General features: G+C 66.8%; 55 protein-coding genes and 2 pseudogenes (1 of these 57 running past the window's edge). 26 read left to right on the top strand and 31 right to left on the bottom strand.

Going from position 1 to position 56,585, the window contains the following annotated elements; genetic code table 11:
* The 4 genes from ASF27_RS18150 to ASF27_RS18135 form a co-directional block, all read left to right on the top strand.
* Window positions 1-129: the 3' end of a hypothetical protein gene (locus ASF27_RS18150; RefSeq protein ID WP_018044310.1), read on the top strand. It extends 267 nt beyond the left edge of the window; the window shows 129 of its 396 coding nt (coding positions 268-396); the start codon falls outside the window, past its left edge; the stop codon is at window positions 127-129.
* A gap of 82 nt (window positions 130-211) precedes the next feature.
* The gene (locus ASF27_RS18145) at window positions 212-607 is read left to right on the top strand and encodes a FixH family protein (protein ID WP_018044309.1); all 396 of its coding nucleotides are present in this window, start codon (window positions 212-214) and stop codon (window positions 605-607) included.
* Window positions 604-2,106 carry an efflux RND transporter periplasmic adaptor subunit gene (locus ASF27_RS18140; protein ID WP_018044308.1) on the top strand — a complete coding sequence of 501 codons (1,503 nt, stop codon included), beginning with the start codon at window positions 604-606 and terminating at the stop codon, window positions 2,104-2,106. Before ASF27_RS18145 ends, ASF27_RS18140 begins: the two co-directional genes overlap by 4 nt.
* Window positions 2,103-5,270, top strand: a complete 3,168-nt coding sequence (locus ASF27_RS18135) for a CusA/CzcA family heavy metal efflux RND transporter (RefSeq protein ID WP_018044307.1) — start codon at window positions 2,103-2,105, stop codon at window positions 5,268-5,270. Before ASF27_RS18140 ends, ASF27_RS18135 begins: the two co-directional genes overlap by 4 nt.
* 171 nt (window positions 5,271-5,441) lie before the next feature.
* Here the strand turns inward: ASF27_RS18135 and ASF27_RS18130 are convergent, their stop codons facing one another.
* Window positions 5,442-5,852: a response regulator gene (locus ASF27_RS18130; protein WP_051074325.1), complete on the bottom strand. Its 411-nt coding sequence runs from the start codon at window positions 5,850-5,852 to the stop codon at window positions 5,442-5,444.
* A gap of 339 nt (window positions 5,853-6,191) precedes the next feature.
* Between ASF27_RS18130 and ASF27_RS18125 the strand changes: the two genes are divergently transcribed.
* Window positions 6,192-6,830, top strand: a complete 639-nt coding sequence (locus ASF27_RS18125; protein WP_018044305.1) for a 2,3-bisphosphoglycerate-dependent phosphoglycerate mutase — start codon at window positions 6,192-6,194, stop codon at window positions 6,828-6,830.
* 183 nt (window positions 6,831-7,013) lie between these two features.
* Window positions 7,014-8,075, top strand: a complete 1,062-nt coding sequence (locus tag ASF27_RS18120) for a putative sulfate exporter family transporter (protein WP_018044304.1) — start codon at window positions 7,014-7,016, stop codon at window positions 8,073-8,075.
* Window positions 8,076-8,101: 26 nt separating this feature from the next.
* Here ASF27_RS18120 and ASF27_RS18115 read toward each other — a convergent pair whose 3' ends face one another.
* Window positions 8,102-9,253 carry a TDT family transporter gene (locus ASF27_RS18115; RefSeq protein ID WP_018044303.1) on the bottom strand — a complete coding sequence of 384 codons (1,152 nt, stop codon included), beginning with the start codon at window positions 9,251-9,253 and terminating at the stop codon, window positions 8,102-8,104.
* Window positions 9,254-9,467: 214 nt separating this feature from the next.
* Here ASF27_RS18115 and ASF27_RS18110 point away from each other — a divergent pair, with 214 nt between their 5' ends.
* The 6 genes from ASF27_RS18110 (at window position 9,468) to ASF27_RS18090 (ending at window position 14,100) form a co-directional block, all read left to right on the top strand.
* A complete protein-coding gene (locus ASF27_RS18110; protein ID WP_018044302.1) occupies window positions 9,468-9,701 on the top strand; it encodes a hypothetical protein in 234 nt (77 codons plus the stop codon).
* A 78-nt stretch (window positions 9,702-9,779) separates the two neighbouring features.
* A complete protein-coding gene (locus ASF27_RS23455; protein ID WP_018044301.1) occupies window positions 9,780-9,914 on the top strand; it encodes a hypothetical protein in 135 nt (44 codons plus the stop codon).
* A 278-nt stretch (window positions 9,915-10,192) separates the two neighbouring features.
* Window positions 10,193-11,416, top strand: coding sequence for a molybdopterin-dependent oxidoreductase (locus ASF27_RS18105; protein WP_018044300.1), 1,224 nt, complete (start codon window positions 10,193-10,195; stop codon window positions 11,414-11,416).
* 11 nt (window positions 11,417-11,427) lie between these two features.
* Entirely contained in the window at window positions 11,428-11,766 is a 339-nt protein-coding gene (locus tag ASF27_RS18100; protein ID WP_018044299.1) for a cytochrome c, read from the top strand.
* A gap of 185 nt (window positions 11,767-11,951) precedes the next feature.
* On the top strand, window positions 11,952-12,935 hold the full coding sequence (locus tag ASF27_RS18095) for a beta-propeller fold lactonase family protein (protein WP_018044298.1): 984 nt from the start codon (window positions 11,952-11,954) through the stop codon (window positions 12,933-12,935).
* A 79-nt stretch (window positions 12,936-13,014) separates the two neighbouring features.
* Window positions 13,015-14,100, top strand: a complete 1,086-nt coding sequence (locus ASF27_RS18090; protein WP_018044297.1) for a sulfite oxidase — start codon at window positions 13,015-13,017, stop codon at window positions 14,098-14,100.
* Between the two features lie 3 nt (window positions 14,101-14,103).
* Here ASF27_RS18090 and ASF27_RS18085 read toward each other — a convergent pair whose 3' ends face one another.
* From ASF27_RS18085 to ASF27_RS18065, 5 genes are read right to left on the bottom strand one after another with little or no spacing between them, the layout of a single operon-like run.
* Entirely contained in the window at window positions 14,104-14,475 is a 372-nt protein-coding gene (locus tag ASF27_RS18085) for a DUF202 domain-containing protein (RefSeq protein WP_018044296.1), read from the bottom strand.
* Window positions 14,472-15,362, bottom strand: a complete 891-nt coding sequence (locus ASF27_RS18080) for a LysR family transcriptional regulator (RefSeq protein ID WP_018044295.1) — start codon at window positions 15,360-15,362, stop codon at window positions 14,472-14,474. The genes ASF27_RS18085 and ASF27_RS18080 overlap by 4 nt, the downstream gene beginning before the upstream one ends.
* Window positions 15,359-16,168: an anti-sigma factor gene (locus ASF27_RS18075; protein ID WP_018044294.1), complete on the bottom strand. Its 810-nt coding sequence runs from the start codon at window positions 16,166-16,168 to the stop codon at window positions 15,359-15,361. Before ASF27_RS18075 ends, ASF27_RS18080 begins: the two co-directional genes overlap by 4 nt.
* On the bottom strand, window positions 16,165-16,674 hold the full coding sequence (locus ASF27_RS18070; protein WP_018044293.1) for an RNA polymerase sigma factor: 510 nt from the start codon (window positions 16,672-16,674) through the stop codon (window positions 16,165-16,167). Before ASF27_RS18070 ends, ASF27_RS18075 begins: the two co-directional genes overlap by 4 nt.
* A gap of 13 nt (window positions 16,675-16,687) precedes the next feature.
* Entirely contained in the window at window positions 16,688-17,071 is a 384-nt protein-coding gene (locus tag ASF27_RS18065) for a hypothetical protein (protein ID WP_018044292.1), read from the bottom strand.
* A 538-nt stretch (window positions 17,072-17,609) separates the two neighbouring features.
* Between ASF27_RS18065 and ASF27_RS18060 the strand changes: the two genes are divergently transcribed.
* On the top strand, window positions 17,610-18,356 hold the full coding sequence (locus tag ASF27_RS18060; protein WP_056362292.1) for a phosphatase PAP2 family protein: 747 nt from the start codon (window positions 17,610-17,612) through the stop codon (window positions 18,354-18,356).
* 147 nt (window positions 18,357-18,503) lie between these two features.
* Here ASF27_RS18060 and lspA read toward each other — a convergent pair whose 3' ends face one another.
* Both lspA and ASF27_RS18050 read right to left on the bottom strand, forming a co-directional pair.
* On the bottom strand, window positions 18,504-19,031 hold the full coding sequence (lspA, locus tag ASF27_RS18055; protein WP_056362290.1) for a signal peptidase II: 528 nt from the start codon (window positions 19,029-19,031) through the stop codon (window positions 18,504-18,506).
* Window positions 19,032-19,035: 4 nt separating this feature from the next.
* Complete coding sequence (locus ASF27_RS18050; protein WP_056306597.1) at window positions 19,036-21,201, bottom strand: heavy metal translocating P-type ATPase; 2,166 nt, start codon at window positions 21,199-21,201, stop codon at window positions 19,036-19,038.
* Between the two features lie 117 nt (window positions 21,202-21,318).
* On the opposite strand from ASF27_RS18050, the gene ASF27_RS18045 reads away from it, so the two are divergent.
* Entirely contained in the window at window positions 21,319-21,720 is a 402-nt protein-coding gene (locus ASF27_RS18045) for a helix-turn-helix domain-containing protein (RefSeq protein WP_026176009.1), read from the top strand.
* A 221-nt stretch (window positions 21,721-21,941) separates the two neighbouring features.
* Here the strand turns inward: ASF27_RS18045 and ASF27_RS18040 are convergent, their stop codons facing one another.
* The 9 genes from ASF27_RS18040 to ASF27_RS22765 all read right to left on the bottom strand — a co-directional run bounded on the left by ASF27_RS18040 (window position 21,942) and on the right by ASF27_RS22765 (window position 31,694).
* Window positions 21,942-25,184, bottom strand: coding sequence for a CusA/CzcA family heavy metal efflux RND transporter (locus ASF27_RS18040; RefSeq protein ID WP_018044287.1), 3,243 nt, complete (start codon window positions 25,182-25,184; stop codon window positions 21,942-21,944).
* Between the two features lie 11 nt (window positions 25,185-25,195).
* Window positions 25,196-26,599, bottom strand: coding sequence for an efflux RND transporter periplasmic adaptor subunit (locus ASF27_RS18035; RefSeq protein WP_018044286.1), 1,404 nt, complete (start codon window positions 26,597-26,599; stop codon window positions 25,196-25,198).
* Window positions 26,600-26,743: 144 nt separating this feature from the next.
* Window positions 26,744-27,106: a hypothetical protein gene (locus tag ASF27_RS18030; RefSeq protein WP_238254234.1), complete on the bottom strand. Its 363-nt coding sequence runs from the start codon at window positions 27,104-27,106 to the stop codon at window positions 26,744-26,746.
* 213 nt (window positions 27,107-27,319) lie between these two features.
* Complete coding sequence (locus ASF27_RS18025; RefSeq protein WP_018044283.1) at window positions 27,320-27,577, bottom strand: hypothetical protein; 258 nt, start codon at window positions 27,575-27,577, stop codon at window positions 27,320-27,322.
* Window positions 27,578-28,006: 429 nt separating this feature from the next.
* Entirely contained in the window at window positions 28,007-28,264 is a 258-nt protein-coding gene (locus ASF27_RS18020; protein ID WP_018044282.1) for a hypothetical protein, read from the bottom strand.
* A gap of 99 nt (window positions 28,265-28,363) precedes the next feature.
* On the bottom strand, window positions 28,364-29,692 hold the full coding sequence (locus tag ASF27_RS18015; RefSeq protein WP_026176008.1) for an ATP-binding protein: 1,329 nt from the start codon (window positions 29,690-29,692) through the stop codon (window positions 28,364-28,366).
* On the bottom strand, window positions 29,689-30,438 hold the full coding sequence (locus tag ASF27_RS18010) for a response regulator transcription factor (protein ID WP_018044280.1): 750 nt from the start codon (window positions 30,436-30,438) through the stop codon (window positions 29,689-29,691). Before ASF27_RS18010 ends, ASF27_RS18015 begins: the two co-directional genes overlap by 4 nt.
* A 67-nt stretch (window positions 30,439-30,505) precedes the next feature.
* Window positions 30,506-31,474 carry a cation diffusion facilitator family transporter gene (locus ASF27_RS18005; protein ID WP_018044279.1) on the bottom strand — a complete coding sequence of 323 codons (969 nt, stop codon included), beginning with the start codon at window positions 31,472-31,474 and terminating at the stop codon, window positions 30,506-30,508.
* A 46-nt stretch (window positions 31,475-31,520) separates the two neighbouring features.
* Entirely contained in the window at window positions 31,521-31,694 is a 174-nt protein-coding gene (locus tag ASF27_RS22765) for a hypothetical protein (RefSeq protein ID WP_018044278.1), read from the bottom strand.
* 1,159 nt (window positions 31,695-32,853) lie between these two features.
* Here ASF27_RS22765 and ASF27_RS21830 point away from each other — a divergent pair.
* The 3 genes from ASF27_RS21830 to ASF27_RS17995 all read left to right on the top strand — a co-directional run bounded on the left by ASF27_RS21830 (window position 32,854) and on the right by ASF27_RS17995 (window position 37,036).
* Window positions 32,854-33,051, top strand: coding sequence for a hypothetical protein (locus ASF27_RS21830; RefSeq protein WP_244481049.1), 198 nt, complete (start codon window positions 32,854-32,856; stop codon window positions 33,049-33,051).
* A gap of 591 nt (window positions 33,052-33,642) precedes the next feature.
* Window positions 33,643-35,301 (top strand): hypothetical protein, encoded by a 1,659-nt coding sequence (locus ASF27_RS18000; protein ID WP_244481048.1) that lies wholly within the window; start codon window positions 33,643-33,645, stop codon window positions 35,299-35,301.
* Between the two features lie 1,480 nt (window positions 35,302-36,781).
* Complete coding sequence (locus tag ASF27_RS17995) at window positions 36,782-37,036, top strand: hypothetical protein (protein ID WP_056362283.1); 255 nt, start codon at window positions 36,782-36,784, stop codon at window positions 37,034-37,036.
* A 796-nt stretch (window positions 37,037-37,832) separates the two neighbouring features.
* Here ASF27_RS17995 and ASF27_RS17985 read toward each other — a convergent pair.
* Window positions 37,833-38,525 (bottom strand): hypothetical protein, encoded by a 693-nt coding sequence (locus ASF27_RS17985; protein ID WP_244481047.1) that lies wholly within the window; start codon window positions 38,523-38,525, stop codon window positions 37,833-37,835.
* 684 nt (window positions 38,526-39,209) lie between these two features.
* Between ASF27_RS17985 and ASF27_RS17980 the strand changes: the two genes are divergently transcribed.
* From ASF27_RS17980 to ASF27_RS17970, 3 genes are all read left to right on the top strand, one after another.
* The gene (locus ASF27_RS17980; RefSeq protein WP_056362274.1) at window positions 39,210-39,623 is read left to right on the top strand and encodes a hypothetical protein; all 414 of its coding nucleotides are present in this window, start codon (window positions 39,210-39,212) and stop codon (window positions 39,621-39,623) included.
* On the top strand, window positions 39,623-40,036 hold the full coding sequence (locus tag ASF27_RS17975; RefSeq protein WP_056362271.1) for a hypothetical protein: 414 nt from the start codon (window positions 39,623-39,625) through the stop codon (window positions 40,034-40,036). Before ASF27_RS17980 ends, ASF27_RS17975 begins: the two co-directional genes overlap by 1 nt.
* Window positions 40,037-40,113: 77 nt before the next feature.
* Entirely contained in the window at window positions 40,114-40,524 is a 411-nt protein-coding gene (locus ASF27_RS17970; RefSeq protein WP_056362268.1) for a hypothetical protein, read from the top strand.
* Between the two features lie 1,030 nt (window positions 40,525-41,554).
* Here ASF27_RS17970 and ASF27_RS17960 read toward each other — a convergent pair.
* Window positions 41,555-42,097 carry a metallophosphoesterase family protein gene (locus tag ASF27_RS17960; RefSeq protein ID WP_018044271.1) on the bottom strand — a complete coding sequence of 181 codons (543 nt, stop codon included), beginning with the start codon at window positions 42,095-42,097 and terminating at the stop codon, window positions 41,555-41,557.
* A 234-nt stretch (window positions 42,098-42,331) separates the two neighbouring features.
* Between ASF27_RS17960 and ASF27_RS17955 the strand changes: the two genes are divergently transcribed.
* Complete coding sequence (locus tag ASF27_RS17955; protein WP_238206022.1) at window positions 42,332-42,553, top strand: hypothetical protein; 222 nt, start codon at window positions 42,332-42,334, stop codon at window positions 42,551-42,553.
* Here the strand turns inward: ASF27_RS17955 and ASF27_RS17950 are convergent.
* Complete coding sequence (locus ASF27_RS17950; RefSeq protein WP_056306583.1) at window positions 42,535-44,103, bottom strand: integrase arm-type DNA-binding domain-containing protein; 1,569 nt, start codon at window positions 44,101-44,103, stop codon at window positions 42,535-42,537. The genes ASF27_RS17955 and ASF27_RS17950 overlap by 19 nt on opposite strands.
* A 453-nt stretch (window positions 44,104-44,556) precedes the next feature.
* Between ASF27_RS17950 and ASF27_RS17945 the strand changes: the two genes are divergently transcribed.
* From ASF27_RS17945 to ASF27_RS17925, 5 genes and pseudogenes are all read left to right on the top strand, one after another.
* The gene (locus tag ASF27_RS17945; protein ID WP_244481046.1) at window positions 44,557-45,834 is read left to right on the top strand and encodes an alpha/beta hydrolase domain-containing protein; all 1,278 of its coding nucleotides are present in this window, start codon (window positions 44,557-44,559) and stop codon (window positions 45,832-45,834) included.
* 462 nt (window positions 45,835-46,296) lie between these two features.
* Complete coding sequence (locus ASF27_RS23260) at window positions 46,297-46,575, top strand: hypothetical protein (protein ID WP_244473031.1); 279 nt, start codon at window positions 46,297-46,299, stop codon at window positions 46,573-46,575.
* A gap of 3 nt (window positions 46,576-46,578) precedes the next feature.
* A pseudogene (locus ASF27_RS17935) lies at window positions 46,579-47,237 on the top strand (SOS response-associated peptidase family protein).
* 348 nt (window positions 47,238-47,585) lie between these two features.
* Window positions 47,586-48,839: a glutamate carboxypeptidase gene (locus ASF27_RS17930; RefSeq protein ID WP_056305440.1), complete on the top strand. Its 1,254-nt coding sequence runs from the start codon at window positions 47,586-47,588 to the stop codon at window positions 48,837-48,839.
* Window positions 48,840-49,108: 269 nt separating this feature from the next.
* Window positions 49,109-50,542, top strand: coding sequence for a carotenoid oxygenase family protein (locus tag ASF27_RS17925; RefSeq protein ID WP_056362262.1), 1,434 nt, complete (start codon window positions 49,109-49,111; stop codon window positions 50,540-50,542).
* Between the two features lie 19 nt (window positions 50,543-50,561).
* Here the strand turns inward: ASF27_RS17925 and ASF27_RS17920 are convergent, their stop codons facing one another.
* The 10 genes and pseudogenes from ASF27_RS17920 to ASF27_RS17895 all read right to left on the bottom strand — a co-directional run.
* Complete coding sequence (locus ASF27_RS17920; protein ID WP_056362259.1) at window positions 50,562-52,037, bottom strand: protein adenylyltransferase SelO; 1,476 nt, start codon at window positions 52,035-52,037, stop codon at window positions 50,562-50,564.
* A gap of 166 nt (window positions 52,038-52,203) precedes the next feature.
* Entirely contained in the window at window positions 52,204-52,437 is a 234-nt protein-coding gene (locus tag ASF27_RS17915) for a hypothetical protein (protein ID WP_056168643.1), read from the bottom strand.
* 247 nt (window positions 52,438-52,684) lie between these two features.
* Window positions 52,685-52,855: pseudogene (locus tag ASF27_RS23255) on the bottom strand (integrase core domain-containing protein); the annotation flags it as partial.
* 205 nt (window positions 52,856-53,060) lie between these two features.
* Window positions 53,061-53,207, bottom strand: a complete 147-nt coding sequence (locus ASF27_RS22485) for a hypothetical protein (protein WP_156467580.1) — start codon at window positions 53,205-53,207, stop codon at window positions 53,061-53,063.
* Between the two features lie 27 nt (window positions 53,208-53,234).
* The gene (locus ASF27_RS21810; RefSeq protein WP_156467579.1) at window positions 53,235-54,221 is read right to left on the bottom strand and encodes a type VI immunity family protein; all 987 of its coding nucleotides are present in this window, start codon (window positions 54,219-54,221) and stop codon (window positions 53,235-53,237) included.
* Complete coding sequence (locus ASF27_RS22480) at window positions 54,218-54,397, bottom strand: hypothetical protein (protein ID WP_156467578.1); 180 nt, start codon at window positions 54,395-54,397, stop codon at window positions 54,218-54,220. Before ASF27_RS22480 ends, ASF27_RS21810 begins: the two co-directional genes overlap by 4 nt.
* 43 nt (window positions 54,398-54,440) lie before the next feature.
* Window positions 54,441-54,578, bottom strand: a complete 138-nt coding sequence (locus ASF27_RS22475) for a hypothetical protein (protein ID WP_156467577.1) — start codon at window positions 54,576-54,578, stop codon at window positions 54,441-54,443.
* A 78-nt stretch (window positions 54,579-54,656) separates the two neighbouring features.
* On the bottom strand, window positions 54,657-55,124 hold the full coding sequence (locus ASF27_RS17905) for a T6SS immunity protein Tdi1 domain-containing protein (RefSeq protein ID WP_056362251.1): 468 nt from the start codon (window positions 55,122-55,124) through the stop codon (window positions 54,657-54,659).
* 126 nt (window positions 55,125-55,250) lie between these two features.
* Window positions 55,251-55,685, bottom strand: coding sequence for a GAD-like domain-containing protein (locus ASF27_RS17900; protein WP_210166285.1), 435 nt, complete (start codon window positions 55,683-55,685; stop codon window positions 55,251-55,253).
* Window positions 55,686-56,111: 426 nt separating this feature from the next.
* A partial coding sequence (locus ASF27_RS17895) for a T6SS immunity protein Tdi1 domain-containing protein (RefSeq protein ID WP_156467576.1) occupies window positions 56,112-56,585 on the bottom strand: 474 nt, incomplete at its 5' end.

The following is a 56,585-nucleotide window of genomic DNA, read 5'->3' as shown; positions in this document are numbered from 1 at the left end:
GCCACCGGCCTGCCCGGCGCCTTAGGGTTGCCGGGACGCGTCGCCGTCGTCGAGGGGACTGCGTGGGCCGTCACCGCCTCCTTCGACAGCGTCTCGCAAGGGCCACCCTCCGAGCCTCCCCGAGCCTGAACCCGATGCCGTCGGCGCCTGCGCCGGCACGGTGACGCGCGTCCGCGCGTGGCCATCCATCGCGTTCAGGAGACCCCACATCGTGACCAAGACATCGTTTTCGCGCGCCCTCACGGTTGCGCTGCTCGGCCTCGCCCTCACCGCCGCGGCCCGGGCCGACACCAAGGACTACGAGTTCCAGCTGGTGAAGGACGAAGCCAAGCAGGGCGAGGCCATCCTCGACGTCCGCCTCGTCGACAAGCGCACGTCCAAGCCCGTGCCGAACGCCGTCATCTTCGCCAAGCGCATCGATATGGCGCCCGACAGCATGGAGGAGATGACCTCCAAGATCGAGCAACTGCCCTCGCCGGAGCCGGGCCTCTACCGGTTCAAGGCGAAGCTGACGATGGCCGGCGGCTGGCGCCTCTCGCTCGGGGCCAAGGTCCAAGGCGAGACCGGCACCGTCGAGAACAAGCTGGTGTTCAAGGCCACCAAGTGAGCCGGACGGCATGGCTGGCCGGGACCCTCGCCGCGCTCGCGGCGGGGGGGCTGGGCTATGGCGCGGGGCATGAGGGCAGCCCCGTGCCGGCGCTCGTCCAGCAGGCGCGGACCGGGTTCGCCCATTGGCTGCCGGGTGCACGGCCGGCCTCCCCGATGCCCGCGCAGGCTCCGATCAAGGCGACGGGTTCGGTGGTCTACTACCGAGACCCGGACGGGAAGCCGGACTACGCCTCCGAACCCAAACAGACGGCGGACGGTCGCGACTACCGCGCCGTCCACGCCAGCGAGGACGTGCGCTTCGACGAACCCGAAGAGGCGGAAGCCATGCCTGACGCCGGCCACGGCGACATGGCCATGGCTCAGGCCAAGACGCCCGCGAGCGCCCGCAAGGTGCGCTTCTACCGCAACCCGATGGGCCTTCCGGACACTTCGCCGATTCCGAAAAAGGACTCGATGGGGATGGACTACCTCCCCGTCTACGAGGGCGAGGACACCGACGACGGCACCGTGACCCTCTCGCCCGGCAAGGTCCAGCGAACCGGCGTCCGGACGGAGGTCGCTGCACGGCGCGTCCTATCCATGCCGGTGCGGGCTCCTGGAACCATCGAGGAGGACGAGCGCCGGATCTCGGTCATCGCGATGCGCACCGACGCCTTCATTGAGAAGGTCGAGGCCGTCACCACCGGCGACCACGTCCACAAGGGCCAGCCGCTCATGCGCCTGTTCTCGCCCGAGATGAACGCGGCCGCCGCGCAGTACCTCACCGGCATCGGCTACGAGGGCGCCCGGCGCCGACTGGAGAACCTCGGCATCCCGCCCGAGGCCATCGACGAGATCGAGCGATCCCGAAAAGTGCCGGCGACCATCACGTGGTCGGCGCCACGCGACGGCGTCGTGGTCGAGCGCAACGTCTCCGACGGCATGCGCGCCAAGTCCGGCGACACCCTGTTCAAGCTCGTCGACCATACCCGGGTATGGGTGCTCGTCGACGTGACCGAACGCGACCTGGCGTCCGTGGCGGAGGGCCAAACGGCGACCGTGCGTGCCCGGACGTTTCCCGACCGGACCTTCACTGGCACGGTGACGCGGATCTATCCGCACCTCGCCATGGGGACCCGGACGGCCCGCCTGCGCATCGAGTTGCCGAACCTCAACGGCGACCTGCGGCCCGGGATGTACGGCGACGTCGAGATCGCGACCGGGAACGCCAAGCCCGTGGTCGCCGTCCCCGACGACGCCGTCATCGACACCGGAACCAGGCAGGTCGTCCTGCTCGACAAGGGCGAGGGCCGCTTCGAGCCGCGCCCGGTCAAGCTCGGTGCCCGCGGCGACGGCTACGTCGAAGTCCGGGAGGGCATCGCGGCAGGCGACCGGGTGGTGACCGCCGCCAACTTCCTCATCGACGCCGAGAGCAACCTCAAGGCGGCGCTGCAGGGTCTCTCCGAGCCGAAGGTAGAACCAGGTCCGCAGGCGGCGGCCGATGGGAGGGCGCCATGATCGCCCGGCTCATCGGCTGGTCGGCCCGGAATCTGGTTCTGGTGTTGATCGGGACGGTGTTCGCGGTGGGGGCCGGGCTCTACGCCCTGAGGACCCTGCCGCTCGACGCGATCCCGGACCTCTCGGACGTCCAGACCATCGTCTACACCGAGTACCCCGGGCAGGCGCCACAGGTCATCGAGGACCAGGTCACCTACCCGCTGACTACCGCCATGCTGACGGTGCCCCGGTCGAAGGTCGTGCGCGGCTTCTCGTTCTTCGGGGTCTCGTTCGTCTACGTCATCTTCGAGGACGGCACCGACCCATACTGGGCCCGGAGCCGGGTGCTCGAATACCTAAACACCGTGGCCAAGCGCCTGCCGGCGGGGGTGACCCCGACGCTGGGACCGGACGCGACCGGGGTCGGCTGGGTCTACCAGTACGTCGTGGTCGCCAAAGAGCGCACGCTGGCCGAGCTCCGCTCGCTCCAGGACTGGGTCGTGCGCTTCGGGGCCTCTCGTGCCGAAGGCGTGGCCGAGGTCGCAGGCGTCGGCGGCTTCGTCAAACAGTACAACGTGGTCGTCGACCCGAGCCGGTTGCGGGCGCAGGGCATCACCCTGGCGAAGCTCCGGGACGCGATCCGGGCGAGCAACGCCGACGTAGGCGGCCGCACCGTCGAGCTCTCCGAGTTCGAGTTCGTCGTCCGTGGCCGCGGGTACCTCAAGAGCATCGCCGACATCGAGAGCATCGTCCTGAAGACAGAGGCGGGCACGCCCCTGCGGGTGAAGGACGTCGCCCGGGTCGAGCTCGGTCCCGACGAGCGCCGCGGCATCACCGAGATGAACGGGGAGGGCGAGGTCGCCGGCGGCATCATCCTCCAGCGCTTCGGGGCCAACGCCCTCGACGTTATCGCGAGTGCCAAGGCGCGCCTCGCCGAGGTCGCCGCGAGCCTGCCCAAGGGCACCGAGATCCTGCCTGTCTACGACCGGTCGCACCTCATCGAGGCGGCCATCGAGACGCTCAAGGGGACCCTGATCGAGGAGAGCGCCATCGTCGCCCTCGTCTGCGTCGTGTTCCTGCTCCACGTCCGCAGTGCGCTGGTCGCGATCCTGATGCTGCCGGTCGGCATCCTAATGGCGTTCGCGGGCATGAAGGCGCTGGGCTTGGGCGCCAACATCATGAGCCTGGGCGGCATCGCCATCGCGGTCGGCGCCATGATCGACGCCGCCATCGTCATGATCGAGAACGCCCACAAGCACCTGGAGCGGGCGGACCCTGGCAAGCCCCGGGTCCAGGTCCTGATAGAGGCCGCCTCCGAGGTCGGTCCCTCGCTGTTCTTCTCGCTCCTCATCATCACGGTCAGCTTCCTGCCCATCTTCACCCTGGAAAGCCAGGAAGGGCGTCTGTTCGGGCCGCTGGCCTTCACCAAGACGTTCGCGATGGCGGCGGCGGCGGTGCTGTCGGTGACGCTGGTTCCGGCGCTGATGGTGCTGTTCGTGCGCGGCCGCATCGTGCCCGAGCACCGCAACCCGGTGAACCGGCTCCTGATCTGGTTCTACCGTCCCATCATCGCAGGGGTCCTGCGGGCGCGGGTGCTGACCATCCTGATCGCGCTGGGCGTTCTCGGCGCCTCGGTCTGGCCGGCCCTGCAACTCGGGTCCGAGTTCATGCCCGATCTCGACGAGGGCACCCTGATGTACATGCCGACCACCCTGCCGGGCATCTCGGTGACCAAGGCCGGCGAGCTTTTAGGGAGACAGGACACCATCCTGAAGAGCTTCCCGGAAGTCCTGTCCGTCTACGGCAAGGCCGGACGGGCCGCGACCGCGACGGACCCGGCGCCCTCCGAGATGTTCGAGACCATCGTCAACCTGAAGCCGAAGGCGGAGTGGCGCCCGGGCGTGACGCTGGCGAGCCTCAAAGCCGAGATGGATGCCGCGCTCCAGTTCCCCGGTGTCTCCAATGCCTGGACCCAGCCGATCCGCGCCCGCATCGACATGCTCGCCACCGGCATCCGGACCCCCGTCGGCATCAAGGTGCTCGGAACCGACCTCGCCGAGATGGAGAAGGTCGCCCGCCGGGTCGAGGCGGTGGTGAAGGCGGTGCCGGGCACGTCGAGCGCCTATGCCGAGCGCGTCCAGGGCGGGTACTTCCTCGACATCACGCCCGACCGGGAGGTTCTGGGCCGCTACGGCCTATCGGTCGGGGACGTGCAGGACGTGATCGCCATGGCGCTCGGCGGCGAGAGCGTCACCAACACGGTCGAGGGCCGCGAGCGCTACACCGTCAACGTGCGCTACCCGCGCGCCTTCCGGTCGAGCCCACAATCCATCGCGACCGAGGTGCAGGTGCCCATCGCGGGCGGAGGCACGGTCCCCTTGGGCGAAGTCGCCAAGGTGGCACTGACCCGGGGGCCGACCCAGATCCGGACCGAGAACGGGCAACTCGCGGTCTTCATCTACGTCGATGTCTCGGGACGGGACCTTGGCGGCTACGTGGCCGATGCACGGGCGGCTGTTACCGGCGAGGTGAGCCTGCCACCCGGGACCACCCTCCAGTGGAGCGGGCAGGTCGAGTACCTCGACCGCGCCACGGCCCGGCTCAAGATCGTGGTGCCCCTGACCCTCCTGACCGTGTTCCTGCTGCTCTACCTCAACTTTCGCCGGCTGACTGAAACCCTCATCGTGATGCTGTCGCTGCCCTTCGCACTGGTGGGCGGCGTCTGGCTGATGTGGTGGTTGGGCTTCAACCTATCGGTCGCCGTGGCCGTGGGCTTCATCGCGCTCGCCGGGGTCGCCGCCGAGACCGGGGTGATCATGCTGGTCTACCTCGACCATGCGCTGGCCGAGATCCGGACGGAGTGCGAGCGGGATGGGCGCGCCCTATCGCGAAATGACCTGAGGCGGGCGATCATGGTCGGCGCGGTCGAGCGGGTGCGGCCCAAGATGATGACCGTGGTCGCCATCATAGCCGGGCTGTTGCCCATCCTGTGGAGCACCGGCTCGGGCTCCGAGGTCATGCAGCGCATCGCGGTGCCGATGATCGGCGGCATGGTGTCGTCGACCGTCCTGACCCTCGTCGTGATCCCGGCGGTATACGGGCTGGTGAAGGGATGGGGACTGCCGAGATCCGACATGCAGCCGGAACCCGTCGAGGGGCACACGATGCCCTTGGCCGCGGAATGACAACGAGGACGAGACCATGCTGGTGGTCGACGACGAGCCGACGGTTAGGCATGTTGGTCTCCGACATTCTCGAAGACCTCGCCTAACCCGACATCGAGGGTCGCTCGCATCCGGTCGATGATCGAGGAGAGCCGGTAGGAGGCATGGGGCTCCGGCCAACCGATCCCGGGCTTACCTCCGAAGGGGCCCGGGGTGCTTCTCCGACGGCATCGTCTCGCGCACGTGGTGCCGGACCAAGGAGGGGCTGAACGGCTTCCCGATGAACGTCGCCCCATCGGGCAGGTCCCCGGGTTCAGGTCGCACATTGCCGGAGGCGACCACGATGGCGATGTGGGGCCACGTCACGGCCGTCCGCCGCGCCAGGTCGAAGCCGTTGTCCGGCCCGGGCATCTGCACGTCCGTGAACAGCAGCTGCACCTTGCCATGGTGCTCGTCGAGCACCCGCGTCGCCTGGGCGACGTCCATCGCCTCAAGAACCACGAAACCGGCATCCTCCAGGATGTCGGACACATCCATCAGGATGAGGGCGTCGTCGTCGACCACGAGGACATGGGGGGCATCGGCGGGGTCAGGCAGGGGCATGGATACCAAAGGCCGGCCTGGCCGGTAGGTTGCCGCATAACATAGGTTTCTTTTGCGCCATCGGAGCATGGTTGCCTAGCGCCGTTTCCGTAGGTCCCGTGGATGCGGGCCCCTAGTGGTTGAAATCTGACGCTTGGTACCCATTCGCGAGGTCAGCTTGGGGTGGGAAGCAGCTTGGCTGCTTTCAGTCGCGAGACGTTCTTAAGCGGACCTAGGATGACCCGCCGACTCCGGATGAACGGTCCAACCCATCGCATGGTCGAAGTTCGTTGAAGTCGGATGCCGACATCATCAGAGGCGATGCGACCGGCACGAAAGTGCTCTGCCTCGGGAGACAGCGTGATTCACGATTGCAAAGCCCCGGTCACGCGACATCTCGTGCTGGTCCGGCATGGCCAGAGCGTAGCCAACCGATCCGGCCTGTTCACGGGATTGCTGGACTCGCCCTTGACCGAGCAGGGCCGGATGGAAGCCGAGGCAGCCGGGCGGCGTTTGGCCGAGCGCAGCTGGCGCTTTTCCGCAGCCTTCACCTCGACGCTGACGCGGGCGATCGTGAGCGGCCGGCTTATTCTCGATGCGCTCGGGCAACCCGGATTGGTCCCCCAACGCTTCGCCGCGCTCGACGAGCGAGACTACGGCGACCTCAGCGGGCTCGACAAGATCGCCGCCGATGCGCGCTGGGGGGCGGAGCGGATCGAGACCTGGCGCCGCTCCTACGCCGAGGCGCCGCCGAACGGTGAGAGCCTGCGCGATACCGTCGCCCGCATCGTCCCATGCTACCTCCGAACCATCCAGCCGGCGGTTATGGGCGGAGACGTGCTCGTCGTCGCCCACGGCAATTGCCTGCGGGCGCTTGTCATGGCGCTTGAAGACCTGAGCCCCGCGGAGGTCGAGCACCTTGAACTCGCGACGGGCTCCGTCAGGATCTATGAGCTTGCTGCGGACACGACGATCAAGGCCCGCTGGATCGACGGGTGAATCCGCCTGTCGGCCCTCCACAATGGGTCTCCGCAAACTCTGAAGGGGTCCTGCTTTCATCTATTTCAGTGATGGCAAGCATCTAATCATTCCGTTGGAGTGAATGAACGGGCCCTGGGATCCTCCGGCATCACATCGGAGCCATCCATGTCCGCGCCCAGACTTTTCTCCCACCCTCGATCGATGCACGCCTTGGCCGGCACGAGAGCCATCCTTCCGGGACTGGGCCTCTGCGTGGCGGTCACCGCCGCAGCGGTCGGCTTCGAGGCCGTCGAGGCGCATCTGTTCGGTCGCGCTTGGCTCGAAGCCCTGGTACTGGCGATCCTGCTCGGGAGCGCGATTCGCACCGCCTGGACCCCGTCGCAGCGTTTCTTTCCCGGCATCGCCTTCGGGGCCAAGACCGTGCTGGAGATCGCGGTCGTCCTGCTCGGGGCGTCGCTCAGCCTCGCGACGATCCTCGCCGCCGGACCGGGCCTGCTCTTCGGCATTGCGGGCGTCGTCGCGGTGGCGATCCTGTCGAGTTACGGCATCGGCCGAGCGCTCGGGCTGCATCCGCGCATGGCGATCCTCGTGGCCTGCGGGAACTCGATCTGCGGCAACTCGGCGATCGCGGCCACGGCACCGGTGATCGGCGCCGACGGCGAGGACGTCGCCGCCTCCATCGCCTTCACCGCGGTGCTGGGCGTGCTGGTGGTGCTCGGCCTACCGCTGCTGGTGCCGCTGCTCGGTCTGTCGCCGATGCAGTACGGCGTGCTCGCCGGCCTCACCGTCTACGCTGTTCCGCAAGTCCTCGCCGCCACCGCGCCGGTCGCGGCGCTCAGCGTCCAGGTCGGAACCCTGGTGAAGCTCGTCCGGGTGCTGATGCTAGGCCCGGTCGTCCTGATGCTCTCGCTCGGCGCAAGCCGGCTGCGCGAGGAGACCGACGAGGCCGCCCCCGGCGTCACCGCTGGCGACCGCCCTGCTCGCGCCGGCCTCGCGATCCACCGCTTGGTGCCGTGGTTCATCCTCGCCTTCCTGGCGCTCGCGGGCCTTCGCTCGGCCGGGCTGGTTCCGCAGGTCGCGCTCGCGCCGATGTCGGAGACCGCCAATCTGCTCACCGTGGTCTCGATGGCGGCGCTCGGCCTCGGGGTCGATGTGCGCAGCGTCGCCAAGGCCGGGGCGCGGGTGACCCTGGCGGTGGTCGCCTCGCTCGTCGCACTCGGCGCCGTCAGCCTCGGTCTGATCCGCGTGCTGGGCCTCGCTTGAACCGATCGGATGCGCCCGAGGCCCGGTCAGGCCCCGGCGAGGCAGGGCGAGACGAAGAGCTCCCCGCGATAGGCCCCGCGCAACGTGCGCACGGACACGATCAGCCAGAGTAGGGTCAGCAGGCCGACGAGGCCCGCTCCGAGCCAGGCGAACCCGCTGAGTGCCGTCACTTCGCCGATCCGCAGGGTGGCCAGGGCATAGACGCCGAGCGGGAAGATGTAGCCCCACCAGCCGAGGTTGAACGGAACGCCGGCGCGTAGGTAGCGCACGGTGACGGCGAGCGAGAGCAGAAACCACCAGGCGCCGTAGCCCCAGAGGATCAGCGCGCCGATCAGGCCCGTGATCCTGAGGATCTCGGGCGCGCCGGCAAAACCGCCTGCCGCGAGGATCGGGCCACCGGCCTGCCCCAGCACGAGCAGGCCGAGCGCCCCGGTTCCGAGCGGACCGAGGGAGAGCCAGCTCGATGCGGCCATCTCACGCGGTGGCAAGTTGTGCAGCGCCATGCGCAGCACCAGGATCGCCAGGATGCTCAGCGCCAGCGGGACCGAGACGCCCCAGAGCACGAAGCTCGTGACGATGACGGCGAGTTGTTGGCTCTCGCCGCTCAAGGCTGGAGCGAGCAGGCCACCGGAGACGGCGACGACCTCGGCTGTCACCACTGGCAGCAGCCATACGGCCGTCATCTGGTCGATGCGGTGCTCCTGACGGGTGAACATCAGGTAGGGGATCGCGACAGCACAGATCAGAGCGAGCGCCACGTCGAACCACCACAGTGGCAGTGCGATTCGGACGGTCTCTGCGCCGAGATAGGGCGGACCGAATATCAGCAGCCCGTTCAGCAGCGTCGCCAGTGCCATCGGGATCGCCCCGAAGAACATCGACACCGTCGAGTGTCCGAAGATCCGTCGGGCGCCATCGAAGTAGAAGATCCAGCGCGCGCCGTAGACTAGGCAGAAGGTGGCGAAAAGCACGACGGAGGCGAGCCAGAGCCCGAGCGGCACAGGGGCCAGCAGGGCATGCGTCTCCGGCAGACGGTCGAGGGCCAAGGCGACCACGCCAGTGCCCATCACCACGGTGAACCAGTTCGGCGTGAATTGTCGGATCACGTCCCGCGGATGCTGGAGGCGCGAGAGCGGCTTTAGGCCTGTGCTGATCGCCAGCAGACTGGATTCGGACACGGGGCGCTCTTGGGCTTCGGAGGGTCAACGCACCGGCTCTAGCACGACCCCGCATCGCGCGCCGCCGCGATAAACATCAACTCGCAAGCGGCGCTTAATCATCAAAACAATCGATTAAAACTAGCTAATCAAACCATTAGTATGAATGGTTGTCGGCCGCTACCTTCTTGTCATCACGAACCGACGTGACGACCCGACCAGAAGGATATCGACCATGACCCGTACGATCGCTGCCGTCGCCCTCGCCGCCTCCGCCCTCGTCGGCATGACGGGCCTCTCGCAGGCCCAGGGCCTCCGCGCTCCGCAGGTCCGCTTCATCACCAGCCCATCCGCACCGATCTACGGCGACGCCGATGGCGCCAACGCCAAGAACCCGGCACTCCCGGCCTACGCCCGTGGCCGCGGCCAGGAGACCGGCGGCCCGGCGCGGGAACTGATCGGTCGCTGACAGCGCCCCCTTGGCCGCCGGGCATCCGTCCGGCGGCACGTGAAGCCTTCGAACACCCGAATGACAGGGAGATCCATCATGACCCGACCCACCTTCGAGACCACTGACGAGGCCCGGCAGGGCGAGACCAGCGGTCATATGCGCTGGGTCCTGTTCTGGACGGTCGCCCTGACTGTCGCCGCCGTCGGCACCGCCTGGCTGACGATCATCTGATCCGGCCGCCCGCCATTGATCGGAGATCGGAAATCTTCGGATGATCGCAATCGGAGATCGTTCAGATCTCTAACGATCATTGGGTGGAATAATCATCTCGCTGTAGCATCTCGTTCACGGAGAGGACGCCTCTTTGCCGGGATGACATGGATCGACGACCCGAGTTTCCGGCGGCGAGACCGAACCGTCCCGACCGACGCCAATGCCGTCCGCCGACGGCGACACCGAGATCCAGCGACCGGCCGACGCGGCCCAACAAACGATTCCAGGGAGACATCATGCGCCATCTGCACGAACCGTTGAACCGCCGCCTCGTCCTGGGTGGCCTAGGGGTCGGCAGCCTCGCCGCCGCCATGCCGGCCTGGGCCGCGGGCTCGGTGAAGCTTCCGCTGCCCGGCGGCCCGGACGAGCGGGCGCTGACCACCGCCTTTCCGGGCAAGGCCGAGATGATCCTTCAACGCACCCATCCGCCGCTGCTGGAGACGCCGTTCTCGGTGTTCGACGAGGGCGTGTTCACCCCTAACGACCGCTTCTACGTCCGTTGGCACTGGGCCTCGATCCCGACCGAAGTCGATGCCGGCACCTTCCGTCTTAAGGTCCACGGCCACGTCGATAAGGAACTCTCGCTCTCGCTCGACGCCATCGCCGGCCTGCCGCGCTTCGAGATCGCCGCGGTGAACCAGTGCTCGGGCAATTCACGCGGGCTGTTCGAGCCGCGGGTGCCCGGCGCGCAATGGGCCAACGGCTCGATGGGCAACGCCCGCTGGACCGGGGTACGCCTCAAGGACGTGCTCGAACGCGCTGGGGTGAAGTCCGGCGCCGTGCAGGTGCGCTTCAACGGCCTCGACGAGCCCGTGGTCGACGACGCGCCGGACTTCAAGAAGTCGCTCGATCTCGACCACGCCAACAATGGTGAGGTGATGATCGCCTACGCGATGAACGGCGAGCAGCTCCCGCTGCTCAACGGTTTCCCGCTCCGCCTCGTGGTGCCGGGCTGGTATTCGACCTACTGGGTCAAGATGCTGTCCGACATCGAGGTGCTGGACAAGCCCGACGACGGGTACTGGATGAAGACCGCCTACCGCATCCCGGACGTGCCGGGCGCCAACATCAAGCCCGGCCAGACCGGCTTCAAGACGGTGCCGATCAACAGGATGGTGCCGCGCTCCTTCGTCACCAACCTGACCGACGGCGCCAAGGTGGCGGCCGGAACGCCGGTGGCCCTTCGCGGCATCGCTTTCGGCGGCGATTGCGGGGTAAAGGCGGTCGACTTCTCCGGAGACGGCGGGGCGACGTGGTTTCCGGCGCAACTCGGCGCGGACGAGGGCCCCTACAGCTTCCGCCGCTTCGACGGCAGCCTGCCGGCGCTGGCCGCCGGCACCCATGCGGTTAAGGTCCGCTGCACCAATACCAACGGCGTCGCCCAGGGCATGGACCAGGTCTGGAACGCCAACGGCTTCATGCAGAACGGCATAGAGACCGTGTCCTTCCAGGCCGCTTGAGGAGACCAGCCATGAACCCGATCCGCCCTGCGGCCCTCATCGCCGCGCTCGCCTTGTCTCCTCTGGTGGCGCTCGCCGCCCCGGCCCCCGAGCCGATGCGCTTCACCTCGCAATCCATTGCGATGCCGACCTCCGACCGGATCTTCCCCGACGGGCCGGGGGCCGAGGCCGTCAACAACAACTGCCTTGCCTGCCACTCGGCCGGGATGGTGCTGACCCAGCCCAAGCTCACCAAGGCGCAGTGGACCGAGACCGTGAACAAGATGGTTCACGTCTACAAGGCACCGGTCGATCAGGCCGACGTGCAGACCATCATCGATTACCTCACGGCGTTGAAGCCGACGCCCTGAACCCCCGATTCCCGAGGCCGCCGCGCTTTTTTCGCCGGCCTCGGGGAATAGACCGCGCCTTCCGGCGTCTCCTCAGGGCGATGCACGGCCGGCCCGGCCTTGCACGACGGATTTCCGATTTCGAACCAGCCCTCACGGCAGGCCCCGGCCGCCGAACGAGCGCGCATGCCCGAGAGACACGCTTCATGACCCATATCCGCACCAGCCTGCGCGCCCTCGTCGCCGGAGCCGCCTTGCTCCTCGCCCAGGGCCAGCCCGGGTTCGCCGCCGGTTTCGACGGGGCGATCAAGAACAACGCGCTGGCGCTGAACGCCGCCGGTACGGTCGCCGCTGTGTCGAACAGCGAAGAGAGCGCCGTCATCGTCTACGACGTCGCCAAGGGCACGGTGCTGCGCCGCCTCGACGGCTTCGTGACCCCGCGCAACATCGTGTTCGCGCCGGACGGCGCCCGCTTCTACGTCTCCGACAGCGGCACCGGCCGGATCACGGTCTACGAGACCGCCACCGGCAAGGAAGCCGGCGTTCTCGCCGCGGGCCCCGGCGCGTTCGGCACGGTGCTCTCGGCCGACGGGACCAAGCTCTACGTCAATAACGAGGCCGCGAGCACGCTGACCGTGTTCGACACCAGGACCATGCTCGCCGAGGCTGTGATCCCCGGCTTCGCGCAGCCGCGCCAGGGCGTGAAGTTGTCGCCGGACGGCAAGACCGTGTTCGTGACGAACTTCCTCGGCGACAAGATCACGTTGGTCGATACCGCCACCAACAAGATCACCGGCGAGATCGCCGGGTTCGACAAGCTGCGCGCCATCTCGATCACCAAGGACGGTAAGACGCTGTTTGCCGCCAACAGCGGCCGCAACACGATCGGCGTGGTCGATGTCGCCGCCCGTAAGGTCACGTCCGAGGTGGCGGTGGGCAAGGACCCCTACGGCGCCGCGCTGACCCCGGACGGGCGCTTCGTCTATTCGGGCAATCTCAAGGACAACTCCTTGTCGGTGATCGACACCGGCACCCTCAAGGTCGTCGCCACGGTGACCGGCCTGAACGAGCCGCGCCAGGCGATCGCGTTCTCGGCCGACAACGCCCACGCCTACGTCCTCAACCGCGACCTTAGCGTCGCCGTGGTGGACCGGGCGAAGAACGCGGTCATCTCGACCATGAAGCCCTGAGGCGTCGCGCGCCGGGTGCCTTCTCGGCTCCCGGCGCGTTCCCGATGTCGACACGTCACGAACGCAGGACAAAGACCCCATGCTCGGCCTGTTCCAGCGCAAGGACCGCCTCATCGTCCACGGAAAGGCGCCCTACAACGCCGAGCCGCCGCTCGATCGCCTGCGCGCGGCCTTCCTGACTGATCAGGCCGACTTCTACGTCCGCAGCCACGGTGACATCCCGGACCTCGACGCCGACAGCTACCGCCTGATTATCGACGGGATGGTCGCGACGTCGCTCGACCTCTCGCTCGCCGATCTCAAGGAACGCTTCGCGCCCGTCACCGTCACGGCGGTGATGCAATGCGCCGGCAACCGCCGGGCCGACATGCTGGCGGTGGCGCCGGTCTCCGGCGACCCGTGGGCGCCCGGCGCCATCGGCAACGCGGAATGGACCGGCGTGCGCCTCGCCGAGGTGCTGCGCGCGGCCGGCCTCGACGCGGGGGGCGCACGTCACGTCGCCTTCGAGAGCCACGACCGGATCGCCCATACGGACACGCGCTTCGGCGCCTCGATCCCGCTCGCCAAGGCTCTCGCCCCCGAGACGCTGCTCGCCTTCGCGATGAACGGCGAGCTTCTCGCCCCCGAGCACGGTCACCCGCTGCGTGTTGTGGTGCCGGGCTTTGCCGGCATCCGCAGCCCGAAATGGCTCGCCCGCATCACGGTGCAGGATCACCCCTCCAACAACCCGATGCAGGCCGACGACTACAAGCTGTTTCCGCCCGACGTGACCGCCGAGACCGCGGACCCCGCCCACGGCATCACCATCGAGGCGATGCCGCTCAACAGCGCGATCTGCGAGCCCGCCCGCGGCGCGGCGTTGAAGGCCGGCCGGCACGCGATCCGCGGCTACGCCATCGCCAGTGACCGCGCGGTCGCCCGCGTCGATGTCTCGACGGATGGCGGTCGCAGCTGGGCGCAGGCCCGGATCGACCGCGACGCCGACGCACCCTACGCCTGGACGTTCTGGGAGATCGAGCGCGAGCTGACGACCGGCGAGCACGAACTCGCGGTACGGGCCTGGGATTCCGCCGGCCAGACCCAGCCTGCGGCGCCGGACGACACCTGGAACTACAAGGGCTACCTCAGCGCCGCCTGGCACCGGGTGCGGGTAACGGTGGCCTGACCGTCACGCCCAGAGCAGGGCGGTGGCAGCGAGGCCCGAGATCGCGATGAGCAGGGCCGCAACCCCGACGGTGAGGATGCGCGGCATCATCGGGATCTCGGCATGAGCGAGTCGCGCCCGGATCGCTCGGTCCCGCCATGCGGCGCCGGCGAACGAGGCGAGCGCACAGGCGATCAGCGTGAGCGACAGCACCTTCAGTGGCCAGACCGCCAGCACCTCTCGCAGGAAGCGCTGCGCGGCCAGGCCGACGCCGAGGAAGGCGAGCCCGGTGCGAAGCCACGCCACGAAGGTGCGCTCGGCTGCCAGCACCGTGCGGTCCTCGGCGAGCCTGACCCGCGGGTCGTCGGGGGGAACGGGTTTCGCGGGCTCGCTCATTCGGCATCCGCCGTTGCGATCAAATCGAGCAGCGCGTCGGCGGCCCGGCTGCGGTAGCGCTCCTTGTGGCGCAGTACCCGGAACGGCCGGCTCGGCAGGGCGAACGCCGCCCGTACCAGGGTCCCGGCTCGAAGCGCTGCGGCGACCACGGTCTCGGACAGCACGGCGGCCCCGCCCCCGGCCTCGACGGCGGCGCGGACCGCCTCGTTCGAGGGCAATTCGAGTGTGACTTGGAGTTGAGCCGCAGCGAGGCCGGCCGCACCCAGCGCCGCCTCAAAGGCCGAGCGGGTTCCCGATCCCCCCTCGCGCAGCACCCAGTCGGCCCCGGCGAGGTCCTTGGGTTCAAGGGCGGTCGCTCCGGCGAAGGGATGGCCTGGGGCGACCACGAGGACGAGCTGGTCATGAGCAATGGTGGTGCTCGCGAGCGTCGGGTCGTCCAGCGCCCCCTCGACGAAGCCGAGTTCGGCCTGCCCGGCGCGGACCGCATCGGCAGCGTCGGTGGTGTTGCCCACCGCCAGCCGGATGGCGATCTCAGGGTAGGCCCGGCGGAAGGCGACAAGGTGGCGCGGCAGCCAGTCGCTGGCGATGGTCTGGCTGGCGTAGAGGGCCAGCGTCCCGCGTCGCATGCCGCTGAGGTCGGCGAGCACCAGCTCGGCGGCCTCGGCCCGGGCGAGCACCGCGCGGGCCTCGACGAGGAACACGCGTCCCGCCTCGGTCAGCTCGATCCCGCGGCCGACCCGATGGAACAGCTTGGTCGCGTGTCGTCCCTCGATATTGGCGATCGCCGTGCTGACCGCCGACTGCACGAGGTTCAGCGCCTCGGCAGCCCGGGTTACGTGCTGCCGCTCGGCCACCGCCACGAAGATGCGGAGTTGGTCGAGGGTCATGGTTGCCGCGGCGGAACCGGCAATCCACGGACCTGCGCGTCAACCGCCTGCGCGACGGTCAAAAGCCGCGCTTCGTCGGTGCGACCGGTGACGACGTAGGACATGCCGCCATCGACCCAGGAGAAGGCGGCGACGTCGCCCTCGCGGGCGAAGCGGAACACCGTGCGGCCATCCGCATCGCCTACGCGGCTGTAGAGCGTCAGCCGGGTGCCGTGATCGTCATCGTACATCAGCATCGCGGCGGATTCGGAACCCGCCGGCAGCAGCCGGCCCCCCATCAGGCGGAAGCCGTAGGCCGTGAGGTCGGGGGTGGTCACCGCCCGGCCGAGGCGCTTCGAGAGCCACGTCACGAGGTGTGGCTTCTCATCGGCGCGCACCTCCACTGGATGCACCGCCTCGACCACGTAGGTGCGGAAGGCCGCCACCGCGTCGTCGGTCGCCGGCTCGGTTCGCGCGAGCGTGACCGTGGGTACCTGCCGCGCGGCATGGCCGAACCAGCCGGCGGCACCGCCAACCGCGAGGCAGAGCACGGCCGCAGCCGCGACCGGAAGCCAGCGCCCGGTTATCGGGCGATGTCGCGAGCGGATGTTGGCCACCCGGAGCCGCGCCGGGATCGCCTCCTCGGCGATCGGCGCGAGGCGGGCACGCAAGCGCTCGCGCAGGGCGCGATCCGCCGAGACCTCGGCCGCCCGCGCGGGGTTTCCCCTGAGCCATGCCTCGACCAGTGCCTGCCGCTCCGGTTCGAGACGACCGTCGATCAGGCCGTGCAGGTCGTCCTCGCCGACCGGGCGTGGATCCCCGCTCATTTCACCCTCCTCAACAAGCCGGTTCGGCCCGTTTCCAGAAAACTTCGCATCCGCTCCCGGGCTCGGCTTAACCGCGACATCACCGTGCCCAGCGGTACTCCGAGCACCTGCGCCGCTTCCGCATAAGACAGATCCTCGACCGCGACGAGCAGTAGCACTGAGCGCTGCTCCTCGGGCAGGGCGTCGAGTCCGGTGAGCACGTCGCGTGCCCCCATAACGGCCTCGGGGTCGGCACCCGGATCGGGCACCTGCTCCAAAGCCTCAGCGCCGACATCGATGCCGCGCCGGCCCCGGCGTCGAACAGTGCCGAGGAACAGGTTGCGCTCGATCGTGAACAGCCAGGCTCGCAGGTCGCCGTCGCGGCGACGTCCGGACCAGCCGGACAACGCCCGCTCCAACGTGTCCTGGACGAGGTCATCCGCCGCTTCGCGGTCCCGCAACAGTGCGACTGCGTAGCGCCGCAACGCTGGGATCTGCGGTTCGATGAGGGCGGCGATCTCGTCCACGAGGCTTTACCGATCAGGGCTTGGCGATGTGCCATGCACCGTTGAGGAATCCGTCGCCGGTGATGTCGCCGGGCTTCGTATCCTTGGCGAAGGTGTAGAGCGGCTTGCCCTTGTAGGCCCACTGCATCGTGCCGTCGTCCCGCGTCACCATCGTCCAGTCGCCACTAGCAGCCGAGCCGGAGGCGGCCATCAGGGCCGGCCAGTTGGCGGCGCAGGGGCCGTTGCACATCGACTTGCCGCCCATGTCCTTGTCGAAGGTGTAGAGGGTCATGCTCTTGGCATCGACGAGCGCCGGCCCCTTGGCAGTCTCGGCCGTCATCGCAGGCGCAGCGGCCTGGGCGGCGGCGGCGGAGAAGGCGAAGGCCGCAAAGGCAGCGCGGATCAGCATGGTGTGCATGAGTGAGGTCTCCCGCGGTCGACCATGACCGCATCGGGAGAGATGCCGAACGGGCGCGTCTATTCCACTGACACACGAAAAAGATTGGTGACGTCAGCGTGACCGCCGACTCGTCCTCAACCACGGCATACGGCCGTCACCCAGGAGCAGTCAGAGGAATGATGCGGCGGCGTCACCACTCTGAAAGGCGGAGATCCGAGATCATGCCCTCGCACGGCGAGATCGACTGCAACGTCTGCTTTCGAGAGATACGTTGGCTTGCTCTTACGGCGTAGTTGGGTCGGAAGCGGACGGTATCAAGCGTCAGGTTTCGACCACTAGGCCTCGGGGTCGATATCCGACGTTTCAGGCCCTCCTCCACAGGGATCTCGGCGTGGATGCGACCATTGCGGGCAACAAAGGTGCGGGTTCTCCTTGGCTCGCCGCTCACCGCGGGGGAACGGGCGAGGATCCGAACGGGTTCTTCGGCTCTGCCGCATGAGGCGGTGAGTGTCCCGAGCCAGCAACCGTCAAGGGACCGATCCAGGAGTTCGGGCGCATGAACCAGTCCTCTCCGTCCGCCCGTGCCGGTATCATGGCGCGCCTCGGCAAGCGGGAGATCGGTCTGCCCGTGACGCTGTTTGGCGTCGCCGCCCTCATCCTCGGGTTTGGTCTCCTGGCCGACAAGGTCATGGAGGGCGGCACGATGGGGTTCGACACCCGCGTCGCCCACTTCTTCCGTCCACCCGGCGCGGCTGGTCCGATTGGACCGGATTGGCTGCACGAGATGGCCCGGGACGTGACCTCCCTGGGCAGCATGGTGGTCCTCTGCTTCCTCATCGCGGCTGTGGCAGGGTACCTGCTCCTGATCCGCAAGCAGGGGGCCGCGGTCCTGGTGGTGGGATCGATCCTGGGCGGGACGGTCATCAGCTTCGGGCTGAAACTCCTCTTCAACCGGCCCCGACCCGAGATCCCCGGCGGCATCCAGGTGTTCACCGCCAGCTTCCCTAGCAGCCACGCCATGCTCTCCGCCGTGACTTACCTGACACTCGGCGCCCTCATGACGCGCGTGGCGGCGGGCGCTCGCCTGAAGGCGTACTTCATGGGGCTGGCCGTCTTCCTCACGGTCGTCGTCGGGCTGAGCCGGGTCTATGTCGGGGTCCACTACGCGACCGACGTGCTGGCAGGCTGGTGCGTGGGGTCGGCCTGGGCGGTCCTGTGCTGGGTCGTGGCCCTCCAGCTTCAGCGACGCGGTCAAGTCGAGAAGCCCGACCATGTCGCGGGCGAGGCCGGCATCGAGGCATAGGACCCCATGCGCCGTTCTTCCTAAACGCATCCTCCGCCTGACTGAAGGGACGGACGCATCCCAGCATTCGTTCAATTAGCAGGACCGCATCGTCCATGCCTGCGGCCAGGCCGTTCGACCATTACGGGCACGACCGAAATGACGCCGTTAAGGGACCCGTAGGGCGGCCCGATCAAGCGGCGCTGGTGGTCTCGGCCCGCCCGGCTTGCCGACTGCCTCCCAAGCTATCAAGGCGGCCCCGAGGCTGATCCAGATATCGGCCATGTTGAAGGTGAACCAATGCACCTCCGCCGGGTGCAGGTCGAGGAAGTCCGTGACGCGGCCGTCCACCCATCGGTCGATGAGGTTTCCCAGTGCACCGCCGGTCATGATGGCGAAACCAACTCCTTCCGACGCTCCGGTCGCGCGGAATGCCAACCGGGCAACGTAGGCCGTCAGCATTCCCTGAAGCGCAAGAAGGACGACCAAGGACGTCGCGTCATGCGCCGGAAGCAGGCTGAAGCTGATGCCATGATTGAACGCGAGCCTGAGGTCGAGCATCGGCAGTACCGCGTGCACGGTTTCGTCGGAAAGCCTGTCGACCGCCAGCGCCTTGGTCCACAGGTCGGTGCCCGCCGCGGTCACAGCGATTACGACGAAGGCGCCGAACCCGGCCCTTTCCCGTATGAGACGCATCGGCTCAAGCCCGGAGCAGGCGAAGGGCGTTGGCCGTCACCAGGACGGTCGCCCCGGTATCCGCCAGGATGGCCGGCCATAGCCCAGTGATGCCTGCGAGCGTCGTCACCAGGAACACGGCCTTGAGCCCCAGCGAGATGGCCACGTTTTGGTGGATGTTGCCGAGCGTCGCCCGGGACAGCGCCACGAGGGCGGCCACGTCCGATACCCGGTCGTTGAGGATGGCCGCGTCAGCCGTCTCCAGTGCCGCGTCTGTGCCGCCGCCCATGGCAATGCCGACGCTGGCGGAGGCGAGCGCGGGGGCGTCGTTGATGCCGTCGCCGACCATAGCGACCGGGCCGACCTCCTTCAACGCGCCGATCTCGGCGAGCTTGTCGGCCGGCAGCAGGTCGGCCCGGACCGATAGTCCCAGGCCCTTGGCGATGGCCTCGCCGGTGCGCCGGTTGTCGCCGGTCAGCATCACGCATTCGACCCCAAGCCGGCGCAGGGCCGCGACGCCGGCGGCCGCATCCTGTCTGGGCTCGTCCCGGACCGCCACGACGCCGAGCGCCTCTCCGTCCCGAACCACGACGACGGCGGTCTTGCCGGCTTCCTCAAGGGCCTGCACCGTCGCTTCCGCTTCCGGCGAGAGGCTGGCCAGCGTCGCGGCGTGGCGCGGGGATGCCACCGCGACCGTGCGACCGGCGACCGTGGCCTGGACGGCCTTGCCGGGAACCGCACGGGCATCGCGTACGGGGCGCAGGGGGATGGCGTCGGCCTCCGTACGTTCGAGGATCGCACGAGCGATGGGGTGGCTCGATCCGGCCTCCACCGTCGCCGCGAGCCCGAGCAGGGTGCGATCCGTCATGTCCGGGGCAAATGGGAGGACGTCGGTGACCCTTGGACGCCCTGCCGTGAGCGTCCCCGTCTTGTCGAAGGCGACGGTGCGGACCCGGCCGATGGTCTCCAAAGCCGCGCCGCCCTTAACCAGGAGCCCGCGACGCGCCCCAGCGGCCAGCCCCGAGGCGATGGCAGCGGGGGTCGAGAGCACGAGGGCGCACGGACAGGCGATCAGTAGGAGCGCCAGCCCACGATAGATCCAGGTGCCCCAGTCGGCCCCTAGCAGGAGGGGTGGACCGAGGGCCGCCAGCGTGGCGAAGGCGAACGCCAGGGGGGTGTAGACGGCGCTGAAACGGTCGATGAACCGGGCGGTCGGAGACTTCGACGCCTGCGCTTCCTCCACCATGTGCAGGATGCGCGCGACGGTGTTGTCGGACGGCATCCGGGTCACCCTGACCTGCAGAGCGCCGTCCGCGTTGACGCTGCCGGCGTAGACCGCGTCCCCGATTTCCTTCGGTCGGGGCACGGACTCTCCCGTGATGGGGGACTCGTCGAGGCTAGACGAGCCGTCCGTGACCTCCCCGTCGGCGGGCACGCGGTCGCCGGGGCGGACCAGCACGGTCTGGCCGATCACCAGGGAAGCGGCCGGCACCTCGCGCACGACGCCGTCCTCCTCGATCAAACGCGCCGTCTTCGGCACCAGGCCCACGAGCGCCTTGATGCCGGCGCGGGATCGGCCGGCCGCGAAGCCTTCGAGCATCTCGCCGACGGTGAACAGCAGGACCACGACCGCGGCTTCCTCGGCGGCATGGATGGCCAGAGCTCCGACGGTCGCGACCGACATCAGCATCTCGATGGAGAACGGCGAGCCGTTGCGCGCGGCGGCGATGGCCCGGCGTCCGTAGAAGGCGAGCCCAAGGAGCGCGCCGGGCCAGTAGGCGTACTCACCGGCTAGGCCCGGTTGGACCTGATCGAGGAGGAAGCCGGCAGCGAACAGGCCGGCGATGGCCAGAGCCAGCAGGCCCTTGCGACTGCGCCAGACGGACGGCTCCGCCTCCTCGTCCTCAATGGCGGGGATGTCCGCTCCGGTGACGTGCGCACGGGCGAGGTCGGCGGCCGTGGGCAGGGTGGCGACGCCGTAGCCGAGACCAGTGATCCGCTCCTCCAGGTCCGCTCGGGGTGTGGCAGCCTCGTCGAGCACAAGGTCGAGGACCTGGGCCGTGTAGTTAACCCGCACGCCCCCGACGCCGGGCAGGCGCGTCACGGCCGTCTCGATCTTGGTCGCGCAGCTCGGGCAGTCCATGCCCTTAACGCGGTAGCGCAGTGCGGTACCGGCGGGGACCGCACCCATGGTTCCTGGCCCTGACATGGCAAGCTCCGTCGACCTGGGCCTCGTGCCGACGGGTCGGAGAACCTACATGCGCCCTGTAGCAACTACAGGGTCAAGGCCATGGCGCACACATCCTCCATGACCATCGGCGATTTGGCGGCGGCGACGAACACCAGCGTTGAGACAATCCGCTGGTACGAGAAGGTCAACCTTTTGCCGGCGCCGGCGCGGTCGGCGGGCAATTACCGCCTCTACGGTACCGAGCACCTGCGTCGTCTGGGCTTCATCAGACGTGGACGGGACCTTGGCTTCACGCTGGACCAGGTCAGGGAGCTTCTCGCTTTAGCCGACGACCGCAAGCGTTCCTGCACCGAAGTCGATACCATCGCCCGCGCGCACCTGGCGGAGGTCGAGCGCAAACTCTCCGACCTAACCCGGCTTGCCCACGAACTGCGCGACGTTATTGGTCAATGCGGATGCGGGTCGGTCGCCGACTGCCGCATCATCGAGGCGTTGTCCCCCCACGGGGAGCTGTCCTAAGGATGCCTGAGGTTCGTTGGGGTCAGGTGGAAATGCGGCTCCCCACCGATGTGGCAGAGGCAGTAAAGAAGGTACACGCAGGCCGGGACGCCCAGCATCACGAGCCAGAACGTATGCCGGGCCGCTTTACGGACATGCGTCCTGACGTGGCGTCTGCGACGCCCACCCTTAGCGCCCCAGTGAGCCGTGGCTCGACCTAACTTCTTACTCATCCGGCCCTCCTACTCGGCGGCCCGGAGGTGCGGTTGGACCGGCATGGGCCGATCCTTCCTTACGACGATCTTCCCTGCGAACTTGGCGTAGAGGGCCGGCAGGACGACGAGGGTCAGCAGGGTCGCCGAGATAAGGCCGCCGATGACGACGGTCGCCAGCGGACGCTGGATCTCGGCACCGGTCTCGGTCGCCAGCGCCATCGGCACGAACCCGAGGGACGCCACTAGGGCGGTCATTGCCACCGGACGAAGCCGGGTCATGGCGCCCTCCAGGATAGCCTCACGCTGCGGACGCCCATCGGCGATGAGCTGCTTGATGTAGGTCAGCATCACGAGGCCGTTGAGCACCGCCACCCCGGACAGGGCGATAAAGCCAACGGCCGCGGGCACCGAGAACGGCATGCCCCGCAGCCATAGGGCCGCGATGCCACCGGTGAGCGCCAGGGGCACGGCGCTGAACACCAGGAGAGCGTCCCGGGCCGAGTTCAGGGCCGAGAACAGCAGCAGGAAGATCAGGAAGAAGCAGACCGGCACCACCACCATCAGGCGCTGGCGCGCCGAGGCCAGGTTCTCAAACTGGCCACCCCAAGTGACGTAGTAGCCGGCCGGGAGCGAGACCCCAGACGCCACCTTGGCCTGGGCCTCGGCCACGAGCGAGCCGATGTCGCGGCCGCGCACGTTGGCAGTGACTACGACTCGGCGCCGGCCGTTCTCGCGCGAGATCTGGTTGGGGCCCTCTGTTACCGAGAAGCTGGCGACCTGCTTCAGCAGTACGGAGGATGCTCGACCGTTGAGCCCGGGAAGCAGCGGGATCGGGATGTTCTCTAGGGCCTCACGATCCTCTCGCACCTTGTCGTTCAGGCGCACCACGATGGGGAAGCGCCGGTCGCCCTCGAACACCATTCCGGCCTCGCGGCCGCCAATAGCCGCGCCGACGACCTCCTGGATGGCCGATGTGCTCAGGCCGAGGCGTGCGGCCTCGGTCTTGTTGATCTTGATTTCTAGGAACGGCAAGCCAGCAGTCTGCTCGACCTTGACGTCGTCGGCGCCCTCGGTCCCGCGCAGGATCGTAGCGACCTGGTTTGCGGCCTTGAGCATCGGCTCGAACTCCTCGCCGAACACCTTAACCGCAAGGTCGCCGCGGGTGCCGGCCAGCAGCTCATTGAAGCGAAGCTGGATCGGCTGGGAGAACTCGTAGACGTTGCCAGCGAGCGCCCCGAGGGCCTTTTCGATCTGCTCCTGCAACTCGGCCTTGGACAGGTCCGGGTCGGGCCATTCCTCCTGCGGCTTCAGGATGACGAAGGTGTCGGACGAGCTCGGCGGCATCGGGTCAGAGGCGACCTCCGCGGTGCCGGTCTTCGAGAAGACGTAGGCGACCTGGGGGAATCGGCTGATGGCCTGCTCCACCTTCAACTGCATCGCCTGCGACTGCGTCAGGGAGGTCGACGGGATGCGTTGGGCGTTTAGCGCGATGCTCTTCTCGTCAAGTTGCGGAATGAACTCCTGCCCCAGCCCCTTGAACAGGAAGCCGGCGCCGACAAGGAGTACGAGCGCGGCCGCGACGAACAGCATGGGCACGCGTAGGGCGGCCCCGAGGACCGGACGGTAGGCAGCCTTGATCGCCCGGACGAAGAGGTTGTCGGTCTCGGTGACCCGGCCAGTGATGACGATGGCGATCATCGCCGGCACGAAGGTGAGCGACAGGACGAAGGCCGCGACCAGAGCGATGATGACGGTGAGCGCCATCGGCTCGAACATCTTGCCCTCGACCCCGGTGAAAGTCAGGAGCGGCACGTAGACGAGGATGATGATGGCCTGCCCGTAGAGGCTCGGCTTGATCATCTCCTCGGCCGAGGCCCGTACGGTAGCGAGGCGCTCCTCCAGTTCGAGCTTGCGCCCGAGCTCCGCCTGTCTCTCGGCGAGGTGGCGCAGGGCGTTCTCGGTGATGATGACGGCCCCATCGACGATGAGGCCGAAGTCGAGGGCACCGAGGCTCATCAGGTTAGCGCTGATGCGGCCCTGGACCATGCCGGTCATGGTCATCAGCATCGCCACCGGGATGACCAGCGCCGTGACGATGGCTGCGCGGATGTTGCCCAGCAATAGGAACAGGACGACGACGACGAGGGCGGCGCCCTCGGCTAGGTTCTTCGCCACCGTCCGGATGGTGGCCTCGACGAGGACGGTGCGATTGAGGACCGTCTGGACCTCGATACCCGGCGGGAGCGTGCGCCGGATCTCGGTCATGCGTGCATCGACGGCGGCGGCCACGGTGCGGCTGTTCTCGCCGATGAGCATCAGTGCGGTGCCGATGACAACTTCCTGCCCGTCCTCGCTGCCCGAGCCGGTGCGCAGGTCGCGCCCGATACGGACCTCAGCGATGTCGGAGATACGCACCGGCACGCCGCCGCGCGTGGTCACGACGACCGAACCGATGTCCTCCATGGTCTCCAGGCGGCCAGCGGCGCGCACGACGTAGCCCTCGCCGTTGTCCTCCAGGTAGCGCGCACCCTGGTTGGCGTTGTTGGCTTCCAGCGCACGGCCGATGTCGGCGAATGACAGGTCGAGGGCGGTCAGCCTCATTGGATCGGGCTGGACATGGTACTGCTTCTCGAAGCCGCCGATGCCGTCGACGCCGGCCACGCCCCGCACGGTCTTCACCTGGGGACGGATGATCCAGTCCTGGACCGTGCGCAGATAGGCTGTGCGTTCGAGCTCTGTCCTCAGCCTCTGGCCCTCGGGGGTAAGATAGCTTTCGTCCGACTGCCAGCCGGGCTTACCGACGGGCGAGACCTTGCGCTCCCCGGGCTTCGCGTAGTGCACCGACCACATGTAGATCTCGCCGAGCCCGGTCGAGATTGGCCCCATGCGCGGCTCAACCCCGGACGGCATCGCCGCCTCAGCCTCCTGAAGGCGCTCAGCAACCTGTTGGCGGGCGAAGTAGATGTCCGTCGTCTCGGAGAAGACGGCAGTGACCTGGGAGAACCCGTTTCGTGAGAGCGAGCGGGTGTATTCCAGCCCCTTGATGCCCGCGAGTGCCGTCTCGACCTGATACGTGATGATTTTTTCGATATCGACCGGCGACAACGAGGGCGCCGTGGTGTTGATCTGGACTTGGTTGTTGGTGATGTCTGGCACCGCGTCGATGGGGAGCTTGGTCAGCGAGAACACACCGAACCCTGCCGCCAGCAGCGACAGAAGCACCACGAGCCAGCGCTGGTGGACAGAGAAGTCGAGGATCTTCGAGATCATGATGGCCGCCCTCAGTGCGCGTGGTCGGCTTCGGCCTTGCCGAGCTCGGCCTTCAGGACAAAGGAGTTGGCCACAGCGACCTCTTCCCCGGGATTGAGGCCGGTAAGGATCTCGAAGGCGTCATCGTCGGCCCTGCCGAGAGTCACGTCCCGGCGCTCGAAGCCCTCCGGGGTCCGCACGAAGGCGACCTTCTCGCCGCCGATGGTCTGGATGGCGGACTTGGGCAGCCGCACCTTGACCTTGTCCTGGGCGATCTCGACCTCGGTGGTGACGAAGGTGCCGGGCCGCCAGGCCATGTCCTTGTTCGGCAGGGCGACGATGACCCGAGCCGAGCGCGTCTCCGGGTTGAGGATGGGACTGACGAACACCACCTTGCCCTCGCCGCGGGCGGCGGCGTCGCCGACGATGGTCACCTTGGCACCCTCGCGGACCTTCGAGAGTTCGGTGGTCGGAACCGCGAGCTCGATCCACACCGAGGACAGGTCGGCGACCGTGTAGACGTCGGCCGGGTCGCCTTCCTTGCCCACGGCGGTGCCGACGTCGACCTTGCGCTCGACCACCCGCCCGGCGAGGGGTGACTTCAATTCGTAGCGGCGTAGGCTCGACAGGTTCGGCGTGGTCTCGTCCTTCCTGGCGGACGTCGCCACCTCGGCGGCGTTCAGGCCAAGGGCCGACAGCTTCTGGCGCGCGAGATCGACCCTGAGCGTCGCCTCCGAGTAGGCGGCCTTCGCGTTCAGGAATGCCGATTCCGCGGAGATCCGCTTGTCCCAGAGGGCCTGCTGGCGGTCGAAGTTCGTCTTCTCCAGGTCAGCCTTGACCGTCGCGGTGAGGAAGTCGCTCTTGGCCTCGGCGACCTCGCGGCTGTCGAGTACGGCCACGACCTCGCCCTTGGCGACCTCCTCGCCGAGGCGCTTGCGCATTTCGGACACGGTGCCGACGACCCGCACGGGAACGCGTGCGATCCGGTCGGCGTCCTGCGCGATGGTGCCGGGCACCAGCAAATGGCGCGAGAGAATCCCGCCCTCGACCATCGCCAGCTCGATGTCCTGCTCGGCGGCCTGCTCGGCCGTCATCTTGATCTTGCCCTCGCCCTCCTCGTCGTGGCCGTTCGCCTCGCCCTCGGCGTGCTTGTGGCCACCGGCTTCGGGCTTGGCCTCTCCCTCGGAGTGCTTGTGCTCGCCGGAAGGCTTGGGCTCGCCGTCGGCATGCTCGTGGCCATGGTCGCCGTGACCGTGCCCATCGTCGGCTGCGGGTGTCACCGGCCTGGTAACGGCCGCATTGGTTGGGGGCGTCGCCCGGGCGTTCGTGAGGCCGGCGGCCGCGAGGGCGCCCTGCACGACCTCGGACACACGGGGGAAGGCACCGCCGATGACGATGCCGATGGCCAGGAAAGCCACGGAAAGGAATGCACGCATGGGAATGGGCCGGGTTCCGACCGGGACGTCGCACGGCCGCTTAGGCGGCGGGAAACGGTCCCGTACTGGGTATTTCGCGAATTAGAGGCAGCCGTGACCCGTGTGGGGCCGGCCGGGACGCGCCACGGACGTGGCGGCGTCGCCTCAGGCGCGAGGCGGCCTGGGTTGGCGGTCGGGCGAGACCGATCCGATGGGTGTGGTCACGGTCGCGTAGGAGGCACGCCCCGTCCCGCGGGGCGGTAGGGCCGGCGTCCCGTCGACGCTGAGTGCCTGATGGCAGCCGCAGGTGGCATGGCAGGCGGGGCAGGCATCGGAGTGATCGACGGCGGCTGCCAGGGTTGGTGCGGACACGGACAGTTCGTGACCAACGGACCGGTGGGCCTCGGCGGAATGGATCGCGCCCGGGACGACGAGCGCCAGGACCAAGACGAGCGAGAGCACTCGCACGGTGGTCGCCCACCAGCCGCGCATCGTCTCGTAGGCCCTGATCCGAGGTCCCGTGGTCATGGTCGCCTTATGAACGATTCAGGGCCACCCGTACATGCCGGATGGCCCTTTGGCAGGGTCGAACCTTAATAGTCGTCGTGGTGATGGTGGTGGTGCCGGCGCTCGCCGTAGTACCGACGTTCCCCATAGCCTGAAACAGCCGTTCATGGAAGCGTGGATGAAGATATCCGGGACGCCGTGAAACAGGTTCACGAGATCCCGGATCGGCAGAACTCAGTGACGCTCGATGATCGTCGTGCGACGCTCGCCGCCGTGATGGTCATCGTGGTGGTCGTCATGGTGGTGATGCTCGCGCACGACCTCGCGGTGTTCATGGCGGTCCCCGTGATGCCCCTCGCCGTGGCGCTCACCATGACCGTCGCCATGGACCCTGACGCCGCCCGGGCCGACATCGATGTGCTGCGCAAGGGCCGCGACCGGCGAAAAGGCCAGGGTCACGATGGCGGCGATGGCTCCGAACTTGGTCTTCATGTTGAGGCTCCCTCTCTCGAATACTGCGCAGGAACGTACGGATCGAGAAAACCGATCCGAATGCTCCCGGTGAAATTCGGGAATATTTGGCAAGGGAGTTCGTGCGACGCGGGATCGTGTGCGCGAAACGACGATCCTGCAGGGCGGCACCCACGCGGGTTACGGCATGGAAGCGCAACAGCTCTTCGTGGTCGGGCGGAGACTGGAAGGACCACGGGAGGGGTGCCCGCCCCGGCACGAGGCCGAGGCGGGCGGTTCACGGCACCGAGGAGGGCACTACCGTACCGTGAAGCCGTCGGGCGGGAGCGGACCGGTCATCCCCCGCCAAGGGCGTAGCCTATGCCGACGGCAAGGAAGGCGAAGACGACCAGGAGGGGAAGCGTACGCATCGGTGCATCCTCCCGGCCTTCCGAGGTCAGCGTCGTCCGCTCACTTCTTGCCGTGGGAGTGACCGTGGGCGTGCCCATCCTTGTCGGAATGGACGGGCTTGCCGTCCTTGCCGACCTCGCGGGCCTCGCTCTCGCGCGGGTCGTCGCGATGGGCCGGGCCACCGGCCACGCCGCCGGTGTTCGGCACGGAGCGCTCGGGATTGTTCGCGTTCCCATGCCCGTCCTCGGCGGCGTAGGCGGGAGCCGAGAGGCCTGCTAGTAGGCCGAGGGTGAGAAGGGCGGCGATGGTACGCTTCATAATTCTGATCCCTGGGGTTCGGCAGCCGGTGCGGCCGCTTCGAGACCTGAGATAGCGACCCTGTTTTACACCCGGACGCCTGGTTCGTGACGAAGTGTGTCAGCGACCGGCGCGCGGCAGGGAGATCCGGACCCGAAGGCCGCCTCCCGACCGATTGGATAGGGCGATGCCGCCTCCCTCCGCCTCGACGATCCGGCGCGCGATGGTCAGGCCGAGGCCGGTGCCGCCGGTGTTGCGGTTCCGCGACGCTTCGAGGCGGGTGAACGGCTCGAAGGCGCGGGCGACCTCTTCAGGCGGGATGCCTGGACCATCGTCCTCGACGGTGAGCACCAGCTCTTCCGGCTCCACGTCGAGCGAAATAAAGGCGCGGGTCCCGTAACGCACGGCGTTGTCGACGACGTTGTCGAGCGCGCGTCGCAGCGCAACTGGGCGCACCGTCGCGAGTGCGCGGCCAGGGCCCGCATAGGCGACCTCGCGGCCAGCGTCCGAGGACGTGTCGGCGATGCTCATGAGGACGCTCGCGACGTTGGCAACCTGGCGCGGCTCCGGGTCCGCGTCGCCCCGAAGGTACGCCAGGGTCGAATCGACCATCGCCTGCATGTCGTCGAGGTCCGAGCCCATCGCCCGGATCTCGCCGCCCTCGGGCAGCCCGTCGAGGCGGAGGCGAAGCCGCGCGATGGGGGTGCGCAGGTCGTGGGAGACGGCCGCCAGGGCCTGGGTCCGTTCCGTCACCAGCCGATGGATGCGGTCCTGCATCGCGTTGAGGGCCCGGGCGATATCGCGGGTCTCGTCGGGGCCGGCTTCCCTCACGGGGACCACCTTTCCGTGCCCGATTTCGGCCGTAGCGCGGGTGAGGTCGCGCAACGGTCCCGCGATCCGGTGCATCAGAACGACGGCGGCGACACCGACGAGGATGGCCATCGCCGTCGCGAGGTAGGCCCACGATCCGAGCCGTGCGAGGCCGGGTGCATGGGCCGAGCGGAAGGTCAAAAAACTCCCGTCCGCCAGGGCGAGCGCACCGCCCAGGTCCTCCTGATGAAGGGCCTCGTGGCCACTGTCCATCGCGAGTGCGAGACCGGGTTCGAGGCTCGGCTCCGACGCGATCATCCGGGACCTGAGCGACCACATCGCCGGGTCGCCGGCCCTGTCAGGGAGCAGGGTCGAGGTCGGCGACCATCCCAGCTCGAAATGCGCGGACGACAGGGCCTTCGCCTCGGCGTCGCGTTCGGTCTGTGGGCGGCGGAGCACCGCCTCGCGCGCCAGGGTAAGCTGGTTGGCGACCTGCCGCGCGAACGCATCGTCCGCCGCGGCGGTCGCGGATTGCCGATAGAGAAGCAGTGCCCCGCCGTGGACGGCGAGGATGGCCAGGAGCAGGACTGCGACCGTTCGGGCTTCCAGGCTGCGGGCCAAGGGTGCCAGGCGTCTCAAGCGCGCTCAACCTTCGAGGCGAGCATGTAGCCGGCCCCGCGCACGGTCTTGATGACCGGAGGCAGGCCCTCGGGCGGTTCGAGCTTGCGCCGCAGGCGGCTCACCAGGGTGTCGACGCTGCGATCCGTGGGGGACCCGAGCCTGGCACGGGACAGTTCGAGGATCATCTCCCGGCCCAGCACGCGCCCCGGGTGTTCGAGGAAGACGAGGAGGAGGTCGTACTCGGCGCCGGAGAGGTCGACGGCCGCCCCCTCGGGATCGACGAGCGAGCGGCTGCGCATGTCGAGCCTCCAGCCTGAGAAGGAGAGCACCTCGGATACCGGGGACGAGGGCGACGAGGGTGCCATGGAGGCGCGGCGCAAGACGGCACGGACACGGGCCAGGAGCTCGGGCCGGCCGAAGGGCTTGGCCACGTAGTCGTCGGCCCCAAGTTCCAACCCAAGCACCCGGTCGGCCTCCTCGTTGCGGGCGCTGACCATGATCACCGGCACCGTGCTCCTCGCGCGCAACGCCCGGAGCAGGTCAAGGCCCGAGGCCCCGGGCAGCATCACGTCAAGCAGGACGAGGTCGACGCCACCGGCAGGCAGGAGGCGCCAGAATTCAATGGCGCTTCTGCAACCGGTGACACGATAGCCCGCCTCGCGGAGAAGGCGGGTGACCAGCAGACGCAGGCCGTCGTCATCCTCGACGAGGAGGACGTGTTCCGAACCATCGGAACCCGCGTTGCCCCCGTTTTCGTGGATCAACGATTCCTCCGTCCTGCAATGGGCGTCACCGTTCCGTCCGCGGGGGCATTCATACACCCGATGCCGGTCAAACGACGTGGGCGGGTGCGAGGATGCAGGCGGTGTCGCTGCTGGTCTCCACCTGCAGGGTGGTGTGGCCGATGCCGAACCGTTCCTTGATGCCGACGGCCGTTTTCATGAGGAACTCGTCGTCGGGCCGGCCGCCAGGCATTAGGAGATGGGCGGTAAGGCATGTCTCCGTGGTGCTCATCGCCCAGATATGCAGGTCGTGGAGTGACGCGACCCCCGGAAGTCCTTCGAGGTGGCTGCGGACGGCGTCGGGGTCGATGCCCGGCGGGACGGCGGCGAGGGATAGCGTGAGGCTGTCGCGCAGGAGGCCCCAGGTGCTCCAGACGATAATGAAGACGATGGCGAGGCTGACGACGGGATCGAGCCAGGTCCATCCGGTGTAGAGGATCACGAGGCCGGCAATGACCACCCCGGCCGAGACGGCGGCGTCGGCGACCATGTGCAGGAACGCGCCCTTGATATTGATGTCCCCCTTGGCACCAGAGGCGAACAGCCAGGCGGTGATGCCGTTCACCAGGATGCCGACCGCCGCGACGATCATCACGGTCTTGCCGGCGACCGGGGCGGGCTCGCCGAAGCGCTGGATCGCCTCCCAGGCGATGGCGCCAACGGCCACCAGCAGGAACACCGCGTTGAACAGGGCCGCCAGGATCGAGGAGCCCTTCATCCCGTAGGTGTACCGCGCGCTCGGGGCGCGCTTGGCCAGCACCGTCGCGATCCACGCCACGACGAGACCGAGCACGTCCGAGAGGTTGTGTCCGGCATCGGCCAGCAGGGCCATCGAGTTCGCCAGCACCCCATAAGTGGCCTCGATGGCGACGAAGCCCACATTGAGGGCGATGCCAATTGCGAACGCCTTCCCGAAGCTCGCCGGGGCGTGGGAATGCCCGGGATGGTCATGGGTCGCATGGGCCTCATGGTCATGCGACCCGTGGTCGTGACCGGCGTGTGCGTCGTTCGTCGTCATGGTCGTCCTGTAGCGGTCTTCGACATTCAACGGGTTTGACCGGGGCTCACTTGGCCGGTGCGGGGAGCGTCGCGACGGCGTCTCTCTGGTGCTCGGTCCAGGCCTGCTGAAGAATTTGGATTGAGGAAGTCACGAAGATCTCGGCCATCACCGCCGCCACGATCAGGTCGGGCCACGCCATGACGGCACCCTTTAACCTTAGAGCCGCGACGACGATCATGAGTAAAGGTCCGCCCTCCGCTAGGTAGGCTTGCACTCGATTTGCGCGCCGTGAATTTTGGGGAGGCTCCTACGTGGCGGGCAGGAGGCTTTTTTTGGAACGTCGGTCGCATCGCCGCAGCCGGCAGTTGGTGATGATGGTGAAGGGGGACGGCGACCGAGGTCTGTAAGTCGTCTGGATGTGCCCGCACGAATGGCGGAAGGGTATGGTGCTGCATCCTCGGCGGGGGCGGTTAAGGGCCAGTTTCAAAGAGCCGTGTGCCCACACTATGGAATCGTCAGAACCGCCTGTCGACGCCAACATACACCCTTTATTGACGTCGGCGGCTGACCTGGGCGCATACTGATGTAGCCAGGGTCATCGATCTCAGCCGCTTGTTCTGCCAGATCGTCCCGAGCCACTGTTTCTAGCAGCCGTCGATAAAATCAGATGTCACAGGGTTCGATCACTGGCTGGATGAAGCGCAAACCTGCGGTGTCTGCATGGCGGAGAGCGTCGCTGCCGGCATCACTTAGCACGGAGACGCCATTCTGTCCGCGCTGATACCGCTTTGGAGCAGCAGGCAGGTTGAAGGCACATCACCTTTCTCACCTGAAGGGATTCGAGATCAACCGCCCTACCGAGCAAGCCAACCGACACCGCCTATATCGAGTTGTTCAACGGCCGCCCACGGGGAGAATGTCTGAACGCCTAGTGGTTCCTGTCGTTGACGGATTAGCGCGAAAGCATCGACGAATGGTGGCGCCAATATAACAAAAATCAACCTCACACGACCTCAGATAGCTTAACGCCAAATAATTCGGTGTCAATCATTTACATCTCGATTAATTTTATCCAGATCAGAAGAGGAACAGAGCTAATCTAAAGTTATGTCGGTCTATAGTTGCACTTTTTCCACCATATTGAGACAAGCCGTTCTAACCCTTGTTTGCCAACCTAACTACGTGCCCCCACCAGGGCGCCGCCGCCTGCGACTAGATGACAAGGTTAGCACCTCATAAAGAAAACAATAGATTTTTACACGTTACCTGACATAAGCTCTTTAGATGCATCTGATACATAGGGCGAAGTTTCATCCAGGTCATGGAGGCGCCGGAAAAGCATAACTAGGCCCAAATTCGGGCCAGGAGGACCCCTGGGCATGGGAAGTGAGCCCGCAGTGCAACGGCCGCGCGACCGCTTTACCGACGACCTGTTCAACCCCGACGGGCTAAGTTACGCCAATGTCGAAGAACAGATCAAAGCCGAGAAAGAGGCAGCCCGGCAGGCCGCAAAGGCTAGGAAGCTTGAGCGTGCACGCGAAGTCTACGCGCGCAATCGTCTGATCCGCCTCGCGGCGGCGGCGGCGGCCGACTGAAAAGAGCAAGCCCGGCAAGCTGTAAAGCTCGCCGGGCTTTTTCCATGCCTGCAGGGCGGCGGCATCGCCTGTCTTGTCACGACTTAGCGACCATCGAACGCTTCAACGGCCGGTTTATGAGCTGTCGAAATCACCCCCCCCTTGGGGTCCCTTCCTTGGGCGGCTTGCTCGATTCGTATTTCCCCGATGGTGTTCATGGGTAAGCCGTGGAGATTGATGGACCTCCCATGGGAGCCCTCAAGGATCATGGCATCATCCCATATTTATTTGCATACCCCGCCAAGGCTCCTGGATGACCGCCAGGGCATACCCGAACACCCTGGGTCTCAGAGTGAAGGCAGACTGAAACTCATGGGCGTGTCATGGGAGAAAACGGACTTCGTATGGGCAAGACATGGGAGGAGGTAGGGTAAGTCTCGCGTTAACCTCAGGCGTTAAGGCTAGGCCCCTGTGAACACTGGTTAAATGCCTAAGCTGGGGGCACGTTTCGAATGTGCGGGCTCGCAGAGGTGCCGGGCCGCGCACGGTCGACACCATGCGGATAAAATGCCCCCCCGAACCAATCGCCCCCCCCAGGGGCATGACTTCCCCTTGGACTTCCATTGGAGGACCAAGCCTGCCTTCATCGCCGCCGCCGGCGTCAGCCTGATAGGCCACCCCCGGGCCCTTGAGGCCCGGAACTCTATAATGACGAGCCTCGTCCGCGCCGCCCTCGCGGGCCAGGGCGGCTGGGTCTCATACTCGCGGTCAAAAAGGTTCTACGAGCCCCTGTCCCGGTACGAAGGGACCGCGTACACGTACGACCGGGTCAAGGCGGCGGTGCAGGAGCTCCTGGACCTCGGCTTGATCGAAGAAGAGCGTGCGCTCCCCGGGCCCGCCTCGCACGGCTGGCAGTCACGCATGCGGGCTACCGACCGGCTCATCGCCGCCTTCAACGACTGCCCTTTCGAGCATGTCGGGCCAAGGGAGGTCATCGAGCTCCGGGACGTCGACGGCGAGCGCATGGCGTACACTGACACGGACAACACCCGGCGCCTGCGCAAGGTCATGGAAGCCCGCAACGAGGCCGCCAGCGCCATCCGCATCGAGATGCCCGAGGGCGACGGATGGCTCCACACGCCGGGGCACGTCCGCGCCCGGTCCGAGAAGACCGGCGGCTGGGTTGGCCTTCGCCCCACGCCAGCGCCCATCATGGTCCGGATCTACGGCCGCGGCCGGTGGGACATGCACGGGCGCCTGTACGGCTGGTGGCAGCAGCTCCCCCAGGCCCGACGCATCGAGCTCCTCATCAATGGCGAGGTGGCGTTCGAGGAAGACTGGAGCGCCTGTCACCCTAGGCTCCTCTACGCCATGGCCGGGAAAGTCCCCGTCGGCGAAATCTACGACGTGGACGGGTACGACCCGAGGCACGTCAAAGCGGCGCTCCTCACCGTCATGAACACGAGGACGACCTACGGCGGCATCCTGTCCCTGATGAAGCGGGAAGAGGACAAGCAGGGCACGTGGCCACACTCCCTCGACTACACGAAGAGCCTTATGCGGGCCGTCACGGACCGCCACGAGCCCATCGCCCATTTCCTCGGGGCGGACATGGGGATCCGACTGATGCACCTCGAAAGCGAGATGTGCATCGAGGTCCTTAAGCGGTGCGAGAAGGAGAACATACCGGCGCTGCCGGTGCACGATTCTTTCGTGACGCAGGCCTCGAAGGGGCCCCGAGTGACCGCCATCATGGCCGAAATAATGGAGGCCACGTGCGCCGAGATAAACCCCTGTCAGTCCTCAAGAAAGAGGAGATTCACCCCACAGATGGGAGCGCCTCTTTCCGGTGGGTGCGTGGGTTCTTCCGCCTCCGCGTCTCTTGTGGTCGTCAAGACTGAGCCGGTCTCCGTTCCTGTCCCGCCTGTGTCACCTCCTGCCCCTCGTCCCCTCCGCTGGGATCCTGAACTGCGGCTTGAGGCGATGATCGCGTACCAGATCAACGTCGAGCGCGCGGAGATGGCTCTGGACCGTTGTGAGGGGATTTTCGAGGTATGGGAGAGACGGGAGGCAAGAGCCCGTGAGATTGCACGGTCCGTATGTGCGGATGAGAACAAGACCGGTATGCGCGCATTCCCGGTCAACATCGTCCCTGACCGTCCTGGGGGTAACAAGATGCTCTCCCCAAAAGTGGGGCGTAGCCCGAGGAAATCCGGTTCCACGGTCAGGGGCCGGAGGCCTCGGGTCACCCCATCCGAGGCCAGGGCGTAGCCTCCGGGACAGCCTCGCAGGATAGGGGCCGGAGGCCTCAGGGAAGCCCCGCAGGGATAGGGGCGTAGCCTCCGGGCCACCCTTTCCATTGCAGGGGCCGGAGGCCTGAGGAGAGCCTCCTAGAGGATCAGGGGCGTAGCCAACGAGACAGCTTTTTCCTTGGTAAGACCGGAGGTTAGGTCGCTTCCCCCCTTGTAGAATGCGAGCGAATTCGCTACCTTTTTATTGTCTCCGCATGGGACGGGCGTTGCACCTCAACGTACCGAAACCCCGTCCCCCGTACCCCGGAGGGCGGGGTTTCTCGTTGTGCCTTGCCAGGGTCGAGCGCACCATCTTCCCATGTCCGCCGGCATCCCCCCGTTCCCCACTCCACCTGCCTCGAAGGCTTCCCGTCGCGATGCCGACAGGCAACGCAAACGCGCGGCCCGTCAGGCCCTTCGCGAAGCTGGCGCGCCTGACCCTCGCCAGCTTGATGCTGCGCTAGTCGACGCGCTCCGGGACGCACTCCTTGCCTCCGCCACCTCCGTCGGGACCCGACCGGGGGAGCCCCTGGTGGCCAGCGTCGTGGACGCCAGGGAGGTCCTACGACTTGCTCTCCGGGGCCTCAGGGGACGCGAGAGCGGTGGCGTGCCCCTCCGGACCGAGGCCATACGAGCGGCTCTCGTAGCCCGTCTCGCGCCCCCTCAAGACGGGTCAGGGGCGTAGCCCAAGGGCATCCCTATCCCTGCGTGGGATGATCCGCACTCCGTCCCTCACCCCTGCACGATTTCATGCAGGGGCATGCCCGGTGGCGGTTTCGATGCCCTGCGTACCGGAGGACCTGGAGGGCCTGGGATCGTCCGTTGCAAGGCCCCGGGGCAAGATCCCCTCCGTGCGCTGGTCCGCACTGCCTCGCCCTCCCTGACCCCTCCTACGGGGGGCGACGGGAGGGCATCCCCTTCCCGGAAAGCCGGTGACAAAGGGCGAGATAGGGGGGGTGGAGTGGGTCCCTCCTGGGGCGTTCCAAAGCAGGAGTCGCGAAGGTGCGGCATCCGCCCGGGCACAGTGGAAATTTTTGGGTACGCACCCCGCGTACCGCCAGTCGCAACAAGGGGTTACCGTGCGTACCGACGACCCTCTCGCGTACTCCGAGACCGCGCTCGTCGCGGTGCGCACCCTGCGTGCGTACTCCCGGAACGCACGTACGCACGACGAGGCCCAGATCGGACAGATCCAGGCACGGTGATCTGCAGCATGCCGGCATGCTCGGACCGCCGCGTGAAACCGACGAGCCCGCCCAAAATCGAGTGCCCGCATCCACTTGGATTTTCGATGCATTGTCTAGGAGTAACGGGTACGTCGCCCCCTAGTGCTCTGAGCAATCCTCGGACACGTCCCAGGCAACCAACGCCCAGGGAAACGGTAACCCTGGCGTGACGATCGTCTTGCCAGGGGATCCGTGAGCTGAATCTATGGGGTCCTGGGCGCAGGGAGATCGACGATGGGCAGGCAGGCAGATCAACTCCATCACGGCATGCACAGTGGCATGATGGCCGTCGGCGTGGCCCTCGTAGCCGGCCAGCGTGCTCGTCGGGAGGCTCAGGCATGGGCCCAGGCAGACGCCGATGCCGAGAGCGCTGTCCACCGCCTCGGACAGGCCCTCCTCGCATCGCGTCGCCGGGAAGCCGAGCTCTCCCGAGATCTCGCCGCGGCGCAGGCGGAAATCCGCGCCCTCCGCCTCGCCCGACGTCAGTGAGAAATATTCCGTGGGGGGGTTGTGCCTTTCCCCTGCGGGCCAGATTCGGTCCGCAAATGGGCCATTTCCGGACCATGAAAAAAGGGCCCGCCGGGATGACCGGCGGGCCCTTCGCATTGAGGGGGGCAGGGGTCAGGCCACCTTGCGGCGGCGGTCCCTCTCCATCGCGAGATTTACGAGCTCGGCGATGGCGACGTCTTCCGGGTCGTCCGAGAGCGGACGCGTCCAAGTCCATTCTGCGGATGTGTCCGCAGCCGGTGCAGATGTGTCCGCATTTGCGGCCGGGGCCCCCTCACTGGGAGCGGGTTCTGTGAAGGAGGGTAGGCCCTCGATCAGGTCTCCCGACACGTGTGCCTCAGCCTCGTGCGGGAGGGCGGCAGCCAGCGTTACGAGCTCGCTGTGGGACAGGCCCCTTGCCCAGGCCAGGACTGGCTCGGGGAGGGTGGACGTGTCCGCGGCCGGTCCCCCAGCGACGAGGTGCCGGGCGTAGGAAACGAGAGGCACGCCAACCTGGTGGCGGGGAGCGGGGCCCTGATAGGGAGCCGGTGCAACCGCAGGGGCAGGCGCATCGAGGTACGCCGCCGCGGCATCAGTGGCGGGGAGGACCGGGGTCACGACCCCCGTCGCCGACTTGACGGCTCGGAGGACCCAGCGGCCGCTCTCCCAGACGAGGGCGAACACGGTGGCGACGGCGGCTGCGGCGAGGGCGAAAACGCGGGCGAGGAAGCTCATGGGCGGTGGTCCTGTGTTGGGTGAGTGACGCTTCGATTGTCCGGGGGGGCTGGCAATCGACAAATCAGGCCGGGGCGAATAGGTCGTCGACCAGCTTGCGAGGCAGTTGCTTGTGGTGGACCCGGAGCAGGCGGAGAGCGTGACTCGCCTGAGCCACATCGAGCACCTCCAACGCAGCGAGAACGTGCCCATCGATTGTCGTTGATTTTGACCACCCCAGGTCGTTGCGCTGGGTCGCCCAGTCCTCATCGTCGCGGGTAATGAGACGGACCGCTTCGAGAGCTAGGGACCTTACGTCGGGGCGCTCGGCCAGGGGCCGCTCCCCTTCATGCACGAGAGCCAGCTTGCCCTCAGACCGCGCCACGTTTTTGCCTGCGCGCTCGACGAGGGACAGCAGTCGCACCGCATCCGCGACATCGAGGTCGGGACGCTGCAGGAGGCCCTGAGCCTCATCGACGTCGACCCGCCGGGCCCAAGACCACCTGCGATCTTTTAGGGACCGCGTCGCCTCGTCCCGTGCCCGGTCGATAAGGTCAGCGATCCTCTGCCGTTCCGCGGCCGCCGCCGCTTCCTCACGAGCACGATCCGCCGCGTCCTCCGCCGCCCTCTCCGCCTCACGGGCTGCGACCAGGGCGGGGATCCCGTCGATAGCGATTTGGACGGCGGCGATGTCGTGGTCGGGCGCCTGCCAGAACAATATGTTTTCTCCTTCGGACATCAGTCCCAGCGCGGAAAAATTCAGGACGCCCGCAGCCATGGCGGCACGGCACTCGGGCGTCTCGACGGCACGGCTCAGGTACCGCTCACCCCTACGCGTGTGGAGAAGCTGCCCGGGTTGCCACTGGAGCCCCAGCCACGCTGGCGGCTGCACGTACGGGGGGAGCAAGGGCGTCGTGTGGGGCATTTGCGAATCCTCGGATCGGCGGATCTGAGTAATGTAGCCCTAGTCGTACAAACCGCAACCGGGGACCATCAGGCTCTTTCGACAACACCGAACCACGATTTCGACAACTATTTGAACAACACGGCGTTGTCGAAACTGTTGTTCAAATGGCATAAAGCCTGAAACTATCGCTCAGGTTGTATAACATCAAAGGCATAATTTTGGAGACCCTGGAAATTCTATCGCGGGTTGCGATATAATGTTCTCGGCGGATTCGCGGAGGACAAAATGGATGGTCGAGCTCACGGAGACGGACGTCCGAACGTTGCTTCGCGGGGCATGCCGCCGGGCGGGGTCGCAGGACGCCTGGGCACGCCAGACGGGGCTGTCCCCGCAGCACGTGTCCGACGTCCTGCTCGGACGGAGGGAGCCGGCCGGTCAGGTTCTGAGGGCCCTGGGGCTCTCGCGACGAGTGAGGTACGTCGAGACGGCCGTAGGGGGCCCAAGCGCTACTGCAGGATCCCCCGAGCCCGGTGCGAAGAGTACCTCACCTCTGGCATGAGCTACCGCGATATCGCCCGCGTCGAGGGCTGGGACGAGAAGACGGTCGCAAACCACTGCAAGGGGCTCGGGCTCACATCTCAGCCTCGCCAGCCATTGGTTGAGTTCTCCGATGTCGAGAGCGCGCGGGAGGGTCGTGAGACCGTGCGTGAGGTCGCGGTACGGCTCGGCGTTACGATCCAGGCGGTACATCAGTGCGCGTACCGACACGGCACCCGTATCCACCGTCGCCCCTCCCGGATCACATATGAAGTGCTCCGTGAGGTCATCCTGTCGGACGCCCCGATTTCGCATGCTGCCGAGGGTCTGGGTGTCACGCGCGAGACGCTTTACCGGCGTGCCGGGCAACTCGGTCTGCCGGGCGACCGCCGCGGCCGTACGCTGCTCCGGCGTCGGGAAGGAGTGGCCTGATGTGCGATCTGATCACCGATCTCCAGCGCCTCGGCATCGCCCAAGTCCGGGCCCGCCTGACGCAGGCACGGACCATCGCACAGGCCCTGATCGACGACCCGGCGCTCCCGGAGATCCGACGTGAGCGTCTCGCGGTTGCGCTGGACGAAATGGACGCTTGCCTGCTCGACTACGCGAAAAACGCCTTGTTCCACCTCGCCGGGGAAATCGAGCAGGCGGGCGAGCCCATTGAGGAGCGCGTAGACCTCGACGCCCTCAGGTCTCCCGAGGAGCGCGCGGCGGTCGTCGAGATCCTGGACGAGCTCCTTGCGGACGATGGCCCGTCCCCCGATCCGGTCGCGTCCGGAATGCCTCGGCCCCTTCCTCCCCCACCGCTTCCCCCGGGCGCCCGGGGCGCACCCGCCAGAATCTAGACCGCCACATTTCGAAGCCTGGGCGCCCGGCGAGGGGCGCATTTCCCGCAGCCCTTCACGGACACAGGACCACCGCCATGCGCACCGTCCACCTCGACCTCGACGACAGCCTAAAGATCGATACCATCAACCTCGACGTGGCGACCGGCATCGCCAAGCTCGACGGAGAAACGGTTCGCATCCTCCACGTCCTGGCAGCCAACGAGTTCACCGTGCCACTTACCTACGAGACGACCGCCGAGGATGCCCTGCGCCTCGCCGCGGCGATCATTGAGTGGGACGTCGGAATGATGGAGGCGGCGGACGCTCCGTTCTCCACTGACAGCCCGAAGCTTGGCGCCCGGCAGATGATCCGCTCGTTCCTGCCCCGCATGCTCCCGTGCGAGTTCCGCGACCTGTTCGTGGACACATACGGCTACTCGGGAGCACGCTACGACTACAGGGTCGACCCCGACCTGCAGCGGCCCATCAACGCCGCCCAGGGTTAGTCATCTATGACCCTGGGCGCTCGCATTTGAGCGCCCAGGGAGCCGCCTTGGTTCAGAGCTTGATCGTAAAACTGGCTTGCTCTGAAGCGGAACGCAAACGCACATGCCCAAGACTAATATGTATCCGTATGTTTACGACCCGAGTTACATAAAATACATTTCCAGATATTGGACGCCACCAAGGGTTCAGAAGAAAGCGGAGTGGCAAAACTCTTGCCGAAACGCGTTCTCGGGCCTCGATATCGCGGACCGCGAGTTCGTCCGTGCATCTGCTTTTATATTATCTGATAAAGACGATTCTTGGACCAAGGGTCGCCTGAGACATCGATTCAATCGTCTGCGAGTACGTATAGATAACTTGAGAAGCGATTTTGTACGCTTGTATCCTATGACATTTTACCATGGTATACAGAACTGTCCATGGCGGGAGCGGCATTCACTGACACGCCCGCTGGAAGGGCCGGAGCGGCGCCTGAATTTAATTTGCAGGCTCGCACTCCCCGGTTTGTCGAGATGGCTCGGCCGGCCTCTGCGGTACGTCATTGAAAGCGGCAGGCATCACATGCCCGGCGACGCGTGTGTGTGGCCCGACATTATTTGTATTGTCCCGGGCCCAGGCTTTCTCACCGTCATTGTCCGCCGGGGCCTGCATCACCCCCCGCCGTCGAGCGCGATCTATCCCATGTCAGCCGTCGGTCCCCAGGAGGGCAGTGACGGCGTATGGCTCGCAAGGGGGTCGTGGATCACGAAACGCCATCGCGACCGGCCACCGACGGAGGGTTGGATTGCTTGGTCGTACGTGCCCGGTCCGAGCGGTGAAATCGAATTTCTCGTCCAGGGCGGCAGTGCGAAAGTGGCGCTCCGTCGATTTTGGGCGATCTACGATGCGACTGTGGTCGTGCCCACCTGGCATGGCAAGACGCCAGCGGACAGGCACCTGGCCTGGCTCCCTCCCGAGCCAGCCCCCCTCGACCTGACCGCCGAGGACGAGGAGGCCCTGGAGGGGCTAGAGGGCATCTGTGTGTAGCTGTCACCGTGTGAGGACGCGTTCCTCCGGCTGCGTGTCACTCGCGGCCATGCGTTCGAGGATCTGGCTGAGGGTCACCGGGCGGTACGACCACACGTCGACCCCGACATCCTGTGACTGGGTCGTGCCGGGCAAGAGCCCATGCGTGTGCCCGAAGAGGTGGAGCGACCCCCGATAGGCACGCGGCCACGAACGCATGGGGTAGTGGCAGAGCACGACGTGGCGGTCCTCGACGGAGATCTCCCTGATCCCGTCGTGCTGCTCCGCCCAACCGAGCTTGCGATTCTTGCGGTCATGATTCCCGGCGATGAGGATCTTGCGGCCGTTCAATCTCCGGAAAATCTTGCCGGCATACTCGGGCGTCGAGAGCGCGAAATCGCCGAGATGGTAGACCGTGTCCCCGGGCTGGACGGTCGAGTTCCAGGCCTCGATGAGCATCGCATCGTGCTCCTCTATACTGGCGAACCCAGGGCGCAGACCATGAAGAATTGAGGCATGCCCGAAATGGGTGTCCGCAGTGATGAAGTTGGCCATGACGGCCTCCATAAAATGGAGGCCGGCGCGCGCGCTCAGGTCCTCCTCAGGTGACGGGAAGGGGGGCGAATGCCCGGGTTTTTCGCGACATGGGGGAGGCCTCGGGGGCGGGGTGAATCTGGACGATCGCAGCTCGCCGAGAGGTGGGCAAGCGCGACGTTTGCGCAGGGTAAAGAAATCCCTGGCCTCAATTTGGGATCGACTCCCGGCCTCGTTTGTTCTTCATTCGTTCTCATGAGCGAATCGATGGAGACAGTCGTGGACGAGATGGAACGCGCCTATCTGGATGCCTGCGACGGTGACGCGCGGGATGCCCTGCGCCGGGCCCTGGGCGATGCCCTCCAGGAGCTCGCGGCCGTGGACCGACAGGTCAGCCGGGGTTTCGTGCGGGCGGGCAAGCCAGCGGATCTCGCCCGCAAGCTGGGACCTGAACGACGCGCCCGGCAGGGTCAGGGGGCGGTTGGCTGAGCCCTCCCGGGGCCTCGCTTCGTGCGTTCCCTCGTGACCGGTGCCGGCAGCGCGGCCAGCGCGGCCCGCTCGTTCTCGTAGGCCTCCAGCACCGCATCGACCCACAGGGCCATGCCCTCCGACTTGAGGGGTATCCGTTGGCTCCGGTCGTAGTGAAGGCGCGTGACGGCGGAGCGGCGGTCGCGCTCGTCCTCGGTCACTCCGGCCTCGTGGTCCAGGATCGCGGACGCGGCCCCGCCCAGGCGATGGTCCGAGAGGAACGTCGTGATCGCCCGGCGGACGTCATGCAGCGTCCAAGGCCGGATGCCGTGGATCCCGAAATAATCGACCAGCGGCCGCGCGGTGACCGTCGACCCCGTCACCTTCTTCCCCCGCAGCCGGTAGAGGAGCGCGTTCAGGGCACCCTGGCCGACATGGCCGTCCCCCCGGATCGACGGGAAAAGCCAGCGATTCGTCTCACGGTCGGGATCCTCGGCAAGCACCCGGTCGATCACGTACCAGGCGCCCGGGGGGAGGGGGAGCACAAACGGGCGATCTTCCTTCATGACCCCGGCGCTCCATGTCACGGCGCGCCAACCCGGTCCCGGCACGCCGGCGTCCTCGGGGATGGGGGCAACGTCCAACCGTGCGGTCTCCGCGACGGCGCCCGTGCGCTGGCCCGTGAGGACAGTGAACCACAGCATCGCTAGAGTGCCCGGCGCGGTCGCGTGTTCCGTCTGACCGAGTGTCCGGTATCTCTCCGCGACGGCCAGGGTCCGGGCGAGCTCGTCGATCTCGGGCGCGTGCCTGCGCTTGCCCGGCTTGTATCGGATCGTCCACTGGTCTCGCCAGAGCGGCCACTTCTCAGTCGCCTTCGCCATGCCGGACACGCCGCTATGGTTCGACCAGGCCCAGTCGAGCATCTCCCGTCCCTGGCGTACGGCCCGGGCGGCCGCGCTGCGCGAGTTCGCGGCGATGATCTCGTTCCGGATACCCTGCAGGTCGGTGGCCGTGACCTCACGGACGGGGCGGCGGGCGATCCGGTCGAATGCCTTGTGGCGCAGGTACGAAGCGTATGCGGGGAAGTACCCAGGGTCGAGGTCCGGCCGCTTCTCCTCAAGGAACAGATCGACGAGGTCCCGCCATTCCCACGGGCCGTGCCGCCGCCGGTCCTCGTCGCTCTGCCGTTCTACCTCCACCGGCCAAGCCGCGTCCGCCGAGGTCTCGTGGTCGCCGCCGGTCGTGACCATGGCATGCGCGTAGACGGCGACGTCCTGCCGGGGGTCCCGCCCATCCTTCACGTCCAGCCGGGCCCGGGCGGCCGCCTCACGCGCCGCGGCGACCGAGACGGAAGCCATGTCCCCGAGGCGGAGGGTCGACATGCGGAGCTTGAGGATCCAGTTGCCGGCCGCCGGCGTCACGCGGAGCACGAGCCCCGGGAAGGCGTCGTCGCAGAAGTCGATCCCGCGGCCGGGGACGGTCCCGCTATCGATCATCCGGCGCGCCTTCTTCAGGTGCTCCGCCGTCAGCCGCGCCCGCTCCCGTGCGTATGTCCCCCGCGATGCCGCCATGTCCGTCTCCGTGGATACCGCATGGATACCGCACGTCCGAAACGCGGCCGCAAGAGTCCCCGGGAACGGTCCACCGGGAAAAGCCATGCAGGATTAACGGTTTGCGCGGGAAGCGCCGGGGAGGTGGCGAGGCGGAAAGCCCGGGGGATCGTCCTTCCAAGCTGAATACCCGGGTTCGATTCCCGGTACCCGCTCCACTCCCTTCGCGTTTGACATCAATCACTTAGCCCACTGGGCATCCCCGTTCGTGGGACTATCTCACGGGCCCAGCTCACATAGCCGTGATGTTTCGGGAACGGCAAACCCATCGTCGAGACCGTCCGCGACGAGCTCGTCAGCGCGACGCGCGGGCCGGCCGAGGCCCCGTTCTACCTCACGTTCAGGACGGCCAGCTCGGACAAGACGCACGCGCAGCTCACCGTCCGCCGCCGGGAGAGCGATCCGCCCCGACCGGTGCCGGCCGAGGCCTGGCACTACGTCACGCCGCGTCAGCTCGAGCTACTTCCGAAGGGTACGAAGCCGCTCCCGGGATCCATCTACCAGTTCACCTACACGGCCACGGAACCGAAGGTGCTCGGCATCGGCTTCGCCGCCACCCGCGACGTGGTGGCCTACCTGCGCGGCGACGCCGACGGCGGGGCCAACCCGGCCGCCGGAGCGATCCGCCATGCCGTCGCCCTCGGCGTGTCGCAGAGCGGGCGCTACCTGCGCGACTTCATCCATCAAGGCTTCAACCGCGACGAGGCCGGCTGCCGGGTCTTCGACGGCGTGCTGTCGCACATCGCGGGAGTCGGCGGCATCTTTCTCAATGCCCGCTTCGGCCAGCCCTCGCGCACCAACACGCAACACGAGGACCACTTCTACCCGGAGAACGCCTTCCCGTTCTCCGCCGCCCAGCAGCACGACCCTGTCACGGGACGAACCGGCGCGCTCCCACGCGGCGACGGCTTCGATCCCCTCCTGATCGAGGTGAACACCGGCACCGAGTACTGGCAAAAGGGTGCCTCGCTGCTGACGACAGATCCCCTCGGCCGCACCGACGTGCCCCTGCCGGGCACGGCGCGTGCCTTTCTGGTCTCGAGCGGCTTTCATTACGGCCGCGCCGGTCTGGCCTCGACCAAGGGAGCGTGCACCAACCCGCGCAGCACCCTCAACCCGGCCCCGGCGGTCCGAGTGCTCCTCGTAGCCCTCGAGGACTGGGTCACGTCCGGCAAGACCCCGCCGGACAGCCGCGTCCCCCGTTTGTCGGACGGCACCCTGGTCGAGGCCGCCGGCATCGGCTTTCCGTTCCTCGTCGGAGTGCCGGTTCCGACGGCGCCGAACGCCCTCGCGCGGTTCGACACCTATGTCGATCCGCGGCCCGAGAGCGGGCCGCAGTACCGGCCCCTCGTCCCGCGCGTCGATGCGGACGGAAACGATGTGGCAGGCATCCGCCTTCCCGCCGTGGCGGCGCCGCGCGCGACCTTTACGGGCTGGAACCTCTATGCCGATCCGTTTCCAGCGGGTGTCCTCTGTGACCGCGAAGGCAGCCAGCTCCCCTTCGCACGCACCCGGGCGGAGCGGGTGGCGACCGGGGATCCGCGCCCCTCGATCGAAGAGCGCTACGCCGATCCGGACGCCTACGTCGCGGCCGTCACGAAATCCGTCGACGCCCTCGTGTCGGATCGCCTCTTGCTTCGAGAGGACGGCGATCGCCTGATCGCAGCGGCACGGCAGGAAGCAGTGCCCTAGCCGGTCGAGGCCGAGCCCCACTGCAGCGGTGGCGGCCCGCAGAGCTCGCCACGACTGAACGGTCGGGCAGATCTCGACTTGGTTGAGGCCGGCCATTCTCAGGCTGGGACGGCAGGCTTCCAGGCTTGCCACCGCCCCAAGAGGGTTGACCTCCCAGCCTTCGACCGAGTCGTCGATCCGCCTGAACTAGGCGCCGGGGAAGGTCTTCCCGATAGCCGGTGGCGGAAAACCAACTCGCATTTCGGGCACGGACTTCATCGGCGTTGTATGGGAGCAGATGACGCTGGACCGCGTTGGACTCGGCACACCGATATCTGAGGCAGCCGATGTATCCGAACCGATTGGTAGAGACGGAAGCGGTTCTCGCCCGGACCGATCGAGCGTGGCGCTCGGAGGTGACGCGCCTTTACGGTCCCGACGGCGTTCTCCGCTTCGGCTACAGGCGTGAAGGCCGCGGCGAGGATGGAACAGCCGTCCGACATGCTTACGATGCACGTTGCCAGGCTGTCGCCCTGTGGCGTCACGAGCGCCGGCCTACGGCCTGAAACTTCGGCCGAAGCAATGCCGATGTGGATTGTTTCCGTCTTGAGCCTGTGGGCTGCGTATTGGGCTGCGATGTTCGCACAGATCGCTCATCTGCGGGCCATCGACGACGGCGTCGGCGCTGTCGTCTTCTCGTGGATCTCTCGCACCTTCCTGGCCGTCGGCTTCGGCTTGTTGGTTGTGGCGAAGAGCGGATAAGCGATGTGCAACCGCTGCACCCTGGTGACGCCACAGGCCGAGACACGGGCCTCCTTCGGCGTCTCGGTCGATCGCACCGGCAACCTGCCGGCCATGCCGGGGATCTTCCCCGATCAGCGCGCGCCCATCGTACGGGTGCGGGAGGACGGCACGCGCGTGATGGAGATGTTCCGACTGGGGCATCCCGGGGCCGAAGCAGTTCGGCGAGCATCCCGTGACCAACGTGCGCAACGTGAAGAGTCCGCACTGGCGCCCCTGGCTGAAAGCCCGAGTTCCGCTGCCTGGTCCCGGTCTCGTCCTTCAGCGAGTACGCCGACACCAACCCGAAGAAGACCCCGACCTGGTTCGCCCTCGACGGCGCGCGCCCGCTGTTCGCCTTCGCGGGTATCCGGCGCCCCTGGACCGGTGTGCGCGGCACGAAAGCGGAAAACCCCGACCGGATCGAGGAAGACCACCGCCTGTTCTCGTTCCTCACCTGCGAGCCGAACGGCGTCGTCGGCCCCGTCCACCCCAAGGCCATGCTGGTGCTGCTGACGACGCCGGAGGAGTGGAGCACGTGGCTCGCCGCCCCCACGGAGATCGCCCTGGAGCTTCAGCGCCCTCTGCCGGATGCCGAGATGCGGATCGTAGCGCAGGGCGCGCGGCGGGATCCGGCGGAGTGATCCGGCAGGGGCACCTTCGACACTCTGAAGGGCCTGTTTTCGATCCAGGCTGAACTCCATCGAAGCTGTTTCGACACGCGTCCGCTCGCAGAGAATGAGTGGTGATCCATTCGAGAACGTGTCCGCCGACCGCAGCACCGCCGACCGCCGACCGCCGACCGCCGTCTCGAATGGGTAGCCGCACGTGTAAGCCAATGGGCAGCCGCACGTGTAAGCCGCACGATCCGGGCGCCGAATTGCGACCTCGGCATTTTGGGGGCACTGGTACGTAAAGCCTCGAGAATCCGTAACCGGCGCGTTCAGTGAAACGTGAATCGCTGCGTCGACGCGCCAATCATCAGGACCGTCATGCGCGCAACCGTCTCTTCATTCGCACTGGCGTTGTTGATCGCCCTGGCGTCCGTCCCGGCCCTGTCTGCGCCGGACGATGCTGTTCTTGCAGTGGCCAAAGCCCAGGACGGTCCGTATCGCGAGACCTTGAAGGGGTTGGTCGACGTCGATTCCGGAACCGGCGACGTGTCCGGCCTCTCCAAGGTGGAGGGGATCCTGACGGCGCGTCTCGAAGCGTTGGGCCTCTCGGTCGACACCCGAGCCGCCCCCGTGTTCGGCGGCAATACCCTGATCGGCACGAGATCGGGCAAGGGCACGCGCAGGATCATGCTGCTGGTGCACTACGACACCGTGTTCGGCACCGGTGACGCCGCCAAGCGCCCCTATACGGAGCGCGACGGCCGCGCGTATGGCCCCGGCGTCGCCGATGCGAAGGGCGGCATCGCAATGATTCTGCATGTCCTCGCCGGACTGGAAGCGCTGCGTTTCGATGGGTACGGCACCCTCACGGTGGTGCTCAACCCCGACGAGGAACGCGGCTCACGCGGGTCGCGCGACGAAATCACGAAAATCGCCCGTGATCAGGACGTGGTTCTGTCCTTCGAACCGTCCTTCGCCGAGGCCGGCGTCGACGCCGTCACCGTGGCGACCAAAGGCATCAACTACGCGAGCCTCACCGTGAAAGGTCGCGCCGCCCATGCCGGCGGGGCGCCGGAAGCGGGCCGCAACGCGGTCGTCGAGCTCGCCCACCAGATCCTCCAGCTTCAGGATCTCGGCGACCCGGCGAAGGGGACCAGCCTGCACTGGACCGTGTTTCATGGCGGTACCAAGCCGAACATCATCCCGGAGGAGGCGAAGGCGGAGGGCGACATGCGCTACTTCGTACCAAGCGAGTACGACCGGGTGCTGACGACGGCACGCAGGATCATCGGCGCCCACCGCGTTCCCGACACGCAGGTCACCTTCGATCTCGCCAAAGGCCGCCCACCGCTGCCCCGGAACCCGGCGACCCAGGCGCTCGGCGAACGCGCGCGGACCATCTACGCAGAGTTGGGCGCCGATCTTTCCCTCGCCGAGATCGGTGGCGGTACCGATGCGGGCTATGCTTTCCAACTCGATAGCCCGACAAAACCCGCCATCATCGAGTCGCTCGGCATCGTCGGCGGGCACTATCACAGCGCCGACGAATTCGCGGTCCTCGCCAGCATCACGCCGCGGCTCTACCTCGCGACCCGCCTCCTGATGGAGGTGTCGAAGGACGCTGGCCGTTAATCTGGGATGTCGCGATCGAAGTGCTCACCGGCTCAGCGCAAAGGCGATCGAGGTTCACGGAGGAGCGAGCTCGTTGGCAGAGGGGCCTTGGCGCGAGGCCCTCGGCGGGACCAAGCCCTGGTATGCAGCATCCTACATTCGGACAGGCGTCATCGTCCTGCAAGGTGCGGTGACGAGGGGAGCATGATCGGAACGACGGCGACGGCTGTTGCCGCGACGACCACGGCTGGCCATTTCGGTCCGAACGCATCTCCCCGAGACCGCAACCGATGCCGAATCCTGTCGAGTCGATCCTGCGCACCGCCGCCGAGGGCCTCGTCGCGCTGGTGGCAGCCTGCAACCGGCTCCGTCTGCCGGGAACGCAGCACCCGTTCGTGGTCGGCGTCCACACGCCGATGCGTGAGGAACTGACGCTGCTGGATCTACCCGTGACCGGAACGATCCCGGCAGGGCTCGACGGGCGCTACCTCAAGATGGGTGCCAACCCAGCCCGCCCGACGACGCGCGGCCACGACTGGTTCCTGGGCGACGGCATGGTGCACGGCTTGTGCATCGAGGGCGGCAAGGCGCTGTGGTACCGAAACCGATGGATCGGTTCGCGCGCGGCGTCCGCAGCGCTCGGCCGGCCCGCTGCTCCAGGACCGCGCCGTGGCGACGACACCGTCAACACCAACGTGGTCGAGATCGGCGGCCGCGCCTTCGCCGTGGTGGAGGCCGGCAGCTACCCCGTTGCACTATCCGATGACCTCGAGACGCAGCGCTACGATCCGTTCGACGGTACGCTCATCGGCTCCTTCAGCGGTCACCCGCACCGCGACCCGGAGACTGGAGAGCTCCACGCAATCGCCTATGACGGCCGCGTCTGGGACAGCGTGCGCCACGTCGTCCTCTCGCCCGGCGGCCGGGTCGTGCGCGACGTGTCGATCCCGGTCGACCACGGCCCGTGCATCCACGACTGCGCGATCACGGCGCGCTTCGTGGTCGTGCTGGACCTGCCCGTCACCTTCTCCATGCGGGCGGTGCTGGCCGGGCACCGCTTCCCGTTTCGCTGGAACCCCGCCCACCGCGCCCGCGTCGGCCTGCTCCGTCGCCACGGCACCGCCGCCGACATCGTCTGGTGCGCGGTCTCGCCGTGTTTCGTCTTCCACGTCGCCAATGCCTACGACGACGACGGGCGGGTGGTCCTCGACGTCGTCGCTTACGACAGGGTGTTCGACTCGGCCGGCGGCGGCCTCGACGCGCCGGGCCGGCTAGAGCGCTGGACCGCCGACCCCGCGACGGGGCGGGTCGACCGGCGGGTGATCGACCCCGCGGCGCAGGAGTTCCCCCGGATCGACGAACGCCGCTTCGGGCGGGCCCACCGGTACGTCTATACGGGTTCAGTCCCGGCCGACGGCAACACGCAGCTCGTTGGCGCGACGCAGATCTACAAGCACGACTTGGCGACGGGGGAGCGGCGCGTGCACGAGTTCGGCGCCGACCGCGCCCCGGGGGAGTTCGTGTTCGTTCCGGCGAGGCCGGAGGCTGGTGAGGACGAGGGCTGGCTCGTAGGCCTCGTCATCGACACGGCAAGCGACACGACGGACTTCACCGTCCTCGATGCGCGCGCGTTCGAGGCACCGCCCGTCGCCACGGTCCACCTCGGGCACCGGATCCCGCCGGGCTTCCACGGGAACTGGTTTCCGAGTCCGAGGGCCGGATGATTCGGACGGCGGCGCGCGGTCACGTCCCGCAGAACGTAAGGTAGTCCGCGCCGCCGCCCTCGGGGGCGTCGGCGTAGCGGGCGTGGGCAGGCTGGTCGTCGTAGGGCCGCGCCAGCACCGCCGACAGCTCCTCGAACGGGCCGAAGTCGTCGTGCTCGACCGCAGCCGCGACCATCGCCTCGACGTTGTGGTTGCGTGGGATGAAGGCCGGATTGACCGCGCGCATCGCCGTCGCCGTCGCTGCGGGGGCTCGTCCTTCCGCCGCCAGCCGGCCCCGCCAGCGCACCGCCCAGGCGTCGTACGCGGTCGGGTCGACGAACAGGTCGCGCACTCCGGCGTCCGCTTCCGGTCGCTCGGCCGCGTCGCACAAGCGGCGGAAGGTCAGGGTGAAGTCCGCTCGGTTCGCCGCCATCCGCTCCAGCAGATCGTCCGTGAGGGCGGTGTCGCCGTCCCGGTCCCCGGACAGTCCGAGCTTGCGGGCGAGACCCCCGTGATAAGCGGCCTCGAAGCGCGGGCCGAACCCACCCAGCGCCGCCTCGGCCGCCTCCACCGCCGCCGCCTCGTCATCGGCGAGGAGCGGCAGCAAGGTCTCGGCTAGGCGAGTCAGGTTCCACAGGGCGATCCCCGGTTGCTGGCCGTAGGCGTAGCGCCCATGCGCATCGATCGAGCTGAAGCGCGTGCGCGGGTCGTAGGCGTCGAGGAAGGCGCAGGGGCCGTAGTCGATGGTCTCGCCGGCCACCGACATGTTGTCGGTGTTCATCACCCCATGGACGAAGCCGACCAGGAGCCACGCCGCCACGAGGTCCGCTTGGCGGGCGACGACGCCGTCGAGCAGCGCCCGATAGGGGTGGCCCGCGGAGGACGCCTCGGGATAGTGCCGGGCAAGGGTGTGGTCGGCGAGCGCCCGCACCGCCTCCGTGTCGCCGCGGGCGGCGAAGTATTGGAAGGTGCCGACCCGGATGTGGCTGGCCGCCACGCGGGCGAGCACCGCCCCGGGCAGCCGGGTCTCGCGCACGACGCGCTCACCGGTGGCGACCGCCGCCAGCGCCCGGGTGGTGGGGATCCCGAGCGCAGCCATGGCCTCGCTCACGAGGTACTCGCGCAACACCGGCCCGAGCGCCGCCCGCCCGTCGCCGCGGCGGGAGAACGGGGTCGGGCCGGCACCCTTGAGCTGGATGTCGCGGCGGCGCCCGTCACGGTCGACGACCTCGCCGAGCAGGACGGCGCGCCCATCGCCGAGCTGCGGCACGAAGTTGCCGAACTGGTGCCCGGCATAGGCCGTCGCGATCGGGGCGGCGCCCTCCGGGACGCTGTTTCCGGCAAGCATCGCCACCCCGTCGGGACCCGCGAGCCAATCCGGATCGATGCCGAGGTTCGCCGCCAGCGCGCGGTTCAAGTGGATCAGGCGCGGGGCCGCGACGGGCGTCGGGGCACGGCGGGCGAAGAAGCGGTCCGGCAAGCGGACGTAGCTGTTGTCGAACGGGATCGCTGTCATGGTCGGGAGCTATGGACGATCGCGCTCGCGGACAAGCGTCTTCCGCCGCTCTTTGGGACGTCGTGCAGGACACAAAAACGCAGCCGCGACGCCAAAACGGCGGGACTTTCGCCCCGCCGTTACGCTGTGATCGAAGTGTTCCAGAACCACGAGGCACGAGGCTGCTTCAACGGGCCGAGGCGTCAGCGACGACGCGCCGGGCCGTCGGCGCCCGCGGGGTCAGCGAGGGCGTGGTCGTCAGCTCGGAAGCCGGCCGCACCGCGGCGGTGGCACGCGCCTGCTCACGGTAGAGCGTCGGGGTGATGTTGATGCGCTCGTCGGCCATCGCGGTGCCCGCCAGAGTCACGGGCGCCAGAGTGACGGACACGAAGGCAGCAAGGACGAAGGTACGAACGGTCATGATGTCGATTCCTCTGGTGGTCCGGGGCCTGCCCCGGTTCATGAGAGGAATATGCTTCGCACTGCACCATCATTCAAACAGATAGGATCGATAGCTGTTATCGATAAAATCAATGATTGGGGATGCTTGATCGGAATACGAAATCGCCGTTCGCGACATCCGAAACGAAGAACGGCGAGGCTTTCGCCTCACCCTCGCGCCAGGATGGAATGGTGGTGGGCACGCTGGCCTCGCATCACATGGGCAATCGAGCGAAGTTGTAGGCATTCAGAGAGGCGGCGAAGTGGTCCCGCAGCTGATCGTGGCTGTCGAAGTGGCAGTGCTTGACCGTCGCTTCCTTGAGGGTTCGGTTCATGCGCTCGACCTAGCCACTGGTCCACGCGTGATTTGGCTTCGTGAGCCGATGTTCGATGTTGTGCGTCCGGCCGATCCGATCGAAGCGGTTGACGCGGTAAAGAGCGGTCGGGCCGCGACGGTTCCTGGGCAGCTCGGCGAACTGGATGCCGTTGTCGTCAGGAGCGCGTTTGATGGCACCCCCATCTCCTGAGAGAGGGCAGAGTTGGAGACCGGCCCCGAGCCATAGACCGAGATCGTCCCCAGCGTGGTCGAGGGCGGACCGTCGCTCATAGCGCCGTCTCATGGGGCCTCGCGCTGGCCTCCAGGATCGACAGCGACAGGCTCTCGGCCCAGGGGAAGCCGGCGCGCCAAGTGAGGAACACCCGGCCGCCCTCCAGCGGGCGATTCGTGGTCCAGGGATCGGGACGCGACATCCTCTGTCCCTCGCGCCCGTTCGACCGTCAGTCGAAACGGCGGACCCACTTCATCGTCTCTTCGAGATCGTCCTTCTCTTCCGGAACTTCGATGATACCGTACTCGTATCCTTCAAAGCGGATCGGCTTGATGATCCGGGCGGCATCCCGATAGGCCTGCGGGATGCCGCCGATGCCGTTGCTGTCCACGACCGGCGCCTGCCCGGCCCGGATCAGCACACCGCCCGCATAGGGCGCCAAGCTCAACTCGGGGGTGAGCTGGCTTCGGATTGCGTCCTCGCCGCCGAGCCGGGCGATGTTGGCGTCCCCCAGCAGCGTGAGCCAGTTCGAGGCGCGAGGCACCTCGTAGCCGCCGAACCGCGTCTCTGACCAGTAGTCGCCCATCGCGTCGTATTCGAGGGCGGGATAGCGCTGCATCAGGGGATAGTAGTAGACCTTGCCAACCGTCTCACGACCCGGCTCGGTTAAGACTCCAAGTCCTCCAGAGCCATGTAAGACCCCCAATCTTCCGGCCCAGTCGCAGATGAGACTGACGAAACGATCCGGATTGTCTAGGATGAACGAGGGCGGAAAATGAAACTTGATACCTGAAAGCCGGCGAGTAGTATTTTTTTGATCGAAGCCAAATGCGATTCCTCTCCAGAGGGAAGGATCGTCTTCTTCACGGGAATCAAAATTGATAATTGAGCAGTAAAAATCCTCTGTGTTTCCAGAATTGATAAATTTACTACAATACTTTCTAAGCTCGGTAGGATTCATTTTTTTATACGAACGACTTCGAGCCTCCTTGAAATGAGTAATCTTCTTTTCAAATAGTTCTATGTATTCCTCTGATATGCATAAAATGTTTTTCCGGCGGTCGGGCCTGTGCCCATCCAGAAAATATAACGATATCATTCCGCCTACACGTGAAACGATTTTATTGAGCTTTTTTGACCGATAAACCAGCTGTGTTTCAATTTGAGACGGATCGCGCTGGGTTTGCCAACGAATATAATCTGGAACTTCCGTCAAGTTTCTGTTCCTTTATTTATGTTGCTGCAATTACAATCTTCCGCAACATTTATTTCTTTGACTTTGACCAACTTTTCGCCGGTATGGCTTTGATCTTTTGCGATATCTTTGTAATAGCCTCGCTCCTGAGCATCTGTCTTGCCATCCACACCACCTCCAGCCCTTGGGAATTTCATTTCCCAGAGTTCGCTCAGGCGCCCACCCTGCCACCACGACACGTCAGGCCGATGAGCCCCGCGCACCACCGGAGCCGTCGAGGGCATGCCCGGCGCGGTCCGGCTGCGCGGTGAGCCGCACCGAGGAGGCGTAGCCGTCGAAATGGTCGCCGTAGTCGACGATCGGGTCGGGGGCCGGCACCAGGGCCGAGCCCCGCGGCGTCAGGCACGGGTCGACGGACGACGAGATCGCCCTCGATCGCGAATTCGTGGCGTCAGATCACTCCACTCGCTCGACGCCGCCCGGATAGCGCTTCCGGTCGAAGTGAAGGATGTCGAACCCCTGTGACTGCGACAGGAGCGCCAGGTGGGCCCGGGCGTTCGTCACGATGAGGTTGCGCTTCTTGGGCTGGCCTCCCAGGGCGAAGATCGGTGCGAACGAGAAGATCTGGTCCTCGTTCAAGGGCCCGAACTTCCGCACGGCCTCGTCGTAGAGGTCGTAGTCGTCGTACGTGTCCTCCTCGGCCAGGAACGGCACCACGAACTCGGTAGGGCTCGCCTGTTGATCCTTGGCCCGAGGATCGGCGAGGATCGTGATCCGGCCGCGCTGGAAATCGAACTTGATCGCGCCGAGCGAGCGGTTCCAGGCGTAGACACTGCCGAAGGCCGTGATGAGGTAGGGCACGCAATCGGCCGCGTTCAGCAGGCTCTTGCCCTCGAGGGCATCTTCGATGGACGGCCAGACCATGTCGGGGTCGCAGTGACCTGACCGGTATTTTGGACCGAGCCAATTGGAAGGCTACTGCATGGTGGCGGCCATGGGTAGCCGGAAGGCCAGATCCGGGAGGGTGACAGGCNATGAAGGGCCGCACGGTCATCGCCATCGCGCACCGCCTCTCGACCCTGAAGGACTGAAATCGAACTTGATCGCGCCGAGCGAGCGGTTCCAGGCGTAGACGCTGCCGAAGGCCGTGATGAGGTAGGGCACGCAATCGGCCGCGTTCAGCAGGCTCTTGCCCTCGAGGGCATCTTCGATGGACGGCCAGACCATGTCGGGGTCGCAGGTCCTGAACGTGCCTTTGAGCCAGATGGAGATGCCGACCCTCGACCACATGTAGGCCAGAACTTCGGGAACATGCGCTTTGCCCCCACCGTATTCAAATGGGCGCAAGATCTCGGGGTGCTTCCGCTCGATCGCTTCATCGAACAGGGTCTTATATCTCTCAGCCGTCATTGTTTTCTCACTTTCATTTTTTTCAATCAAGATATGCGATTGCTGCAGGCATCCCGCCCCTTGATCGTGGCGCAAAGCCGCACGTTCATCTTCTCTCCAGGCTTCAAGCTTTTCGCATGTCGCTCGAACTCGGCCAATCGGCTGGGCCAACCTCCGCCGATGATCGAGTTGACATGAGAGTTCCCAATGCGAAGGATCTTCGACACGTTGCCACCAAGCACCTGATCGGGAACGTGAAGTGGCGACCGGCGCTCAAGATTCTCTTTGGCAAGTCTTTTCGCTTCCTCCGTGGATTTGCCGCGATTGGTATAGTCACGGATTGCCTCGGCGCAGCACCATCGCCGTCTGCGCCGTGAGCCGCACCGAGGACGCGTAGCCGTCGAAATGGTCACCGTAGTCGACGATCGGGTCGGGGGCCGGCACCAGGGCCGAGCCCCGCGGCGTCAGGCACGGGTCGAGGGACGACGAGATCGCCCTCGATCGCGAATTCGTGGCGTCAGATCATTCCACTCGCTCGAAGCCGCCCGGATAGCGCTTCCGGTCGAAGTGAAGGATGTCGAACCCTTGTGACTGCGACAGGAGCGCCAGGTGGGCCCGGGCGTTCGTCACGATGAGGTTGCCCTTCTTGGGCTGCCCTCCCAGGGCGAAGATCGGTGCGAACGAGAAGATCTGGTCCTCGTTCAAGGGCCCGAACTTCCGCACGGCCTCGTCGTAGAGGTCGTAGTCGTCATAACTGTCCTCCTCGGCCAGGAACGGCGTCACGAACTTGGTAGGGCTCGCCTGTTGATCCTTGGCCCGAGGATCCGCGCGGATCGTGATCCGGCCGCGCTGGAAATCGAACTCGATCGCGCCGAGCGAGCGGTTCCAGGCGTAGACGCTGCCGAAGGCCGTGATGAGGTAGGGCACGCAATCGGCCGCGTTCAGCAGGCTCTTGCCCTCGAGGGCATCTTCGATGGACGGCCAGACCATGTCGGG

It is taken from the genome of Methylobacterium sp. Leaf102 (assembly GCF_001422425.1).
In the GTDB taxonomy this organism is placed as follows: Bacteria; Pseudomonadota; Alphaproteobacteria; order Rhizobiales; family Beijerinckiaceae; genus Methylobacterium.
This window is presented reverse-complemented; position numbering and strand designations above follow the sequence as displayed.

Coding starts and splice junctions, on each gene's coding strand:
- ASF27_RS18135 (WP_018044307.1), top strand. CDS start 2,103: ATGATCGCCCGGCTCATCGGCTGGTCGGCCCGGAATCTGGTTCTGGTG.
- ASF27_RS18130 (WP_051074325.1), bottom strand. CDS start 5,852: ATGCCCCTGCCTGACCCCGCCGATGCCCCCCATGTCCTCGTGGTCGAC.
- ASF27_RS18120 (WP_018044304.1), top strand. CDS start 7,014: ATGCACGCCTTGGCCGGCACGAGAGCCATCCTTCCGGGACTGGGCCTC.
- ASF27_RS18110 (WP_018044302.1), top strand. CDS start 9,468: ATGACCCGTACGATCGCTGCCGTCGCCCTCGCCGCCTCCGCCCTCGTC.
- ASF27_RS23455 (WP_018044301.1), top strand. CDS start 9,780: ATGACCCGACCCACCTTCGAGACCACTGACGAGGCCCGGCAGGGCGAG.
- ASF27_RS18105 (WP_018044300.1), top strand. CDS start 10,193: ATGCGCCATCTGCACGAACCGTTGAACCGCCGCCTCGTCCTGGGTGGC.
- ASF27_RS18100 (WP_018044299.1), top strand. CDS start 11,428: ATGAACCCGATCCGCCCTGCGGCCCTCATCGCCGCGCTCGCCTTGTCT.
- ASF27_RS18095 (WP_018044298.1), top strand. CDS start 11,952: ATGACCCATATCCGCACCAGCCTGCGCGCCCTCGTCGCCGGAGCCGCC.
- ASF27_RS18090 (WP_018044297.1), top strand. CDS start 13,015: ATGCTCGGCCTGTTCCAGCGCAAGGACCGCCTCATCGTCCACGGAAAG.
- ASF27_RS18085 (WP_018044296.1), bottom strand. CDS start 14,475: ATGAGCGAGCCCGCGAAACCCGTTCCCCCCGACGACCCGCGGGTCAGG.
- ASF27_RS18080 (WP_018044295.1), bottom strand. CDS start 15,362: ATGACCCTCGACCAACTCCGCATCTTCGTGGCGGTGGCCGAGCGGCAG.
- ASF27_RS18075 (WP_018044294.1), bottom strand. CDS start 16,168: ATGAGCGGGGATCCACGCCCGGTCGGCGAGGACGACCTGCACGGCCTG.
- ASF27_RS18065 (WP_018044292.1), bottom strand. CDS start 17,071: ATGCACACCATGCTGATCCGCGCTGCCTTTGCGGCCTTCGCCTTCTCC.
- ASF27_RS18060 (WP_056362292.1), top strand. CDS start 17,610: ATGAACCAGTCCTCTCCGTCCGCCCGTGCCGGTATCATGGCGCGCCTC.
- lspA (WP_056362290.1), bottom strand. CDS start 19,031: ATGCGTCTCATACGGGAAAGGGCCGGGTTCGGCGCCTTCGTCGTAATC.
- ASF27_RS18050 (WP_056306597.1), bottom strand. CDS start 21,201: ATGGGTGCGGTCCCCGCCGGTACCGCACTGCGCTACCGCGTTAAGGGC.
- ASF27_RS18045 (WP_026176009.1), top strand. CDS start 21,319: ATGACCATCGGCGATTTGGCGGCGGCGACGAACACCAGCGTTGAGACA.
- ASF27_RS18040 (WP_018044287.1), bottom strand. CDS start 25,184: ATGATCTCGAAGATCCTCGACTTCTCTGTCCACCAGCGCTGGCTCGTG.
- ASF27_RS18035 (WP_018044286.1), bottom strand. CDS start 26,599: ATGCGTGCATTCCTTTCCGTGGCTTTCCTGGCCATCGGCATCGTCATC.
- ASF27_RS18030 (WP_238254234.1), bottom strand. CDS start 27,106: ATGACCACGGGACCTCGGATCAGGGCCTACGAGACGATGCGCGGCTGG.
- ASF27_RS18025 (WP_018044283.1), bottom strand. CDS start 27,577: ATGAAGACCAAGTTCGGAGCCATCGCCGCCATCGTGACCCTGGCCTTT.
- ASF27_RS18020 (WP_018044282.1), bottom strand. CDS start 28,264: ATGAAGCGTACCATCGCCGCCCTTCTCACCCTCGGCCTACTAGCAGGC.
- ASF27_RS18005 (WP_018044279.1), bottom strand. CDS start 31,474: ATGACGACGAACGACGCACACGCCGGTCACGACCACGGGTCGCATGAC.
- ASF27_RS22765 (WP_018044278.1), bottom strand. CDS start 31,694: ATGATCGTCGTCGCGGCTCTAAGGTTAAAGGGTGCCGTCATGGCGTGG.
- ASF27_RS17995 (WP_056362283.1), top strand. CDS start 36,782: ATGGGCAGGCAGGCAGATCAACTCCATCACGGCATGCACAGTGGCATG.
- ASF27_RS17985 (WP_244481047.1), bottom strand. CDS start 38,525: ATGGCTGCGGGCGTCCTGAATTTTTCCGCGCTGGGACTGATGTCCGAA.
- ASF27_RS17980 (WP_056362274.1), top strand. CDS start 39,210: ATGAGCTACCGCGATATCGCCCGCGTCGAGGGCTGGGACGAGAAGACG.
- ASF27_RS17975 (WP_056362271.1), top strand. CDS start 39,623: ATGTGCGATCTGATCACCGATCTCCAGCGCCTCGGCATCGCCCAAGTC.
- ASF27_RS17970 (WP_056362268.1), top strand. CDS start 40,114: ATGCGCACCGTCCACCTCGACCTCGACGACAGCCTAAAGATCGATACC.
- ASF27_RS17960 (WP_018044271.1), bottom strand. CDS start 42,097: ATGGAGGCCGTCATGGCCAACTTCATCACTGCGGACACCCATTTCGGG.
- ASF27_RS17955 (WP_238206022.1), top strand. CDS start 42,332: ATGGAGACAGTCGTGGACGAGATGGAACGCGCCTATCTGGATGCCTGC.
- ASF27_RS17950 (WP_056306583.1), bottom strand. CDS start 44,103: ATGGCGGCATCGCGGGGGACATACGCACGGGAGCGGGCGCGGCTGACG.
- ASF27_RS23260 (WP_244473031.1), top strand. CDS start 46,297: ATGGAACAGCCGTCCGACATGCTTACGATGCACGTTGCCAGGCTGTCG.
- ASF27_RS17930 (WP_056305440.1), top strand. CDS start 47,586: ATGCGCGCAACCGTCTCTTCATTCGCACTGGCGTTGTTGATCGCCCTG.
- ASF27_RS17925 (WP_056362262.1), top strand. CDS start 49,109: ATGCCGAATCCTGTCGAGTCGATCCTGCGCACCGCCGCCGAGGGCCTC.
- ASF27_RS17920 (WP_056362259.1), bottom strand. CDS start 52,037: ATGACAGCGATCCCGTTCGACAACAGCTACGTCCGCTTGCCGGACCGC.
- ASF27_RS17915 (WP_056168643.1), bottom strand. CDS start 52,437: ATGACCGTTCGTACCTTCGTCCTTGCTGCCTTCGTGTCCGTCACTCTG.
- ASF27_RS22485 (WP_156467580.1), bottom strand. CDS start 53,207: ATGTCGCGTCCCGATCCCTGGACCACGAATCGCCCGCTGGAGGGCGGC.
- ASF27_RS22480 (WP_156467578.1), bottom strand. CDS start 54,397: ATGAAATTCCCAAGGGCTGGAGGTGGTGTGGATGGCAAGACAGATGCT.
- ASF27_RS17905 (WP_056362251.1), bottom strand. CDS start 55,124: ATGGTCTGGCCGTCCATCGAAGATGCCCTCGAGGGCAAGAGCCTGCTG.